Annotated in this window: 62 protein-coding genes, 1 tRNA gene and 1 other annotated feature (3 of these 64 cut by a window edge); of the genes, 51 read left to right on the top strand and 12 right to left on the bottom strand. The window is 55.8% G+C overall.

Features of this window, described 5'->3' with window-relative positions:
- The 19 genes from HYT31_03350 to HYT31_03260 form a co-directional block, all read left to right on the top strand.
- Positions 1–363, top strand: the 3' portion of a protein-coding gene (locus HYT31_03350) for a nucleotidyltransferase domain-containing protein (protein ID MBI2050819.1). It extends 48 nt beyond the left edge of the window; only the last 363 of its 411 coding nucleotides appear in the window; its start codon lies off the left edge, out of view; the stop codon is at positions 361–363.
- Positions 360–788, top strand: a complete 429-nt coding sequence (locus tag HYT31_03345; protein ID MBI2050818.1) for a DUF86 domain-containing protein — start codon at positions 360–362, stop codon at positions 786–788. Before HYT31_03350 ends, HYT31_03345 begins: the two co-directional genes overlap by 4 nt.
- Positions 789–806: 18 nt before the next feature.
- Positions 807–2,408 (top strand): ATP-binding protein, encoded by a 1,602-nt coding sequence (locus tag HYT31_03340; GenBank protein MBI2050817.1) that lies wholly within the window; start codon positions 807–809, stop codon positions 2,406–2,408.
- Positions 2,409–2,506: 98 nt separating this feature from the next.
- Positions 2,507–3,103, top strand: coding sequence for a type IV toxin-antitoxin system AbiEi family antitoxin domain-containing protein (locus HYT31_03335; protein ID MBI2050816.1), 597 nt, complete (start codon positions 2,507–2,509; stop codon positions 3,101–3,103).
- Positions 3,104–3,106: 3 nt separating this feature from the next.
- Complete coding sequence (locus tag HYT31_03330; protein MBI2050815.1) at positions 3,107–3,802, top strand: nucleotidyl transferase AbiEii/AbiGii toxin family protein; 696 nt, start codon at positions 3,107–3,109, stop codon at positions 3,800–3,802.
- Between the two features lie 78 nt (positions 3,803–3,880).
- The gene (locus HYT31_03325; GenBank protein ID MBI2050814.1) at positions 3,881–4,153 is read left to right on the top strand and encodes a hypothetical protein; all 273 of its coding nucleotides are present in this window, start codon (positions 3,881–3,883) and stop codon (positions 4,151–4,153) included.
- On the top strand, positions 4,132–4,818 hold the full coding sequence (locus HYT31_03320) for a nucleotidyl transferase AbiEii/AbiGii toxin family protein (protein MBI2050813.1): 687 nt from the start codon (positions 4,132–4,134) through the stop codon (positions 4,816–4,818). The genes HYT31_03325 and HYT31_03320 overlap by 22 nt, the downstream gene beginning before the upstream one ends.
- 104 nt (positions 4,819–4,922) lie before the next feature.
- Positions 4,923–5,687, top strand: a complete 765-nt coding sequence (locus tag HYT31_03315) for a class I SAM-dependent methyltransferase (protein ID MBI2050812.1) — start codon at positions 4,923–4,925, stop codon at positions 5,685–5,687.
- A gap of 3 nt (positions 5,688–5,690) precedes the next feature.
- On the top strand, positions 5,691–7,871 hold the full coding sequence (locus tag HYT31_03310) for a hypothetical protein (GenBank protein ID MBI2050811.1): 2,181 nt from the start codon (positions 5,691–5,693) through the stop codon (positions 7,869–7,871).
- A gap of 339 nt (positions 7,872–8,210) precedes the next feature.
- Entirely contained in the window at positions 8,211–8,837 is a 627-nt protein-coding gene (locus tag HYT31_03305) for a hypothetical protein (protein MBI2050810.1), read from the top strand.
- Between the two features lie 83 nt (positions 8,838–8,920).
- Entirely contained in the window at positions 8,921–9,079 is a 159-nt protein-coding gene (locus HYT31_03300) for a hypothetical protein (GenBank protein ID MBI2050809.1), read from the top strand.
- 155 nt (positions 9,080–9,234) lie between these two features.
- Positions 9,235–14,061: a hypothetical protein gene (locus HYT31_03295; GenBank protein MBI2050808.1), complete on the top strand. Its 4,827-nt coding sequence runs from the start codon at positions 9,235–9,237 to the stop codon at positions 14,059–14,061.
- A 9-nt stretch (positions 14,062–14,070) separates the two neighbouring features.
- Positions 14,071–14,427, top strand: a complete 357-nt coding sequence (locus HYT31_03290) for a hypothetical protein (protein MBI2050807.1) — start codon at positions 14,071–14,073, stop codon at positions 14,425–14,427.
- A 52-nt stretch (positions 14,428–14,479) separates the two neighbouring features.
- Positions 14,480–15,625 (top strand): cysteine desulfurase, encoded by a 1,146-nt coding sequence (locus HYT31_03285; protein MBI2050806.1) that lies wholly within the window; start codon positions 14,480–14,482, stop codon positions 15,623–15,625.
- 26 nt (positions 15,626–15,651) lie between these two features.
- Positions 15,652–16,809, top strand: coding sequence for a phosphoglycerate kinase (pgk, locus tag HYT31_03280; protein MBI2050805.1), 1,158 nt, complete (start codon positions 15,652–15,654; stop codon positions 16,807–16,809).
- A gap of 29 nt (positions 16,810–16,838) precedes the next feature.
- Positions 16,839–18,098, top strand: a complete 1,260-nt coding sequence (gene eno, locus HYT31_03275; GenBank protein MBI2050804.1) for a phosphopyruvate hydratase — start codon at positions 16,839–16,841, stop codon at positions 18,096–18,098.
- A gap of 16 nt (positions 18,099–18,114) precedes the next feature.
- Positions 18,115–19,686 carry a 2,3-bisphosphoglycerate-independent phosphoglycerate mutase gene (locus tag HYT31_03270; protein ID MBI2050803.1) on the top strand — a complete coding sequence of 524 codons (1,572 nt, stop codon included), beginning with the start codon at positions 18,115–18,117 and terminating at the stop codon, positions 19,684–19,686.
- 9 nt (positions 19,687–19,695) lie between these two features.
- Entirely contained in the window at positions 19,696–21,276 is a 1,581-nt protein-coding gene (locus tag HYT31_03265; GenBank protein MBI2050802.1) for a 2,3-bisphosphoglycerate-independent phosphoglycerate mutase, read from the top strand.
- Positions 21,273–21,797, top strand: coding sequence for a phosphatase PAP2 family protein (locus HYT31_03260; GenBank protein ID MBI2050801.1), 525 nt, complete (start codon positions 21,273–21,275; stop codon positions 21,795–21,797). The genes HYT31_03265 and HYT31_03260 overlap by 4 nt, the downstream gene beginning before the upstream one ends.
- Here the strand turns inward: HYT31_03260 and HYT31_03255 are convergent.
- Positions 21,781–22,827 carry a hypothetical protein gene (locus HYT31_03255; protein ID MBI2050800.1) on the bottom strand — a complete coding sequence of 349 codons (1,047 nt, stop codon included), beginning with the start codon at positions 22,825–22,827 and terminating at the stop codon, positions 21,781–21,783. The genes HYT31_03260 and HYT31_03255 overlap by 17 nt on opposite strands.
- Before the next feature lie 101 nt (positions 22,828–22,928).
- Here HYT31_03255 and HYT31_03250 point away from each other — a divergent pair, with 101 nt between their 5' ends.
- The 4 genes from HYT31_03250 to rplL all read left to right on the top strand — a co-directional run bounded on the left by HYT31_03250 (position 22,929) and on the right by rplL (position 26,230).
- Positions 22,929–24,002: a mannose-1-phosphate guanylyltransferase gene (locus HYT31_03250; GenBank protein MBI2050799.1), complete on the top strand. Its 1,074-nt coding sequence runs from the start codon at positions 22,929–22,931 to the stop codon at positions 24,000–24,002.
- 1 nt (position 24,003) lies between these two features.
- Positions 24,004–25,050 carry an endolytic transglycosylase MltG gene (mltG, locus tag HYT31_03245; protein ID MBI2050798.1) on the top strand — a complete coding sequence of 349 codons (1,047 nt, stop codon included), beginning with the start codon at positions 24,004–24,006 and terminating at the stop codon, positions 25,048–25,050.
- Positions 25,051–25,075: 25 nt separating this feature from the next.
- Positions 25,076–25,222: a sequence feature (ribosomal protein L10 leader region), on the top strand.
- Between the two features lie 10 nt (positions 25,223–25,232).
- Positions 25,233–25,754 (top strand): 50S ribosomal protein L10, encoded by a 522-nt coding sequence (locus tag HYT31_03240; protein MBI2050797.1) that lies wholly within the window; start codon positions 25,233–25,235, stop codon positions 25,752–25,754.
- Between the two features lie 44 nt (positions 25,755–25,798).
- Entirely contained in the window at positions 25,799–26,230 is a 432-nt protein-coding gene (gene rplL / locus HYT31_03235) for a 50S ribosomal protein L7/L12 (protein ID MBI2050796.1), read from the top strand.
- 57 nt (positions 26,231–26,287) lie between these two features.
- On the opposite strand, the gene HYT31_03230 is transcribed toward rplL, so the two are convergent.
- Positions 26,288–28,453 (bottom strand): hypothetical protein, encoded by a 2,166-nt coding sequence (locus tag HYT31_03230; protein ID MBI2050795.1) that lies wholly within the window; start codon positions 28,451–28,453, stop codon positions 26,288–26,290.
- Between the two features lie 80 nt (positions 28,454–28,533).
- On the opposite strand from HYT31_03230, the gene HYT31_03225 reads away from it, so the two are divergent.
- Both HYT31_03225 and HYT31_03220 read left to right on the top strand, forming a co-directional pair.
- On the top strand, positions 28,534–29,100 hold the full coding sequence (locus HYT31_03225) for a winged helix-turn-helix transcriptional regulator (protein MBI2050794.1): 567 nt from the start codon (positions 28,534–28,536) through the stop codon (positions 29,098–29,100).
- A 1-nt stretch (position 29,101) separates the two neighbouring features.
- A complete protein-coding gene (locus HYT31_03220; GenBank protein MBI2050793.1) occupies positions 29,102–29,845 on the top strand; it encodes an rRNA pseudouridine synthase in 744 nt (247 codons plus the stop codon).
- A 75-nt stretch (positions 29,846–29,920) separates the two neighbouring features.
- Here HYT31_03220 and HYT31_03215 read toward each other — a convergent pair whose 3' ends face one another.
- From HYT31_03215 to HYT31_03195, 5 genes are read right to left on the bottom strand one after another with little or no spacing between them, the layout of a single operon-like run.
- Positions 29,921–30,379, bottom strand: coding sequence for an NUDIX hydrolase (locus tag HYT31_03215; protein MBI2050792.1), 459 nt, complete (start codon positions 30,377–30,379; stop codon positions 29,921–29,923).
- 9 nt (positions 30,380–30,388) lie between these two features.
- Entirely contained in the window at positions 30,389–30,961 is a 573-nt protein-coding gene (locus HYT31_03210; protein ID MBI2050791.1) for an HNH endonuclease, read from the bottom strand.
- A complete protein-coding gene (locus tag HYT31_03205) occupies positions 30,958–31,914 on the bottom strand; it encodes a DNA cytosine methyltransferase (protein ID MBI2050790.1) in 957 nt (318 codons plus the stop codon). Before HYT31_03205 ends, HYT31_03210 begins: the two co-directional genes overlap by 4 nt.
- Positions 31,915–31,953: 39 nt before the next feature.
- On the bottom strand, positions 31,954–32,541 hold the full coding sequence (locus tag HYT31_03200; protein ID MBI2050789.1) for a repressor LexA: 588 nt from the start codon (positions 32,539–32,541) through the stop codon (positions 31,954–31,956).
- A 1-nt stretch (position 32,542) separates the two neighbouring features.
- The gene (locus HYT31_03195) at positions 32,543–32,878 is read right to left on the bottom strand and encodes a hypothetical protein (protein MBI2050788.1); all 336 of its coding nucleotides are present in this window, start codon (positions 32,876–32,878) and stop codon (positions 32,543–32,545) included.
- Positions 32,879–32,961: 83 nt separating this feature from the next.
- Here HYT31_03195 and HYT31_03190 point away from each other — a divergent pair, with 83 nt between their 5' ends.
- The 4 genes from HYT31_03190 to tsaB all read left to right on the top strand — a co-directional run bounded on the left by HYT31_03190 (position 32,962) and on the right by tsaB (position 35,714).
- Positions 32,962–33,834, top strand: coding sequence for a C39 family peptidase (locus tag HYT31_03190; GenBank protein MBI2050787.1), 873 nt, complete (start codon positions 32,962–32,964; stop codon positions 33,832–33,834).
- Positions 33,834–34,709, top strand: coding sequence for a hypothetical protein (locus HYT31_03185; GenBank protein ID MBI2050786.1), 876 nt, complete (start codon positions 33,834–33,836; stop codon positions 34,707–34,709). The genes HYT31_03190 and HYT31_03185 overlap by 1 nt, the downstream gene beginning before the upstream one ends.
- Before the next feature lie 168 nt (positions 34,710–34,877).
- Positions 34,878–35,246 carry a hypothetical protein gene (locus tag HYT31_03180; protein MBI2050785.1) on the top strand — a complete coding sequence of 123 codons (369 nt, stop codon included), beginning with the start codon at positions 34,878–34,880 and terminating at the stop codon, positions 35,244–35,246.
- A 60-nt stretch (positions 35,247–35,306) separates the two neighbouring features.
- A complete protein-coding gene (gene tsaB, locus HYT31_03175; GenBank protein MBI2050784.1) occupies positions 35,307–35,714 on the top strand; it encodes a tRNA (adenosine(37)-N6)-threonylcarbamoyltransferase complex dimerization subunit type 1 TsaB in 408 nt (135 codons plus the stop codon).
- A 33-nt stretch (positions 35,715–35,747) separates the two neighbouring features.
- On the opposite strand, the gene HYT31_03170 is transcribed toward tsaB, so the two are convergent.
- Positions 35,748–35,972: a DUF2283 domain-containing protein gene (locus HYT31_03170; GenBank protein ID MBI2050783.1), complete on the bottom strand. Its 225-nt coding sequence runs from the start codon at positions 35,970–35,972 to the stop codon at positions 35,748–35,750.
- Positions 35,973–36,882: 910 nt separating this feature from the next.
- Between HYT31_03170 and mraZ the strand changes: the two genes are divergently transcribed.
- The 5 genes from mraZ (at position 36,883) to HYT31_03145 (ending at position 41,728) form a co-directional block, all read left to right on the top strand.
- On the top strand, positions 36,883–37,305 hold the full coding sequence (mraZ, locus tag HYT31_03165) for a division/cell wall cluster transcriptional repressor MraZ (GenBank protein MBI2050782.1): 423 nt from the start codon (positions 36,883–36,885) through the stop codon (positions 37,303–37,305).
- 149 nt (positions 37,306–37,454) lie between these two features.
- Positions 37,455–38,393, top strand: a complete 939-nt coding sequence (gene rsmH, locus HYT31_03160) for a 16S rRNA (cytosine(1402)-N(4))-methyltransferase RsmH (GenBank protein MBI2050781.1) — start codon at positions 37,455–37,457, stop codon at positions 38,391–38,393.
- Positions 38,394–38,428: 35 nt separating this feature from the next.
- Positions 38,429–38,752, top strand: a complete 324-nt coding sequence (locus tag HYT31_03155; GenBank protein MBI2050780.1) for a hypothetical protein — start codon at positions 38,429–38,431, stop codon at positions 38,750–38,752.
- Entirely contained in the window at positions 38,730–40,475 is a 1,746-nt protein-coding gene (locus HYT31_03150; protein ID MBI2050779.1) for a penicillin-binding protein 2, read from the top strand. The genes HYT31_03155 and HYT31_03150 overlap by 23 nt, the downstream gene beginning before the upstream one ends.
- Positions 40,472–41,728, top strand: coding sequence for a hypothetical protein (locus HYT31_03145; GenBank protein ID MBI2050778.1), 1,257 nt, complete (start codon positions 40,472–40,474; stop codon positions 41,726–41,728). Before HYT31_03150 ends, HYT31_03145 begins: the two co-directional genes overlap by 4 nt.
- On the opposite strand, the gene HYT31_03140 is transcribed toward HYT31_03145, so the two are convergent.
- From HYT31_03140 to HYT31_03125, 4 genes are all read right to left on the bottom strand, one after another.
- Positions 41,725–42,027, bottom strand: coding sequence for a hypothetical protein (locus HYT31_03140; GenBank protein MBI2050777.1), 303 nt, complete (start codon positions 42,025–42,027; stop codon positions 41,725–41,727). The two genes, HYT31_03145 and HYT31_03140, sit on opposite strands and share 4 nt — an antisense overlap.
- On the bottom strand, positions 41,994–42,983 hold the full coding sequence (locus HYT31_03135; protein MBI2050776.1) for a tRNA-dihydrouridine synthase: 990 nt from the start codon (positions 42,981–42,983) through the stop codon (positions 41,994–41,996). Before HYT31_03135 ends, HYT31_03140 begins: the two co-directional genes overlap by 34 nt.
- A 96-nt stretch (positions 42,984–43,079) precedes the next feature.
- On the bottom strand, positions 43,080–44,657 hold the full coding sequence (locus HYT31_03130; GenBank protein MBI2050775.1) for a hypothetical protein: 1,578 nt from the start codon (positions 44,655–44,657) through the stop codon (positions 43,080–43,082).
- Between the two features lie 4 nt (positions 44,658–44,661).
- A tRNA-Glu gene (locus HYT31_03125) sits at positions 44,662–44,736 on the bottom strand.
- Between the two features lie 107 nt (positions 44,737–44,843).
- On the opposite strand from HYT31_03125, the gene HYT31_03120 reads away from it, so the two are divergent.
- Entirely contained in the window at positions 44,844–45,410 is a 567-nt protein-coding gene (locus HYT31_03120; GenBank protein MBI2050774.1) for a LemA family protein, read from the top strand.
- A 4-nt stretch (positions 45,411–45,414) separates the two neighbouring features.
- Positions 45,415–46,299, top strand: a complete 885-nt coding sequence (locus HYT31_03115) for a TPM domain-containing protein (protein MBI2050773.1) — start codon at positions 45,415–45,417, stop codon at positions 46,297–46,299.
- Between the two features lie 7 nt (positions 46,300–46,306).
- Positions 46,307–46,621, top strand: coding sequence for a 4a-hydroxytetrahydrobiopterin dehydratase (locus HYT31_03110; GenBank protein ID MBI2050772.1), 315 nt, complete (start codon positions 46,307–46,309; stop codon positions 46,619–46,621).
- A gap of 125 nt (positions 46,622–46,746) precedes the next feature.
- Complete coding sequence (locus HYT31_03105) at positions 46,747–47,754, top strand: sigma-70 family RNA polymerase sigma factor (protein MBI2050771.1); 1,008 nt, start codon at positions 46,747–46,749, stop codon at positions 47,752–47,754.
- A 200-nt stretch (positions 47,755–47,954) separates the two neighbouring features.
- Positions 47,955–48,185, top strand: a complete 231-nt coding sequence (locus HYT31_03100; protein MBI2050770.1) for a hypothetical protein — start codon at positions 47,955–47,957, stop codon at positions 48,183–48,185.
- Positions 48,186–48,205: 20 nt separating this feature from the next.
- Complete coding sequence (locus tag HYT31_03095) at positions 48,206–48,418, top strand: hypothetical protein (GenBank protein MBI2050769.1); 213 nt, start codon at positions 48,206–48,208, stop codon at positions 48,416–48,418.
- The gene (locus HYT31_03090; protein ID MBI2050768.1) at positions 48,415–48,801 is read left to right on the top strand and encodes a retropepsin-like domain-containing protein; all 387 of its coding nucleotides are present in this window, start codon (positions 48,415–48,417) and stop codon (positions 48,799–48,801) included. Before HYT31_03095 ends, HYT31_03090 begins: the two co-directional genes overlap by 4 nt.
- Positions 48,802–48,947: 146 nt before the next feature.
- Complete coding sequence (locus tag HYT31_03085) at positions 48,948–49,622, top strand: hypothetical protein (protein MBI2050767.1); 675 nt, start codon at positions 48,948–48,950, stop codon at positions 49,620–49,622.
- 3 nt (positions 49,623–49,625) lie between these two features.
- Positions 49,626–50,108, top strand: coding sequence for a nucleotide exchange factor GrpE (locus HYT31_03080; protein ID MBI2050766.1), 483 nt, complete (start codon positions 49,626–49,628; stop codon positions 50,106–50,108).
- Between the two features lie 21 nt (positions 50,109–50,129).
- On the top strand, positions 50,130–50,543 hold the full coding sequence (locus tag HYT31_03075; GenBank protein MBI2050765.1) for an Hsp20/alpha crystallin family protein: 414 nt from the start codon (positions 50,130–50,132) through the stop codon (positions 50,541–50,543).
- Between the two features lie 63 nt (positions 50,544–50,606).
- Positions 50,607–52,526 (top strand): molecular chaperone DnaK, encoded by a 1,920-nt coding sequence (gene dnaK / locus HYT31_03070; protein ID MBI2050764.1) that lies wholly within the window; start codon positions 50,607–50,609, stop codon positions 52,524–52,526.
- A 51-nt stretch (positions 52,527–52,577) separates the two neighbouring features.
- Complete coding sequence (locus HYT31_03065; GenBank protein ID MBI2050763.1) at positions 52,578–53,024, top strand: hypothetical protein; 447 nt, start codon at positions 52,578–52,580, stop codon at positions 53,022–53,024.
- Positions 53,025–53,031: 7 nt separating this feature from the next.
- Complete coding sequence (locus HYT31_03060; GenBank protein ID MBI2050762.1) at positions 53,032–53,709, top strand: hypothetical protein; 678 nt, start codon at positions 53,032–53,034, stop codon at positions 53,707–53,709.
- Positions 53,710–53,715: 6 nt separating this feature from the next.
- Positions 53,716–54,018 carry a DUF3467 domain-containing protein gene (locus HYT31_03055; GenBank protein MBI2050761.1) on the top strand — a complete coding sequence of 101 codons (303 nt, stop codon included), beginning with the start codon at positions 53,716–53,718 and terminating at the stop codon, positions 54,016–54,018.
- Positions 54,019–54,063: 45 nt separating this feature from the next.
- Positions 54,064–55,188, top strand: coding sequence for a molecular chaperone DnaJ (dnaJ, locus tag HYT31_03050; GenBank protein MBI2050760.1), 1,125 nt, complete (start codon positions 54,064–54,066; stop codon positions 55,186–55,188).
- A 53-nt stretch (positions 55,189–55,241) separates the two neighbouring features.
- Positions 55,242–55,471: the 5' portion of a DUF433 domain-containing protein gene (locus HYT31_03045; GenBank protein MBI2050759.1), read on the top strand. Its footprint extends 1 nt past the window's final position; only the first 230 of its 231 coding nucleotides appear in the window; the start codon lies at positions 55,242–55,244; only part of the stop codon is in view: it crosses the right edge, with 2 bases visible at positions 55,470–55,471.
- Positions 55,450–55,471 carry the 5' portion of a DUF5615 family PIN-like protein gene (locus HYT31_03040; protein MBI2050758.1) on the top strand. It continues 335 nt past the right edge of the window, so 22 of the gene's 357 nt are visible here — the first part of the coding sequence; the start codon lies at positions 55,450–55,452; its stop codon lies off the right edge, out of view. The genes HYT31_03045 and HYT31_03040 overlap by 23 nt, the downstream gene beginning before the upstream one ends.

Here is a 55,471-nt window from a genome sequence, read left to right as displayed (position 1 = left end):
CTGGCCGCCCGAAAAGACGTTTTATTCGGCTATGTGTTCGGCTCTGCCGCAACCGGCGGCAGCCGCAAAGGAAGTGATGTTGACCTAGCCGTGTACCTGGACCCTGCGTTCCGCGCGCGTTTTTTTGACATCCGTCTGGAGCTTCTTGAGCAGTTCACCCGCTCCCTGGGGAGCGAGGCCGACGTGGTGGTGCTCAATACGGCTGCGCCGTTTTTGCGGTACGTGGCAATGCGGGAGGGTATTGTGGCGTTTGAGGGGTCCCGGGAAGCGCGGATTGATTTTGAATTAAAGGCGCTCAACGAGTACTTTGATTACCAGCCGGTGCTTGCGCAGTACCGCGCCCGCCTGGCGCAATCCGTATGACCAAGCTCGGCAGGCAGAAAATTTTTGAAAAACTGGAACGTTTAAAGGAGTACATATCATACCTCAAGACGCTCCGGTCAGAAGCAAAAAGCGAGGCGCAGTTTCTTGCTGATTTTCATTTGTTCGGAAACGCGGAGCGCTACCTCCAGCTCTCGGCGCAATCAATCATTGACAGCGCGCATCTGGTGATTATTGACCAAGGCATACAGCGCCCGGATGACAACTACGAGGCTGTCTCGCTTTTGCGCGGCCAGGGCATTATTTCTGAATCTCTGGCGGATGCGCTTACGAAGATGGTGGGTCTGCGCAATATTCTGGTGCACGAGTACGGCACGATTGACCGGAAAAAGGTGTACGAGATTCTCACCACCCGGATAGGGGAACTGGAGGAATTTCAGAAGCAGATTCTTACGCACCTCTCTTGAATTGGGACCGCGCGCCGTATGCCCAACGAAACCCGCGTCAATCTAAAACACCTTCTGGAGGATATCCGGGACGCGTACGCTTCGTCCCTGGAAGAGGTTATTGTAACCGAGCTTATCGCAAACGCGCTGGACAGCAAGGCCAGCTCCATTCATTTTTCGGTTGACGCCGACAGCAAAGTTCTGCGGTGCGCGGACGACGGCCAAGGCATGAAGCGTTCTGTTCTGCGGGAGTACCACAATATCGCGTCCACGGCCAAGCGCCGGGGCGCGGGCATCGGATTCGCCGGCGTGGGAGCAAAGCTCTCCTTGCTTTTGGCCGAGCGGGTGGTTACCGAGAGCAAGGGCGGGTATGGTTCGCGGTGCGCAACCGAGTGGCGCCTGTCAAATGCGTACCGGGCGCCGTGGAAATTCGTGTCTTTTTCGGGCGCTGTTTCCGGACCCCGCGGCACTTCGGTCAGCATGCATTTCAGCGACAGCCAGTCGCATCTTCTCAAGCCGGATTTTGTGCGGCGCACCGTTATCAGGCATTTTTATCCTCTGCTGAACCAGACCATGCACGCCGAGTTCCTGCGTTATTTCTACAAAAAGCCTATTTATTTTTTTATCAACGGAAAAAAGATTGAACTGCCGGAGTCCGGGCAGGACGCGCTTCAGCACTGGTTCAAGGTGAGCGTTGGCAAAACCCGGCGTCCGGCCGGCATCGGGTTTCTGGCCAAAACCGACATGCAGGGAAATTGGCTGGAGAATTTTTTGGGCAAAAAAATCATTGCCACGTCCCTGCCGGCCGGGCTGTACGTTTCCACGTTCGGCAAAATCATCAAGGGCGGCTGGGAGTGGCTGGGGATCATTCCCAGCCACGCGGACAGCCTTTCCGGGGTCGTGGAGATTCCCGGGCTGTCGGAAATTCTTACCACCAACAAGAATGATTTTTTGACTGATTCCGGGTCCTTAAAAAAATACTACAAATTCCGCAAGGCCGTGCAAGAGGCAGTGGTGCTGATTCTGGAGCGCCTGGGGGAGCGCGCGCCGTCCGCATCCGCGTCTCCGGAACAGCTGGTCAGGCCGCTCCGGCGCGTCATCAGCGGCGCGCTAGATGGCTTGCTTGGCGATTTCCCGGAGTTGGAAGGCCTCATCGGCGCCGGGCGCGCAAAAACGCTTGGCAGAAAAGAGAAGCCCCAAGCCGCGTCCAAGAAAGCTGTGCTAGGAGAGGAAGAACAATCGGGCGCTTCAGAGGAAAAAGCAGGCGGCCGCCACGGCGCTTCCGGCCAGGATGCAGGGAAAAGCAGGCCGCCTTTTGGCGTTGCGGATGCAGCCAAAAAGCGCGAAATCCGCGCCAGGACCAGCGGACTTGCCATTGAGCTGGCGGACATGGTGGATGCTCCGGACATGGCGTTGGGCCGCATCATTGATGATGTGCTTACCGTCAACACCCTGCACCCGGCCTGGGCAAAAGCCAAACAGCGCGGCATGGAGGAGTACCACATCGTCATTTCCGTAGCCCTGGTGCTCTCGCAGTTTTTGGAAGACCGGGACGGGTCCCAGGAATTTTTGAACCGCTTCCTCGCGGCCTGGGCGCATGCCGAAGCAGGAGGGTCGGCCAAAGCCGGAACCTTGTTTTGATTTTTCTTGAATTTTAGATGCGGCACACTTGCTTTTGATATTGATTTATGTTACTATATGAACTGTAAATTACTTTTAAGGTAATTTCCAGTACAAAAATGGATAAAAAACCTAAAAAAGGGGAATACTTGGGGATTTTGTTAAGATCACCCAGGACCGTCTTTTCCACCAAAGATGCCGCTTTGTTGTGGGGCGAGGAAAAAGAGAGCGCCATCAGCGCGCGGTTGAATAAATACGTTGCGGCAGGAAAACTGGTTAGGGTGCGCCGCGGCTTGTATGCCAAAGATAAAAAGTATGACGCATTTGAACTGGCGACAAGGATCTACACGCCCTCGTATGTCAGCTTTGAGACTGTTTTGGCTCGCGTCGGCATTACGTTCCAGTATTACGATACTATTTTTGTCGCGTCATACGTTTCAAGAGAGATACGCGTGGGTGATCAAAAAATCGCATTCATACGGATGAAAGATTATGTGCTGTCCAATACCATCGGCATTGACCATGCCGCAGGCTACGCCATTGCCGAAAAAGAGAGGGCATTTTTAGACCGGGTGTATGCAAGCAAAGAGTACCACTTTGATCATTTGGATCCCTTGGACTGGGATAGGGTTTTTGAGATTTTGCCCATCTACAACAACAAGAGCATGGCAAAGAAGGTTGCCGAATATTTCAAACACTGCAAGAGCGCCGCATAACCTATGGCATTTGATTATTCAAAACACAAAAACATACAGCTCCGGATGCTCAAGGACATATACACTGACACAGCCATTGCCCCGCACCTCGGCTTTAAAGGCGGAACCGCGGCGCTCCTGTTTTACCATTTGAACCGTTATTCGGTTGATCTTGATTTTGATCTCTTGGACGAACGCAAAGAAAAAGAAGTATTTGAGAAACTGGAAACGATTGCCCGCGGCTACGGCGACATACGGGAGTCGCGGCTCAAGCGCTACAGCGCAATCATCATTCTTTCCTACGATGCCAGGGCCCAAAACATAAAGATTGAGGTCAACCGCAGGACATTCGGTTCCCGTTATGAACTCAAAACGCTGCTCGGCATCTCCATGCTGGTGCAGGTTGCCGAAGATATGTTTGCCAATAAGCTCATGGCTTTGTACGAGCGCCTCGGCAAAACGAGCCGGGATGTTTTTGACGTGTATTTTTTTGCAAAAAACAACTGGCCGATTAACAGAAAGATCGTGGAAAAGAGAGCAGGCATGCCGTACGCGGAAACGGCGCAGAAGTGCATTGAGCTCTTGGAGCGCATGAACAATCGGAGCATCTTGGACGGCCTCGGCGAATTTTTGACTGAGAGCCAGAAAGACTGGGCCCGGGCAAAACTCCGCTCGGAAACCATTTTTTTGCTAAAGGCGCGTCTTGAGAGCGATAAGTAACAGCCTAAGGATGGAGCACAGCGCCATTCCCTTGAAAACCTTTGCAGAGAGCTCTATTTTGTGTTATACTGAATGTATATGCCGGTTATAAAAAAGAAAACCAGCAAGGCGAAACGCCAAAAGCCGGTCATCGCATTCAGGCAGTCTTTGTTCTGGGACGTTGACCCCAAAAAGATTGATCCCAAGAAGCACTCAACCTACATCATTGAGCGGATTTTGGATTTTGGCAGGACAAACGAAGTCAAATGGATGCGGCGATACTACACGCCAAGGCGAATCAGTAAGGTTGTTAAAAAATCGCGTGTGCTTCACGATAAATCACGATCACTATGGTCGCTCGTCTTTCGGTAGAAAAAGCCAATCCCGATGATTTGCATCTTGATGCGCTCCCCCGCGCAACCGGGCGGGCATTTTTGTACCTCGCCGAGTTGCCGCTGCTCAAAAACACAGACTGGTACCTCGCTGGCGGCACCGCGCTCGCGCTGCAGGTCGGGCACCGGAAATCCGTTGATCTTGATTTCTTCATCCCGTACGCCGAGTTCAATAAAGCCTTGCTGGAGCGGTCGCTTGTCGCAACTGAACAGTGGAAAACTACGTACCAGGAAAACGGAACGCTCTACGGAACGCTGAAAGGCGTGAAAATGAGTTTTATCGCCTATCCCTTTTTCCGCCCGTCGCCTCGGCTCGTCGCATGCGGCAACGTGCGCATGCTGGTTCCGGAAGACATTGCGGTCATGAAAATCATTGCCCTTTCCCAGCGCGGCCGCAAGCGGGATTTTGTTGATTTGTACTGGTACGCGAAGCATCGGGAGCCGCTCATTGGCGTTCTCAAGCGCGTCCCGAACCAGTATCCCGATCAGGAGCACAACGTTCCGCACTTCATCAAGAGCCTTGCGTACTTTGATGATGCGGAGAATGACCCCATGCCAGAGACCTACTTTGATGCAAACTGGAAAACCATCAAGGCATTTTTCAAGAAGGAAGCCAGGCGCCTTGACGCGCAATTGCTCGCTTGACCGATGAGGATGCTTCTATCTATCTATCGAGGCCGCTCGCTTCTCACCTGGGGAGGCGGGCGTTTTATTTTGCCCAAAAGAGGTATTTTTAGTATAATCAACGCATGGCTACACAACAACATCTCACCACAGACGAACAGTTTTGGGGGCCCAAGTATGGGTCAATCTATCCGTACCTTGAGGATGCAACTCCGTACAAAAAACTGCTCAAACAGATAGCAGAATACATAGACCCGAAACCTGGGGAGCGGTGGCTTGATTTGGGAACCGGCTCCGGTGCCTTAGTTGACCTCATTTGGAATAAGTCAGGTGGCCGCGTTAAAGAGATTGTGGCTCTGGACCTCACGGACGTAATGCTTGAGCATCTCCGCAAGCGCCTTCCCGCGCTTGAGCCCGCGCCGAGCGAGCACCACATCACCTTAGTCAAACATAACCTCTCAAAACGCCTGCCGTTTGCAGATAATTCGTTTGATGGAGTAACCGCAAGCCTGGTGTTAACCTACATTGAGGAGCACGAGGGCAATAAGGGCATAGAGTCTTTGCGCGCCATCTTCCGCGAAGTGCGCCGCATCCTCAAGCCTGGCGGACAGTTCGTGTGGAGCACGCCAAAATACCGGGTCAACTTCGCCAGAGTGTTCGCGGCTTCGTGGCGCGAAATTTTTGATCCGCGCAAGTACTACAACCTCTTCTACGGCCCGGCGATCCTGCGGTACGCGCTCAAGATACAAAAAAAAGGGAAAAAGGGCGAGTACCAGTTTTTGCCGGAAGCGCGGTTTGTTGAGCTGCTTTCTGAAGCCGGATTTTCAAGCACCCGGACCGCATACTCGTTTGCGAACCAGGCGCTGGTGCTCTCGTCAAAAAAAACCTAGCCTATGGCGTTTGACCCCAGGGACATAGTTTTGCTGGTGTTTGGAGGGCTCAACCTTGTCCTTGGGTTTTTGATTTTCGCGCGCCTCGCGAGGAGCCGCATCAACGTAGCATTCGGCCTGGTAACCTTGGGCATCTTCGGCTGGTCGCTCGGATTGGCGTTTTTTGAGAGCACGGATACGCTCTCGCACGCCCTCAACTGGGCCCGGCTCTACTACATTTCCGCGGCATTCATCGCATACGTGTTCCTGCTGTTTGCGCGCGCGTTCCCGTACGCCAAGAACCCCATCTCGCGCCTCTCCGAGGCGGCCCTCGGAGTTCCGTTCCTCGCCATCTGCATCATGGTCTTCACCCCGCTCCACATTGAGGCCCTGTTCATCCAGCCCTGGGGCAAGGATGTGATACTTGGGTGGGGGTATGTAGTGTACACTGTGTACTTTATCATGTACATGGGCATTGCGTTCTTTTTGCTCTGGCGCAAAGGCAGAGAGTCCATCGGCATCCGGAAGCTGCAGATTCGGTACGTGCTCTTGGGCACGCTCATCACCACCGCAGGCGGCGCAACCACGAACCTCATCTTGCCCTTGGTCGGCGACTACCGCTACATCTGGCTCGGGCCTTTGTTTACGCTCTTCTTGATTACGTTCATCGCCATTGCCATTGTGCGGTACAAGCTTATGAGCATTCGGCTGGTCGCGAGCCGCCTGCTGCAGTACGCGTTTTCGTTCGCAACGTCGTTCGTGTTCGTGCAGATTGTACTCTTCGCGTTCGGCGCGTTCGGCAGGGACCTATTCAGCACGCAGTCGCTCTTGGTGGGGGGCGTGCTCGCGCTCTTAGTCATCTTTTTACACGACCCGTTTGATCGGCTATTTGCCACAATCACGGCGAACATTTTTTTCCGCGGCCAGCCGGATTACCAGAAGCTCTTGCGCGACATGGGCCTGTCCATTTCCGAGGAGGTGAGCCAGGAGGGTTTGGTGCGCGCGGTGTCCATGATGCTTCAAGAGCGGCTCAAGGTGCGCCACGCGCGCGTCTACATCCTGGATGAGGCGAGCGGCGGGTATGCCCTGCTTGCCGGGGATACGGGCGCCATTGCGGCCGGTTCAACGCTCGTTTCCGCGCTCTCAAGCGAGCCGGTGCTCGTGGCCGAAGAGGTTGAGCTTGAGCAGAACGAGGCTCCGACCAAGGGCGAGTACGCGCGGATTGGGCTCCTTGTTGATGAACTCCACGGCTTGGACATTTCGCTTGCGCGGCGCGTGATGGTTGAGGGGAATCTGGTTGCCATCGTGGCATTGGGGCCAAAACTTTCCAAAGATATTTTTGATAGGCAACTTATTGATGCGTTTGACGTGCTTGCCCCGCAGATGGCGACCGCCTTGGGCCGCACCAAGCTCTACGACGAAGCCCAGCAGTTCGCGGTCAAACTCAAGAAAGAAGTGGATGATGCGACCGCGGAACTGCAGGTTGCAAACGCCCACTTAAAGCAGCTGGACCAGTCAAAATCCGAGTTCCTCTCCATCGCCGCGCACCAATTGCGCACTCCGCTCACCGGCATCAAGGGCTATGTGTCCATGTTTTTGGATGGCGATTACGGAGTACTCACTCCGGAACAGCGCGGAGAATTGGAGCGCATTTTCCGCTCCTCGGACCGGCTCACGCGCCTCATTGACGTGTTTTTGAACGTGTCGCGCATTGAGACGGGCAGGCTGGAACTCACCAAGTCAAGCGTCCGGTTTGAGGAGATCGTGGATGAGGTGGTTGGGGACTTGCAGCATCAGGCAAAGACCAAGGGATTAGAGCTTACGGTGCAGAAGCCGGATGGGCCTTTGCCCGCGATGAGCCTTGATAGGGACAAGATCCACGACGTGATGATGAACCTGGTGGACAATGCCATCAAGTACACTGATACCGGATGGGTCAACGTGCGGCTTGCGCGCTCAAAGTCGCTCATCACGTTTGAGGTGCGGGATTCGGGAATGGGCATTGACCCCATTGAAATGGACAGGCTGTTCCAGAAGTTCACGCGCGCAGAGGCAACCACGCGCATTCACACCGGCGGATCGGGCCTCGGGCTTTTCATCGCCAAAAAAATTATAGAAGCGCACGGCGGCCGCGTCTGGGCCGAATCAGAGGGCGAGGGCAAGGGCTCCATGTTCACATTTACGTTGCCGATTGCGGTGGAATAAGAGTGGCCGCACCAAATCTGCTAAAAAATTTCAATGATTGAATTATATACGCACGACAGCGTTCTATATCGAGCTCATCATCTGCGGTCCGCAGCCGACTTTCGGCATCAATACTTAACTTAGAGGAATGCATGGTCAAAGGATCAAGGAACGTAATAGTACCAGCCGAGAGTCCGTCGGCAATCACCACCGTTTGTTTCCTTGTGGTAAATCCGGTGATACCGATATATGGCTCCATTGTGTGATTTCCTTTCCGCGCCAGAGGTTGTATACTAAAAAGAGTTCCGCTAGCCCCTGGCATGGACGCAGTACTGCCTAACCAACTATGAATTCAGTATAATGCTTACCATAAAAACAGCAACTATCAGCCAGGCATGGCGAAAAGCCATGAAAGACTTGTATAACAATGGCCGCGCCACGGAGAATGACGAAATATTCCGCGATGAAGCGATGATTATTGAGGTAGAAGATGCGATTCAAGATTTGTTTGATATTCGTTTTGGTATGCCGAAAGGCCAGGTAGATACTATTAGCCACTACTTACTGACAGGTGAGCATGCAGATCAAGTAACCCATGACTGGACCAAGATATATCGCAAACGCCTGTTTGACAGTGAGCCAAATCAAATTCAAAATGTTATTGAATATCTCAGAGAAAAACCAAACGGAAAACGAGCGCAAGCCTCTATTTGGAAACAAGAAGTGGATATTCATGGATCCATAGCTCCTTGCTTACAGATCCTATGGTTTCAGATTATTGACGGAAAGCTTGATATTCACGTACATATGCGTGCCAGTGATTGTTATGGAAAGCTGCTCATGAATATGAATGAGTTCGTGGCATTGCAACGGTATGTAGCTGGAGAGCTGTCTGTTGAGCCGGGAAAATATACTCACTTTATTGATACCTGTCATTTTAATACGGCCGATCGAGAGAAAATTGAAGGAGTGATAAAGACGCTGTAAAAAACGACCTTGGACATTGCTGCCCGAGGTCGTTGATTGTTAAATTTCTCTTGCCGAGTTAATGAAAATTCCGTGTTGGTTTTTTGTCAAAATTTTCCGGTGGGTCCGGAAGAGGGCTTTTCATCGCCAAAAAAATTATAGAAGCGCACGGCGGCCGCGTCTGGGCCGAATCAGAGGGCGAGGGCAAGGGGAGTATGTTTACATTTACACTGCCGATTGAGGTCAAAAGTCCCCAGGCGTAGTTATCCACAACTCCATTTGTGCAAACACCGCGCATGTGGTGTAATAGTAGTGTACCTCTTCACTCACAACCTAAAAGAAATCAAAAATAAAACACATGGGGGTTGGCACATATTGTAGTGTACGCTTAAACCGCCAAACAACACGATTTTCGTTGTTGTCTGTTTTCGTAGCCGCGTTGTCAGCGGCTTTTTTGTTTGTTGGGATTGCGGGGGCGCAAGACCAAGCAGTACAGGACCAGGCTGCGGGCGATGCTGAATCTGCAACTCAAGAACCGGTTTCTGACGGCGCTACCCAGACCGCAGCCCAGTCAAATGAGCCTCCGCTTGAGGTGGTGCAGGACTTCAGTGTCAGCCTTCAAGATTTGGGAACCAGCGAGGCGCGCATCCTGCCTGATAACCCTCTGCACGTGTTCAAGCGTTTTGGCTGGGGCATCCAGGAGGCGTTCACTTTTGACTCGGTCGCGGACGCGGAGCTTAAGTTCAAGCACGCGAACCAGGAGCTTTCCGAGGTCAAGCAGATGGTTGATGAGCGAGGTGTTTCGCAAGTGGATCCGGGCGCGCTGAACCGCGCCATTGATCGGTTTGAGAAGAAGTTTGAGGATGTGCGGGCGACCACGGCCCGTCTCAAGAGCGCCAAGGCCGACAACCCGCTTGAGGTGGAGCGCGTGCTGGACGAGGTGGCGGACAAGCAGATCAAGCACCGGCAGGTGCTGGAGGACATTTCGGACGAGGCAGTCAAAGCGCGCCAGCTTGCGCGGGATACGGGCGAGGAGCCGGATGCCGGGCTTGAGCAGGTGGTGGCGCATGTTTCGGACGCCAAGGAAAAAACCATTGGAAATTTTACCGAGCTCTTGGCCGGAGTGGAAGATGAGCCGGATCAGGTCCGCGTCCGCATGACGCGCGCCTTTGACAAGCAGGCCGGGTCCGAGTTTAAGGAGCTTAAGAATTTGGAAATCCTTGAGGCCATGCGGGACAGCGCTCCGGCTACGGTTAAAGACGCGATTGCGCAGGCCAAAAAGAACACCATCCAAAAGTTTGAGATCCGCATCCAGAACATTCCCGAGGCCGTGCGCGGCCAGAAGTTTTCCCAGTACCTGGAGCACGCGGCCATTGATGAAACGCGGCTCCTCGGGATCCTGGAAGAAATCAAGCGGTCAAGCGGCATTTCGGACGACATCCTCGCAAAGATAGAAGAGGCCAAGGAAATTGCGGTCCGCAAGTTTGAGGACAAGCTCTCCCTTATTGACGACCCCGAGGTTTCTGACCGGTTCTTTCGGTCTTTTGATACCGACGATGTTGCGGACTTGGTTGTGCTTGATGAGTTTAAGAACCGCATGAGCGCCGATTCGGAGGAATTCAAGCTCGTTGAGGGGGTGCACAGCCGTTCGGTTGACGCGTTCAAGCAGCGGTTTAAGGATGCCGAGTCCCAGGACCAGGCAGCGAGGTTTCAAAAACTCTCTGACGACTTTTTGAACAATCCCTCTCCAAAGACCTTTAAGCTGATTGCTTCCCTTGAACAGGATGTTCAAGCCGACCCGGCAAAGCGGGAGTTCTTGGACCAGATAGAGCAGGCCATGACCCAGCAGTTTGAGAGCCAGTATCGCCGGCAAGGGGACCGGTTTTTGAACCAGGTGGCAACCCTGGATCCCTCTGACATGGCGATTCTTGCGGATCTGCAGTTTGGAGATGAGTTCCAGGACCAATTCGTGCGCAAGAACACGGAACAATACAAAGTGTTCATGCAGGACGTTTCCGAGCCGGCAGCGTTTGACCGGTTCCACGAGCGGTTCTTTGACGTGCCGGAGTTCGTCATCAACGACATCAGGGCCCGCGACAGCGGATTCCAGGATGCCTTGCAGTTCAAGGTCCGCAAGGTTGAACAGCAGAAGTTTGAGCGCGAGCGGGAGATTGCGCGGGCCGCGCTGGACTATGAAGAGCGGGAGGTGAACTTCCAGGTGGACCGTGTCCAGCGCCAGGAAGAGGAGGCATTTTTTGAGAAGCTCAACGATATTTCCTGGGAAGACTTTGGAACCCGAAAGGCGCTGTGGGAAGAAAAAATCAATAATCAGGTATCGCGGTCTGACGAGGTGTTTGGCGAGCGCAAGCGGATTTTTGAGGCTCGCATGCAAAATGACCCCTGGTGCGACAGCGCGTGCCGCCAGATACAGCTGACGTTTTTGGAGCAGGAGGCGCGGCACGAAAAAGAGCGCCTGGCGGACGACTTGGTGCGGGAGCGCAACCGCATTGAGCGGGAGCGGAAAGATTTCAAAGAGAACAACCCCCTGGCCGGCAAGTGCACTACCCCGGAGCAGTGCGAGCAGTACTGTACGGCGAACCCCGGGGTTCGGGGGTGCGAGTGGGCAACGGTTGAACACACGTTCAAGGATTGCGGCCCGGGCGGCTTTTTTGACCAGGGGCGCAACCAGTGCGTGTACCAAAATGAGATTGACTTGGCGAGTGTTTCATGCGCAGCTGGCCAGTACTGGAATGGAACTTCGTGCGCGGTTGACCCCTACTACCGTCCACCGGTTGGTTTTGCGCAGTGCGGTCCTTTTGAGCGGTGGAACTCAAGCCGAGGGTATTGCGAACAGACGCTCATCTGTCCGGCGGTTTACAATCCGCCGCGGGCGTGCAATCCCGGAGAACAGCCTGTTCCACCCCGGCCCGGGGATCCCTGCGGCCAGCCCTCGTGCATACAGCAGGTAGCCATTTGCCCGGACCTTTCGGCGCAATCGCCGCTCGGGTGTCCCGAGGGGCAGGTGCGCGACATTGTCAAAGATTCGCAGGGGTGCGCCCGATTCGGCGAGTGCATCCAGTCAACGGGAAGAACTGGTTGCCCGGATGTCTACAGTCCGGTGTGCGGCAGCGACAACGCCACCTATGACAATGACTGCAAGGCGCGCGCTCGCGGCGTTGCGGTTAAATACTTTGGGCAGTGCGGAACCTTTATCCAGGAGTGCGCCAAGGGCCAGTTCTGGGCACAGCAGATCAAGAAGTGCCTGAACAGCAGTGATTACGTACCACCAAGCAAGGGCTCGTGCGAGCGCGGCTGGGTGTGGGACGACAGTGGGTACTGCAGGCAGGACAGTTCGGTGGTGGGCAACTGCCCGCTCTCGTGCACGCCCTCGTGTAGCGGCTCAAGCTACTGCTTGTACGATAATTTTGGCTGCGCCAAGGGTTGCTCCCCAACCTGCGCCCCGGGGGATTATTACGACCAGTTCCTGGGCAAGTGCACAGCCCCGGAGAAAGCCCCAGAAGACCCGGGCAGCAAGAATTGGGTGAGCAAGACCTGGAAGTTCAGCGACGGCCAAACTGAAACCTCATACATTTTGAACCGCACGGACAGCGAGTACATAAGCTTCATCGCAGGCGTTGCCGCGCAGTGCACCAAGGTTCCAAAAGCGAATTTTTCCTGGAAATCCAACGCAGGGGATGACGGAGACTGGAGGAACTTCGGCATTCCGGATTGTTCTGGCGCCAGTGAAGTAGAAGTAAAGGAGACATGCGGCAATGGATTCTGCGGAAGCGGAGAAACCACGTCGTCCTGCCCGAGCGACTGCAAGTCCGGCACAACAACTTCGTGCCCGGCAACTGAGTTTAACGACTATACCAGCGGCTACTCGTGCAGTTACAAGAAGTGCCCGTCAGGGTGCAGCTATGATTCAACCGGCTGTACCACGGGCTGCTACACCGCCCCTTCGTGCCCGGCGAACCAGTACAACAACCAGACCACCGGAACCACGTGCAACTACAAGGCATGCCCGAATGGGTGCAACTACGATTCAACCGGGTGCCCGGCGAGCTGCCTCTCTTCCGGCGGGGTGTGCCCCATCAACGCGTACAACAACAACACGGGCTCCTACTCGTGCTCCTATTCAAAGTGCCCGAGTGGCTGTACCTACAGCAGCACGGGCTGCCCTACGGCGTGCAGGACCGACACGTGCGGGGACAGCATCTGCGGTTCCAGCGAATCTTCCACGTCGTGCCCTGCTGATTGCGGGGGAACCACGAGCGGCGGCTACGAAGACACACAGCTCAAATGCGCGGACGGCGTTGACAATGATGCTGATGGCTATATTGATGCGGCGGACCCGGGCTGTTCCGCGTACACGAGCGGGGGAAGCGGCTCATTCTGCGACAGCGACGGCGTGTGCGAGTCCAATGAATCGTACTCAAGCTGCCCAAGCGACTGCGGCGGCTCAAGCGGCCAGTATGGCTCATGCGGTTCGTATGCTGGCCAGGCGTCGTGCACCGCTGCCTCAAATTGTTGCTGGTACGCCAGTACCAGCAGTGGTTCAACGAGCTACTGCTATTACTCATCATCCGGGTGCGGAACGGCGGCGAGCAGCTACGAAGACACGCAGCTCAAATGCGCGGACGGCGTTGATAATGATGCTGATGGCTTCATTGATGCGGCGGACCCTGGCTGTTCCGCATTCACCGGCGGCACGACATCAACAACCTCTAGTTGTGACACCAAATACGGGAGCGGCTGGCACACTATGGGTTCGGACGGCAACTGTTTTGATTCGTCCATGCTCAATTACTACACCGCGAACGGAACCCTGTATTCCTGTGCCGCCACGCCCGCAACCGGCTGTTCCAGCACCGGCGCCACGGGCGGAAGTTCGGGATCATACTGCGGAAATGGCGCGTGCGACAGCGGCGAAACATCCACGTCGTGCTGGAGCGACTGCGGAAGCAGTGGAAGCACTGGAAGCGGCAGCTATGATTACGGCCCGAGTTGCGATGGCGTTTGCGGCAACGGGGAAGATTCTTCCAAGTGCCCGGGCGACTGCGGGAGTAGTTCCTATACCTCGGAAACGTGCGGCAACGCATACTGCGGCACCGGAGAAACCACGTCATCCTGCCCGGCTGACTGCGGGACCGTGCAGGGAGCTTCCACTAAGCGGGGTTCCTCTGGATCCGGCTTTAACCCGTTCCGCGTGTTCGCGCCCATCAAATCACTCTTAGGCCTCTAACGCGCAATTATGAAACGCCACATCACATCATTCTCCATCGCATCGTTGAACGAAAAGTTCCTCTCCGCGGTTATCGCGGCGGCTTTCTTGATTGTCGGCGGAGTCTGGGGATACAGCATTGCGCTCTTTGAGTTCTCCGAGGAGGCGGTGAACCGCGCTTTGGCAACGACCGTACCTGTAACGCGCGTGCTCGGCACTGGAGCGGGCCCATACTACCAAAACCCGTTTGAAGCGGTAGACGCCAAAACAGCGCCGTTCCCCATAGCCCAGCTCGCGGGGTGCAGGAACTGGGAAGAGTGCGCGGGCTACTGCGAGCAGAGCGAAAACTACCAGGCGTGCGTTGCATGGTCAAAGAGCCTTGAGTAGCGCGCGTTACGTTATTTGATTTTTTGCCGCATCTGAACTAGAGTTCAGATGTATGTTTCAGGCACGCCAACGCGTATACTTGGATTATGCAGCCGCTGCGCCGCTTGACAGGGCGGTGTTTTCCGCAATGCGGCCGTATTTCTCCGAAGAGTTCGCAAACCCCTCATCCATCCACTCAAGCGGGCATAACGCGAAAAAAGCAGTTGCTGCGGCGCGCCAAAAAATCGCGGGTGTTCTTGGCTGCAATCCGGATGAAGTGGTGTTCACGTCCGGCGGAACCGAATCAAACAACCTGGCTCTTGCCGGCGTTGCGGAAGCGCATGGCTGCAAAGGCCACATCATCACGAGCCCTATTGAGCACGCGAGCGTCTTGGAAGTTGTTGGGCGCCTCAAAATGCGCGGCGTATCAGCCACCATTGTCGGGGTTGATGCGTACGGCCGCGTGAATCCTCAGGATGTCTTAGCCGCAATCCGCGATGATACATTTTTGGTATCCATCATGTACGCGAACAATGAGATCGGCACCATCCAGGACATTGCAACAATCGGAAACCTGGTGCAGAAAAAGGGGATCCTCATGCACACGGACGCGGTGCAGGCTCCGGGGCTTTTGCCGCTTGCTGCCAATAAGCTGCACATTGATTTGATGAGCCTCTCGGCGCACAAGTTCTACGGCCCCAAGGGCGCGGGCATAGTGTATGTTAAACGCGGCACGCACGTCTCGCCGCAGATGCAGGGCGGCGGGCACGAGCGGGGGTTACGGTCAGGCACGGAAAACGTGCCTGGAATTGTCGGCGCCGCAATCGCGCTTGAGCGCGCGGAGAGCCATCGGGAGAAAGAAGCCGCCCGTTTGTCAAAACTGCGCAACTGGCTCATCAAGGAAGTCATGTCCCGGATTCCAGACACACTATTGACCGGCCATCCGTCCGAGCGCCTCCCAAACAGCGCATCATTCTGCTTTCCCGGGATTTCCGGCGAGCACCTGGTGCTGCGCCTCTCGGAGCGCGGATTCTGGTGCTCAAGCGGCTCCGCGTGCTCTGAAGGGAGCCTGGACCCTTCGCACGTGCTTTTTGCCTGCGGACTGGATAAAAACGCGGCCCAAGGGAGCCTGCGCATAACCCTGGGCGCATCCACCCGGCTCGGGCACCTTAAGCGTTTGGTACCCGTACTTTCCGAGGAGATTAGAAAATTGAGGTAGCACGCGCTTTCTGCTATACTTAGCGCATGGAATTCGCGCGCTATACACAAGAAGACATTCGGGGAAAACGGGTTGTTTTGCGGTGCGATTTGGACGTTGCCGTAGGGAGCGATGGCAGGGTTGACGAGTTCCACGATTTGCGGTTAGAGCGCATTGTCCCGACTCTTTCTGGACTTTTTTCGTTCGGCGCCAAGCAAGTGGTCATGATGGGCCACCGCGGCAATCCCGGGGGCACTGCCGCGCCGGAGCACTCGCTCGCGCCCGTGTGCGACCGCCTTGCGGAGCTTTGCCGCGCCGAAGGGCTGGATGAGCCCATTGCCTTTGTTGAGGACAGCAGTGTTGAGCCTTCGGGCCACCGCGACCAGGACCTCGTGATGCTGGAAAATCTCCGCTTTAACCCCGGGGAGAAAGCCGCTGATTCAGGATTTGCATCAAAGCTCGCCCAATGGGGCGAGGTGTACGTGAATGATGCGTTCGGCTCAAGCCACCGGGCGCACGCGTCCTTGGTGCTCCTGCCCCGCGCCTTGAGCCAGGCGTTCGCGGGCCCGGCGCTTGCCCGCGAGGCAGAAGAGCTTGAGTCGTTTTTAGGCGGCATCAAGGAGCCGTTCGTCGCCGTGGTCGGGGGAGCAAAAATTTCCACCAAGCTTCCACTGCTCTCCCTACTCGCGCGCGTGAGCCAGAGCATCCTCATAGGAGGCGCGCTCGCCAACACAATCCTCGCAAGCCGCGGAGTTTCCATGGGAGCGTCGCTCGTGGAAGAGGCCATGCTCAACAGAGCGTCCGAACTCTCCGGGGAGGCATTCGTGCTTCCGAGTGACGCGGTTGCCGCAGGCGGAAAAGTCGTTGGCATTGGGGCGGTCAGTTCCAACCAGGCGGTGCTTGATATCGGCCCGGAAACGACCAAACTTTTTGTACAGCGCATTGCCGAGGCAAAAACCATCCTATGGAACGGCCCCTTGGGCGCCTTTGAAGAGAGCGCCTATGCCCGCGGGTCAGAGGAGGTTGCCCGGGCCATTGCAAAGAACCGGCGTAGCCGCACCCTTGCCGGAGGCGGGGAAACCGTGGAGCTCATTGAACGGCTCGGATTGATTGATCAGTTTGGTTTTGTGTCAGCCGGCGGAGGCGCTATGCTTACGTTCTTAGTCGGCGGAGATATGCCAGGACTCGCGGCTGTTTCCTTGTAATAATAAGAGGTGTGCAGGAGTTGTAAATTATGAATAAGTTTGCCATAACTCACATTGAAGCCGGGGAAATACTGGATTCGCGGGGCGAGCCCACGGTCATGGCTACGGTCCGCCTCTTAAACGGCGCTAAAGCCGCGGCAGCCGTGCCCTCGGGCGCGTCTAAAGGCACGCACGAGGCCCTTGAGCTGCGCGACAACAATCCGGACCGGTATGCCGGGAAAGGCGTGCTCAAGGCGTGCAGCAACGTGAATGTCAAAATCGCGGGAGCGTTGCTTGGCGAAGATGGAGAGGATCAGGAACGCATTGATCGCATTATGAACCGCTTGGACGGCACCCCGAACAAATCCAAGCTCGGCGCAAATGCCATTCTCGCGGTTTCCCTCGCGGTTTCGCGCGCGGTTTCCGTTGGGCGGGGCCTGCCGCTCTACCGTTCCCTGCAGGAGACGTTTGGATTCAAGCGCCACGCCTCAATGCCCGCTCCCATCATGAACCTGGTCAACGGCGGCAGGCACGCGGACACAAATCTTACGGTCCAGGAGTTCCAGATCATCCCGCGCGCCGGGGAAACAATTGCCGAAAAAATTGAAATCGGAAGCGAGATTTTCCACCTGCTCGGGAGGGAACTGGTCAAGCGCGACCTGGACAGCGACGTGGGCAATGAGGGAGGGTATGCTCCGGACGTCCCGGACGTGGAGGACATGTTCCACCTGCTCGGCTCAAGCATCATAGACGCGGGCTTTACCCCGGGCATAGACGTGGCCTTGGGCATAGACGCGGCAGCGAGCGAGTTCTATACTGATGGAGCGTACACCGTTGCCCCGCCCGCAAAAACGTACACCACGGAAACGCTCGGGGAGCTCTACAGCCGGTGGATTCGCGAGTACCAGCTTGCGAGCATTGAGGACCCGTTTAGCGAAGACGCATGGGATTCGTTCCGCGCTTTCACGGGCAGCGTTGCGAAGGAAGGTATTATGGTGATTGGGGATGACCTTCTCGCCACCAACAAAGAGCGGCTGGAAAAGGGGATAGCAGAGAAGGCCATGACCGCCATTCTCGTCAAACCAAACCAGATCGGCACGCTCTCCGAGACTATGGAGGTCATCAAGCTCGCGCAAAAGCACGGCATCATCGTGGTTGTCTCGCACCGCAGCGGAGAAACAAATGACGCATATATCAGTGATCTTGCCGTGGCTTCTGGGGCAGAGTACCTCAAGGCAGGCGCCCCCTCGCGAGGCGAGCGCGTTGCAAAGTATAATAGGCTTATGGACATAGAGCGCCAGTCCGCATAATATCAGTACGCATACTATGCAGAACACAAAAATTTTAGGGCCGGTCGTGCTGCTCGTCCTGGACGGCTTTGGGCTTGCTCCGGATTCCGAATCAAATCCCATCACAAGAACCGAGCTGCCCTTGTTCAATAAAATAGAGGGCGAGTCGCGGACCGCGCGGCTCTGGGCGCACGGCCAGTACGTTGGCCTGCCCAAGGACCAGGACGGGAACTCCGAGGCAGGGCACCTTAATTTGGGCGCGGGCAGGGTGGTCAAGCAGGACCCGGTGATCATTTCGGAGTCAATCGCGGATGGCACTTTTAACAAAAATCCCGCGTTCCGCGAAGCCATTGGCCATGCCAAGCGGAATAACTCACGCGTGCATTTGATGGGCATGCTCTCGGACGGCCAGAGCGCGCATGCAACGCCCGAGCATCTGTACGCGCTGCTTGCACTCCTGTCCCGGGAACGCGTGGAGCGCGTGTACGTGCATTTGTTCACGGACGGCCGGGACTCTTCGCCGCGCGCGGGACGCGAGCTCTGCGCGTCCCTCGCGCGGCGGCTCGCCCCGGGCCAGGCAATCGCGAGCATCACGGGCCGGTTCTTTGCCATGGACCGCAAAAAAGAGTGGGCAAGGACCGAGCGGATCTATAACGCGATTGTCTTGGGCGAGGGGCCCTGCGCCCAAGAGCCGCTTGCAGTGTTTGACGCAAATTACGAAAATGGCGTTACGGACGAGTTCATAGAGCCCACAGTCATTTGCGAGGGCGGCAGGGCCATCGGCACGATCCAAGATAACGATTCCATCATCTTTTTCAACCACCGGTCGGATCGGGCGCGCCAGCTCACCAAGCCTTTTGTGCAGAAAGATTTCATCGGAAAGAACTCGGAAACGTTCAAGCCAAAAAAGGTCATAAAAAATCTGAAGTTTGTGGCGCTTTCGGACTTCGGGCCGGACCTGGAAGGCATTCTCACGGCTTACCCGAGCATAGACGTCACCCGCACCCTGCCCGCAGTACTCGCGGGCAAGCGCCAGCTCTACATCGCGGAAACCGAAAAGTACGCGCACATGACGTACTTTTTCAACGGGGGGTACGCGGATCCGGTCGCCGGCGAAAAGCGGCTCATGATCCCGTCGCCCGCGGTTGACCGCTACGACCAGGCTCCGGCAATGGCAACCGCCCAAATCGCGGCAGCAATCGTGCGCGCCCTTTCCGAGGGGTATGATTTTGTGGCCGCGAACATTGCGGCCACGGACATGGTGGCGCACACCGGCGACTTTGCGGCGGCACGGATCGCGCTTAAGGCAACGGACGCGGCCGTGGGCGCGGTTGCTGATGCGGTTGCGCGCAGGGGCGGCGTACTCATCGTGACCGCGGACCACGGCAACATTGAGGAGATGAAAGATTTGTCCAGCGGGCGCGTTGACACCGAGCACTCCAAGAACCAGGTTCCGTGCTGGATCTGGCCCGCCGAATCCGCGGGCAGGCCTGCCCTGCCCCGGGTGCGCCAGGAGGGGATCCTCGGGGATGTGGCCCCCACTATCCTGGACCTTTTCGGCATCCGGAAGCCCGAGGAGATGACCGGCAAGAGCCTGTTTAAGGCGTAAGCCCCCTCTATGCCCGCATCCGCCAACAACCTACCGCTCGCGCTCGTGATTCTGGACGGGTTCGGGATTGCCCCTCCTTCGCGCGGCAACGCCATCACCGAGGCGCGCCTGCCGTTTTACGGCTCCTTGCTCAAGCAGTACCAGACATTCAGCCTCGCCGCGAGCGGCGAGGCGGTGGGATTGCCCTGGGGCGAGCCCGGCAACTCCGAAGTGGGGCACCTTAACCTCGGGGCCGGCAGGATCGTGTACCAGGACGTGTTGCGCATCAACCAGGCCATTGAGAACGGAAGCTTTTTTGAGAACGCGGAGCTCGCGGGGGCCATTGCGCACTGCAAGAAGCATAATTCCAGTCTGCACATTGCGGGCATCCTCTCTGACGGGGGGATCCACGGGCAGGCGGACCACATCTACGCCACCTTGGAACTGGCTGCGCGGGCAAAGCTTTCGCGGGTTTTTTTGCACCTCATCCTGGACGGCAGGGATACGCCGTACAATAGCGCCGCAACCTACCTCAAGCAGCTTGATAAAGCCATCAAGCGGCTCGGGGCCGGAACCATTGCCACCCTCTCCGGGCGGTTCTGGGCCATGGACCGCGACAACCACTGGGACCGGATTGAGCAGGTGTACCGCGCCATGGCGCGCGGCGAGTCCGCGGAAACGTTTCCGGACGCGCTTGCCGCGCTTGCGGCAAGCTACGGACGCGGGGTGTACGACGAGGAGTTTGTTCCCGCAGCCATCTCCCATCCGGGAGATCCCGGCACCAGCCGGGTCCAGCCCGGGGATTCAGTGATTTTTACGAACTACCGGCCGGACCGCGCCCGGGAGCTCACTGCCGCGTTCGTGCTGCCGGGGTTCAATAAGTTTCCCCGGACCCTGCTCTCGGACCTCTACTTCGTGGCCATGTCTTCCTACGGCCTGGACCTTCCGGTGCGGGTCGCGTTCAAAAAAGAAATCGTTGCGTACCCGCTTTCGCGCGTGCTTTCCGAAGCCTCGCTCTCACAGCTCCATATCGCGGAAACCGAAAAGTACGCGCACGTGACCTACTTTTTCAACGGGGGCGAGGACAAGAGCTACCAAGGCCAGGAGAACGTGATCGTGCCCTCCGCGGGCGTTGCCTCGTACGCGGACAAGCCCGAGATGTCTGCCCCGGACATCACCAGGAAGATCCTTGAGTCCCTCCAGTCCCGGGCGCACGACGTGATCATCGCCAATTTCGCGAACGCGGACATGGTGGGGCACACCGGCAACCTCGCGGCAACCATCCAGGGTTTGCGCACGGTGGACGAATCCCTTGCCGCGGTCGCCCGCGCCGTTGCCAAGCGGGGCGGTGTGCTCATCATAACCGCTGACCACGGAAACGCGGAAGAGATGGTGAATTGGGAAAACGGGCACATCATCAAAGAGCACAGCGCCAATCCGGTGCCGTGCACCCTGGTGGGGGACGCGTTCAAGCGCGCGGAACCGCTTGAGCGCGATCTCGCCTTGCACCAGATGACGGTTGGGGGCGTGCTTTCGGACGTTGCCCCGACCATCCTCACTATCCTCGGCCTGCCCATTCCCGCGGACATGGCCTCCCGCTCGCTCGTATGATTGGCCCATCCGCAAGCCGTGCCCTGTTTGAGGCGGGAGAGCGCCTGCCCGAATCCCTGGTTGTTTTTTTGGCGTCCTATTTGATATGGGTGATGGCCGTTTTGCTTTTGATCGCGCTCTGGCGCGCCCGGACCACGCGCCGCGCGGCAATACTCCTTGCTGGGAGCGCCCTTCTTGCGTACGGCGCTAATGCGCTGATTGGCTTCCTAATCGTCCGCCCCCGGCCGTTTGTTTCGGGCGAGGTTGCGCATGCTCTCATCAGCACCGCGCACTTAGGGGGCTCGTACCCCTCGGACCATGCCGCAATCGCGTGGGCGCTCGGGTGCGCTTATGCCCTGATGAAACAAAAAAACGCCTGGCTATTTTTGGGCATGGCGTTTTTGGTGTCCGTGGGACGCGTGCTTGCCGGCGTCCACTTCGTTGAGGATGCGGCAGTTGGCGCGCTGGTGGGCCTTGGCGCGGCTCTCGCGGTCCGGTTGTCCCTGCGTATTGCGCGGGTGCGCGCTATCGTTTCGCGTTGAGCCGCAGAAACTCCCGCCTGATTTCCGCTTCAAACGCCGCGAGCAGCAGCAGGGCTGCAATGCCCGCGATGGCCAGGTTGGTTGCGAGCGTTTGCGGAAACGCCGGGAGCGCTCCGGATGCCGTGCCGGCCACGCGCGAGAACACATACGCAAGCGTGGGGTAGGAGATTGGGGTGGAGGCAAGGGCGCCGTAGCGTTCTTCGGTGAGCGCGAACGCAGTCTCGGGGTAGCAGCACTCGGAGCTTGCTTTGAGCAGGGTCTGGTACGTTTCGTTTTGTACAATTTTTGTGAACGGAACTTGCGCGATTGCCTGCGGCGAGAGGTTGGATGCCGCGAGCGTGGCAGTGTTCTTCGGGCGCACCATCACGTCAAAGTAGCGGTTGCCGGCAAGGCTCGGCAGGAGCACCAAATCCGCGGCGAGCGTTGCGAGCGACTCCCGGCGCAGCCCCAATCCCGCGCTCGCGTTTTCAAAGGCCTGTCCGAGCACCGTGGGCGCATCCGTAAGCAGGGAACCGAAGAGCTGCACCACCACGGTCGTCTCCCTGTTGTCCCACGCGCCCCGCAACGCCACAATGCCTATGTCCGTATAGTGATCATTTACGATGTTGGCGCGGTGCGTTGGGCTCTTCATCCAGGCGGCCATAAGGGCGCGGGAGTCCGCAAAATCAATGGCTAAGTTTTCGCCGGCATACAGGTAGCGGTAGCCGGCTTCTTCTATCCATTCGTAGAACGGTTTTCCTTGGGGGGTGGTGTGGCTGAAGTAGGATTGTTCCAAGAGGTCAGCGGCTTTTGCCCGGGCCGCCTGGGTGAGGTCGTGGTTCGGGACAAGCTCCGGCAGCTTGAGCGCTTTGCGCTCCTGGTTGGTGAAGAGGATGAGGTCAGAGGCCTCAATGCTCGCCCCAAGGGCTATGGCCGGCGCAAACAGAATGCCCCCTGCAATGGAGAGGGCCGCACAATTCGCAAGGCCGCGTTTCCAGAGTTTCCAGAGGGGAAACGAGAGTAGTAGGTTGGAGAATAGTGATATAAACATAAACCCGTGTTTTTTTGGGTTAAACACGGGTCTCGCGAGGAAACAATAAGGTAAGTATAGCACACCTTGAACACAAAGTCAAGAGATGCTACAATCTTTTCATGAAAGTCGTCATTCTCGCCGGGGGCGTTGGAAGGAGGCTGTGGCCGCTCTCACGCGAACAGCGCCCCAAGCAGCTTCAAACAATTTTAGGAAAGGGTACGCTTCTGCAGCAGACGTTCCAGAGAGTACGCCGCGTGGTTTCGCATCGGGATATTTTGGTTTCAACCGGAGCAGCGCACGCGCGGTCAGTCGCGCGGCAGCTCCCGGGCCTGCCGCGCGAGAATATGCTCGTTGAGCCGGTGCGCCGGGATTCAGCCGGAGCCATCGGGCTTGCCGCGGCGCTCCTTGCGCAGTGCTGTCCCGAAGAGGTGCTCATCTCGGTGCACGCTGATGCATGGATTCCGGATGAGCAGCCGTTCGTTTCCGCCATCCACGCTGCACACAGCGCGCTTCTGCGCTACCCGGAGCACACGCTCCTCTTCGGCATTCCGCCCACGTACCCCGAAACCGGATACGGCTACATCCAGCTGAACAAAAAAGTTGTACGGCTTGCCGGCCACTCGGTGTACTCGGTCAAACGCTTTATAGAAAAACCGAAACAAGCGCTTGCGGAGCGGTTTGTACGCGACAAAAATTATTTCTGGAATCCGGGATGGTTTGGGTGGAAGGTTGGCGCGCTTTTGGAACTGTACCGCATGCATCTTCCCAAACACTACGGCCCGCTCTCGGCAATCGCGAGGGTCACCGGCCGCGGCCGCACTGCCGCCATCAAGCGCGAGTTCCCCAAACTGCCCTCCGTTTCCATTGACCGCGGGATCTTGGAGAAGACGGGCAAGCGCTTGGTGATCCCCACGCGCATTGAGTGGTCTGACATCGGCCACTGGCGCGCTGTTTCTGAAATGTCCGAGAAAGATCGCGACGGTAACGCGGTGGTTGGGGAATCCGTCCTGCTGGACTCAAGCAACAACTATTTTTCCGCGCAACCCGGCACGCTGGTCGCCTCGCTCGGCGTGCGCAACCTGGTGATGGTGCAGACGCGCGATGTGATACTGTTGGCGGATAAAGGCCGCGCACAGGAGGTAAAGGCCCTGGTCGCGGAACTTGTCCTGCGAGGCAAGAAGGAGTATTTGTAGTATGGCCCCAAAGGCACGCGCCATCATAGCCCTTGCCGCACTCGCGGTTGTATCCGCGGCGTACGTCTCATTCCGTCTCGTCGGGAGCGTTCCGGTCCCAGGCGAGTTCCGCGCATTTACTGTGTCCCCGGGCACCCCGGTCAAAGAGATAAGCGCGCAACTTGCCGAGCGCGGCATCATCAGGAGCGATTTTTGGTTCAGGACCCTGGTGTGGCTCAAACAGAAGCAGAGCCGATTTTTAGCCGGGACCTTTGACCTGCCGGAACGCGTTTCTCCGTCCGGCCTCATTACGCTCTTCACGAGCGGCGCTCGCCAGGACGTCCGCACCATTATCATTCTTGAGGGGTGGGGGATCGGCGACATTGCGGCGTATTTGGAACGCGAGGGGCTTTTTCCCCAAGGCGAGTTTTTGCGGCTTACGGGCGTACCCGGCGCGTTCGGCTCCGCGGACAACAATTTTTACAATGAGCTTGTAGGCCGCCACCAGCCCCTGGTGTACCGGGCCGCGGCAGCCCCATTAGAGGGGTACCTGTTCCCGGACACCTATGAGGTGTACGCAGACGCCGCGCCCCGGGACGTGATAGAAAAAATGGTCGCGCACTTTGATGCAGAGTTCACCGCGGATCTGCGGGAGGAGATCGTGCGGCAGGGCAAAAATTTCTACAGCGTGCTCATCATGGCGTCCATCATTGAGGCCGAGGTGCCGCACGAATCTGACCGCGCAATCGTCTCGGACATTTTCTGGTCGCGCCTTGAGAGCGGTGTGGCCCTGCAGTCAGACGCGACGCTCAACTACATCATTGGCGGCGATTCGCCGGCTTTGACCTTGGAACAGCTTGAGATTGATTCCGCCTACAATACCTACAAGTACCGCGGCCTGCCGCCCACGCCCATCGGAAACCCGGGGGCCTCTGCAATCCAGGCAGCCATATACCCGGCAAAAACCGACTATTTCTACTTTCTCTCAACCCCGGAAGGGGAGACCATATTCAGCCGCACCCTTCGGGAGCACAACGCCGCAAAAGCGCGGCACTTGCGGCAGCCTTGACACCATTCCCGGGTTGTAGTAGTATGCCCTTAAACCTATGTTTCCGCAGACAGCAGGCGCTCTCCGGAGCTCAATGACCTGCCGAGGAACAAGCAGCAGGTAGAGCCCATTGCGGTTGATCAGCTGTTATGCCCCGTCTGCGGAATTTCCGCAGATTTTTTAGTTTGTCTCATCCACGCCATATGCCAAAAACAAGAAAGCAAAAAGAAGAGGCGCTCAAAGAGGCGAGCCAATACGTCAAAGACGCCAAATCAATGGTGTTCGTGGGCTACCACGGCCTGTCCGTGGCCGCGCTCTCCGAGCTCCGCAGGAAGCTCAGGGCCGAGCAGGTTGCGTTTCAGGTCATCAAAAAAACCCTTATTAAGCGGGTCTTGGACGAAGCCAAGCTTGAGGTAGACGTCAAAAATCTGGGCGAAGGCCTGGCAGTCGCGTTTGCCCTCTCGGATGAGGTGTCAGCGGCCAAGGTGCTCGCGCAGTTCCAAAAGGAGAACGAAGCGTTACGACTCTACGGCGGCATCATGGAGCGTGCGTTCATTGGCGAGGCGCAGGTTGTGGCGCTCTCAAAGCTCCTCTCAAAGCAGGAGCTGTACAGTAAGCTCGCGGGCTCAATCAATGCCCCGGTTTCCGGGTTTGTGCATGTGCTCGCCGGAACGATCCGCGCCCTGGTAAGAGTGCTGGGAGGCATCCGGGACGCAAAAGCATAACGTCAATTTATTCATCTATCACCCATAACTTAAGGAGACATACTATGGCAGACGAAGCAAAGCAGCCTATTGCCGCGGCAGAGGGCGAAAAGAAAGCAGAGGTTCCGGCAAAGTTCAAGGACCTCGTTGAAAAAATAGAGCAGATGAGCGTCTTGGACCTCTCGGAGCTCGTAAAGATTTTGGAGGAGAAGTTCGGCGTGTCAGCCGCAGCTCCTATGATGATGGCGGGAGCCGCAGCCGCATCTGCTCCGGCCGAGGAAGAGAAGTCAACGTTTGACGTTGAGCTCGTGAGCGCCGGTGCCACCAAGATCGCGGTTATCAAGGCGGTCCGCGAGGTCACGGAGCTCGGCTTGAAAGAAGCCAAGGATTTGGTTGACGGCGCTCCGAAGATCGTAAAAGAAGGCGTCAAGAAAGAAGACGCCGAGGCTCTGAAGAAGAAATTGGAAGAAGCGGGCGCCACGGTTGCACTCAAATAATTGTTCCGCGCATTACAAAAACACCAGGGAGCCGCACGGCTCCCCGGTGTTTTTTGGTTAGTAGTCCGGAATGTTGATGCGGTAGATTTTGTCTCCGGCGAGCGCGTACAGGCTCTTTTCGTCCGCGCCAATCGCAAGGTCCGTCACATCATTCAGAATGGGGTTGGTGAGCTGGGTCAGAAGTTCACCCTCTTTGCTCGTGATCACCACGCGGCTGTACGCGGGATCCAGGACATACAGCCGGGTTCCTTGTTCCGTGGTGTAGAGCCGCACGTAGTCTCCGGGCAGTTCAATCGCGCCCCAGGGGATGGTCTTGTTCAGGCTCCCGCGCAGGAACGCGTGTATGGTGCCCTGGGAGTCCAGCAGGTAAACGAATCCGTCAACCGCAATGTCTTGCATGGTGGCGAACTCGTACTCTCCGGTGAGCCACTTTTGGGGCGCGGTAAAGCCTGCTCCGGCCCGCCTGAACCTGATAATCTGGTTTTCTTCAGCGCTCCACGTGTACAAACTGGTGCCGTACGCGGCGAACGGCTTGGCGCTCTCCGGGGCATAGGGGAATTCCTGGCGCGCTACGGTTTCGCCATCCGCGTCCACAATGAGCGCGGCTTGCGGAGCCAGGGCCGCGATAGCGCTTCCCTCAAGGGGAAGCGCGGTATTGAACGGGGCCATGCCCGAGGGTGTAAGGGCGAGCGAAAGCAGGAGCCCGTTTTCGGCATCCAGTCTCGCGATTTTTTCCTGCACCCCGTCGTAGAAGAATATGGTTTCTCCGAGCGCGGCAAGCCCGGATTCGTTCGCGGAAATGGGCGCGGGAATGATGGTTGCAACAGTCGCAATGTCGCTTATAGGCTGCTTTTTCTCACTCTTATTCTGAAGTGTTGCGATGGCGCCCGCGAGCGCCTGGTACCGCGCTTCCTCGTCCGGAAATTCGCGCTCAAGCTCGGCAATCAGGGCCTGCACTTCGGCAAGCAGTGTTTGGGATTTGATTTTGTTTCCGTAGATGAGGGACGCTTCCGCCTCGCTCACCTTTTGTTCAACCCTCGCGATGCGCCCCTGAAATTCCGCAATCCGGCTTTCTTGGTTCTGCCGGCGCGCGCGCACTGCGATGCTCCCCGCGAACACGAGTACCAGCGCCACCGCGGCGAGCCCGGCGAGCTTCCGTTTTTTAGATTGCCCGTACACAAGGTTGCGGGTCCACGCGGCCGCCGTATTTTTGATCCGCTGCCGCATATAGGATCGGGTATTGCCGTTTTTCAGGCTTGCTGCGACGGTTTTTTCAAAAGCCACCATGGCCGGGATGGCGCGTTTGAGCGCTCTCTGGAACGCTTCCAGGAGCTTTGCGAGTGTCGCGAGCATAAACGTCAAGGCTGCCCGGGAATATTGCCCCATTCGCGCAAGAACGGCTTGGGCTGTTTGTCCGCCTTCTTCAAAACGCGTGATCGCCTCGGGGTAGGGCGCGCTTTCGGGCAGCGCGGGCTGGTATTCGGCGGCCAGCGTTGCCTCTTCCGCGTACCGCGCTTTGGGTACGCTTGGGCGCGCCGTTTCGCGCGGCTCCACGCTCGCGCGCGCGGGGGAGACGACCGCCAGGGCGAACTGCTTGTGGCTCGGCGCGCGCGCCAGGAGTTCGGTGAGCGCGGCGCACGCCTCCGGGGCCTCAAACTCCCGGGCGCACTTCCGGATACGCTCCACCGAGAGGTAGTCAAGCACGGATTCATTGGTAAGCACCAGTGCGGTTTCGTTTGTGAGTTTGCCGCTTATGATGTTGGTGAAGAGCTTAATGGGGTTGGGCGCGGATGCATCGTTCGGAGATTTGAGCACGTCCACGATTTTTTCGTTGTGCACCAAAAATGCGTGCACCATGCCTACTGCTGCGAGGTGCACCTCGCTCTCCGCGAGCCCGAGCACCGCGATGTGGATGCGGTTCAGCCAGTTTTTCGGTTTCCCGAGCAGCGTATCTTTGATTTTGATGTTCGCCTTGGCGAGCGCGTTTTCAAACGCGTACTCCGTTTCCTGGGTGGGCGCGTTAAAAAATTGGTACTCCAATTCCCGGACGATATCCTCAACGATGATTTCGTTGTCGCGGTCTGAGATCTCTATTTCCACAAGCACCACGAGTTTTTTGTCCCGGGCGCGCTCGTGGGAGAGATCAAACACCTCAAGCGTGCCCGGGGCTCCGGACTGCCTTAAAACCTCCGTGGAAACAATGGTGGATTGGCGGCTTTTCATATTGTTTTTTTGGGGCCGTGGTTGACGTGGGGGTATCAAGGTATTATACTACATCTGCTATCAGTGAACAAATTTTGTGTATGCTTGAGCACATTTTCGGGTCAAAGGTTCGGGTAAAGCTCCTAAAGCTCTTTTTGGCGGGCCCCACGGACGAACGGGACTACTACATCCGCGAGCTTGCCCGCATCCTCGGGGAGCATTTGAATTCAGTGCGCCGGGAGCTGGAAAATCTGGAAGACGTGGGGCTTGTGGTGTCCCAGGAAAAGGACAAGCGCAAGTACTACGGCGTGAACAAAGATTTTTTGCTGGTGCCGGAGCTCAAGTCCCTGCTCTTAAAGTCGCGCGAGCTCGGGGAGCAGAAGCTGGTCGGCCAGCTGGAGAAGGTGGGCACCATGGACCTCTTAGTGCTCGCCGGCTCGTTCGTGGGCCAGGCAGAATCGCCGGTTGACATTTTCATCGTGGGCCGCGTGCAAAAGCCCAAGCTGGAGCAGTTCGTAAAAAATTACCTCAAAGAGAGCGGCCGCGACTTAAAGTACACGGTCATGAACAAAAAAGAGTTTCAGCACCGCGTGGAGCTTGGGGACAGGTTCATCTTCACCATTCTGAACGGCCGTAAGATTACCGTCATTAACAAGCTCGGAGTGTAGCATGGAGGGAGTGGTGCTGCAGAAAGCAATTGCGGACGCCGGGGCTGCCTCGCGCCGCGCCGCTGAAAAACTGATCCGTGCGGGCAGAGTCAAGGTCAACGGCCAAAAGATCACGAAACTCGGAACGCGGGTTGAGGTACAGCGCGACCGCATCACCATAAACGGCAAACCGCTTGGACACGAAGGCTCTAAAGTCTATTTTTTGCTGCACAAGTCCAAAGGCGTGCTCTCAACCGCGCATGATGACCGCGGCCGCACAACAGTTTTAGATATCGTCAAAACGCGGGAACGGATCGTTCCGGTGGGCAGGCTTGATGTTGATACCACGGGCCTCCTCATTCTCACGAACGACGGGGAGCTCGTGTACGAGCTCACGCACCCAAAGTTTGAGCACGAGAAAGAATATGAGGCAGTGGTGGAGATTCCGGGCAACTGGGGAGCCGGGCTTCTCAAGAAAGGGCTGGAGCGGCTCCGGCAGGGTGTGAAGATCACCACCGGCAGAACAAGCCCCGCCAAAACGCGCTTCATCAAAAAGATTGGAGCGCGCCAGTACCTCATTTGCATCGCCATCCACGAGGGCCGCAAGCACCAGGTGCGGCAGATGATCAACGCCATCGGCGCATCCGTGGTATCCCTCACGCGCGTACGCATGGGCCCGATCAAACTCGGCGGCCTCAAGGAGGGCGCGTACCGGCAACTTACTCCGCAGGAGATTGCATCACTCAAAAAGAAAAACAGCCGATAGCATCGGCTGTTTTTCTGAACTGGTATCTGTAGTTGCGCTAGTACGTTTGCATTATATCAGATACTTGTTTGTGAATCAAGATTTTTGATTTGCCGCGTATCGCTTCACAGACTCAAGCATTCCCTTTATAAAGTATTTTTCAAATGGAATATTTTCTAGGCGCAACCATTTATAGCCGCTGTGCTCATGAGATACTATGGGGACACCTGCAATATATTCTGCCTCAAAGAGCAGGTAGAATACGCGGATTTCTTTTTTTTGACGTACAGAAAAATATTCATGTCGCCCAAACGAAACTGGATCAAGCGATAATTTATATTTTACATCTCCTCCAATCTCCTCTTTTAATTCTCGGTCAATAAGTGTTTCATATGGAGTGGTAAATTCATCCGTGTTAATTCTACCCCCGGGCATATCATAATAATCACCTTCCCCGGTCTCTTCGGCGTTTTTGAGTACTAAAATTTTCCCTTTTTTATTTTTTAAGATAATTTTGAGCGCAACGTTATAGTAATCGGGATTGTGAACTTGCATGTACTAGTGTTAATGCTTTTTGTATTTTTTTATAAGCCAATCAAGAACGGCTTGTTGACTCTCAATGGTGCCTCTTCTGACCTGCGCCAGAAGCTGGACTGTATTGGGTTTTGGTAGGGCGGCATTCTGTAATCCTTCGTTACAGTTTGTACACATAGCTTTTAAATTTTCGGGAGAATCTGGACCGCCTTTTGATTTATCAATAATATGGCCCATAGTAAGGCGGATAGTCCTGCCAGTGTGAAAAGGGTCGGGATCGCCTGCTGCTAAGCCGCAGCTTTGACAGGTAAAACCGTTTCTTTCCAACACTATAGCTTTTGTTTCCTTGGAAATGCCGCGAGCAAAAGCCGGTTTTCTTTTTTTGGTGGCCATTATGTACTGTCCTGGCTTCAAATCAGCGCGGTCTTTGTGCGACAGAATTTGATACCCCTGTTCATCGCGCAGCTCACGGACGCGCCGTGCCCATTCAGCGGCCCAGCCAGAAGCCTCTTGAATTTCCTTTGAGTTTACGACTTTCCCGATATTATCGGTAAGGAAATCAAGAATTTTTTGTTTTGATCCTTTCTCCCTGTCTCTTTTCATGTTGTTTGGATGGCTTTGATGATTCTAAACCCAACTGCTTTGGCGACTGCGGGTGGAAAAGCGTTGCCAATTTGCCTGTATGATGAAGTTTTTCGCCCCGGAAAATGCCAGGAATCCGGGAAGCCCTGGATACGGGCAGTCATGCGCACGGTCAACCTTGGTAGTTTGTTATGTGGAAATTTTATTTCCGGAGCAGAATCGGCAATGCCTAATCCGTCAACTCCCAAATTTTTCCATTGCTCTCGCGCTCGTGTTGGCCCCAAATCAGGCCCGCCGTGTTTTTTTGAACCTCCCACTAAGGTTGGGCCGACATTGTTTGCTTTTTTCAACCACTTATGCGCGCCTGTCCAGCCATTGGCTGACATTAAATCAAAGAGGGCTTCTCCAACCGTAACTTTAGTTGAGAGAGTCCTCGGCCATTCAAAAAAATTTTTTAATCCGTTTTTTACCGCCACCAATATAAATCTAGGCCTCAATTGCGGCACCCCAAAATCGGAAGCATTTAATATTTTCCAATCAGACCAATAACCCAAATCAGTTAATTTTTTTTGAATATTTCTTCTGTAGGTTGCAAATTTTGCCGAAGCCAGGCCGGGAACATTTTCAAGCAATACCGCTTTTGGGTCGGCTTGCCCTATTATTTTGAGCGCATAGGGAAATAAATCTCTATCGTCCTTTTGTCCTAGCTGTTTGCCCGCAATGGAAAATGGAGGACAGGGAACCCCGCCTGCGACTAAATCAACCCCTAAAAAATTTTTCGCATTAAATTGCTTTAAATCGTAATTTATAACGTTTAGGCCGGGTCGGTTGTGCGTAAGAGTTCGGCAATACTCTTCCTCTATTTCAACAGCGCCGACACAATCAAATCCCGCCCCTTCTAATCCTAAAAATTGTCCACCACCGCCCGCGCAAAGTTCCAGTACCGTTTTTCTTTTTTTATGTATTTTCGGCATATCTAAATTATAGCAGAAAAAACTGCTTGCACCCAAAATTTAGTACTTCCTGATAATCCCCACCACCCTGCCGCGAATGATCACATTCTCAACCATCAGGGGTTGGTACTTGGCGTTCGCGGGCTGAAGGCGCACGTAGTTCTTTTCCTTGTAGAACTTCTTCAGAGTCGCGGTTCCATCATCCAGCACCGCAACCACCATGTCCCCGTTCTTGGCGTATTCGGTTTTTTCCACAATCACCAAATCCCCGTCCATATAGCACTGCCTGCCGCGCGTAATCTCCGCGGGCACCGCGATCTCCGCTTCGCGGTTCTCCACTGCCTCAATGGGCGCTCCTGCGGTAATCAATCCAACCAGGGGCAGGGAGTGCATGCTGCCTTCCAGGAAGGTTGGTTCCACATTGCTTCCGCTCCTCACAATTTCAAGTTCCCGGGACTGGATGTTGCCCGTGCGCTTGATGAACCCGTGCTTCTCCAAAAACGCCATGTGCTCGTGCACCGTAGCTAGGGACGAGACCTTGAATTTTTTCGCGATCTCCGAGAGCGTGGGCGCGTATCCCCGGTCCTTGACGTATGATTTCAAAAAATCAAGCAGCTGCTGTTTTTTGTTTGGTAAGATGATGGTCATATTAATAGGCGCGCTCCCATTCGCGGAACTGGCTGATCATGTGCCGGAAAATGGGTTCGCTTGAATACTTGTGGAAGCGCGTGTCTTTTTTGAGGCGGTTCCAGTTGGAGAGGGGGAGCCTGCGTACGGTGCACGCGCGGCCCTGGTTGACTGCCGCAATGTTTGCGGCCATAATGGTTTTGACGCGGCTTACGTCCTTGGCGAGCATGCGGAGTAGAATAGCGCGCTCATTGGGGCGCTTCTCTTTTTCCCAGGGCATGGTTACGCGCTTTAAAAAAGCGCCCACCAGGAGAGCCGGGGTAATCGCGAGCGTGAGTTGGAAGAGGGAGGTTGCCATATATTTTTCTTTTCGTTTGTTATGGTTTTATAATAGCCGAAGAAAAACCGAAAGTCAAATAGGTTATTGTGGATAACTTTTTTATGAAAAAAATTTTTGTAATTATCGTCATTATAGGGGCTGTAATTATTTGGTATGCAAACCAAGAGCCTGGTTTGCCGGAGGCTGTTCCATACTCTGATGTCATTGCGAGCGAACCCGCCGATTCGGCGGGGGAGCGAAGCAATCTTAATGATGCGCCGGACGGGGCTCCTCGCAATGACAGCGAGGGCGCGTCACCACCCCCCGTCCCCCTCAGTTCCACCCCAGAAATGCCTTCGGCAGTTTCTGGGGACCCCGGAGTTACAGGAGGGGGAATTCCGGTTGAGTACAACCTTGCGGTCCCGTTCCAATCCCAAGCTCCGCATGCTGATTGGTCATTGCCCTATCAGGAAGCGTGCGAAGAAGCGTCCCTTATCATGGCTGATAGATTTTTTTTCGGCGAGAGTTTGTCCGCGGAACAAATGGATGAGGCAATCAGAGAACTGGTTGCCTGGGAGCAGAATACGTTCGGGTACTACGAAGACACCACAGCCGCAGAAGTGGCGTTCATCTGGCAGGAATATTTTAAGGGTTCCGCAGTGCTGGATGATGATGTGAGCGTTGATAACATCAAGCGCCGCATCTCATCAAACAAGCTCGTCATTATCCCTGCTGCGGGCCGGATGCTCGGGAACCCAAATTTTACCGGAGACGGGCCCCTGTACCACATGCTCATCATCCGCGGGTACACGCCAACGCAGTTTATCACCAATGATCCTGGCACACGGCGCGGTGAAGAGTTTATCTATCCCTATGACACGCTTGTGAATGCCATCCACGATTGGCCGCGCGAGCACGGGGGGTTTAAGGATGATGTGACTGACGTTGTTCAACCTCAACGCAGGATAACCCCAACCCGAAAGGGAGGTGAGTAGTGAAAATCCCGGTCATAGTGGTAGGTCCGTACGGGAAGGCGCTGGGCAGACCCGTGTGCCGTGCTATCCTTGAGTCCGAAGCGTGCGCGTTCGTCGGCGGGGTAACGAGCCCCAATGGCGGCGTCGTACAACGTAGCCAGGAACTCGGAGGAGTAGCAGTGGCCGGATCATTCGCGTCGCTCGCTCGCGAGTCCAGTGCCTTTGTCTCCAACCGGGACGGAACCGTAGTGCTCTATGCCACAAAGGGCGACCAAGTTTTGAAACGCATGCAGGAGGCGGTTCAGAACGGGTTCAAAAGGCATGTGGTGGGTTCCACAGATCTTCCGCCCGCGACCGTGCAGTACCTAAAGGAGATGGCCGTGCGCGGAGAGCTGGTGCTGGACGCGCCGAACTTCAGCCCCGCAGCTACGCTTGTTGACTGGACCGCCGAGGTCTGGGCCAAGGTTTTTCCGGGCTATGACGCTGGGGTTACGGACAAGCACCACAACCGGAAAGCGGGCCCCTTAAGCGGGACCGCCCTGATGTATGCGCGGAGCATTGCCCGAGGACGCGGACTTGATCCCGAAGCCGTCATCCAGCGCCACGGGGCGCGGCCGGGAGCGGAACGCAAGGAGAGTGACATCTCGGTTACCGGGCATAGGCTCGGCGGACTTCCTGGAGAGCATGAGGTGTATTTCGCAGGCCAGCACGATTTGCTCGTGCTGGAGCAGCGCGCATACTCAACAGTGAGTTTCGCGCTCGGCGCGCTTTTGGCCATCATGTTCTGCTCGCCCCTCTCGTCCGGGCCGGTCGCGGGCGGCTTTGAGGGGAAGGTGTACCGCATGCGGGACGTGATGCGCCTGCCCAATCCCGCGAACATGCACATCTGGACGTAGGCCTCTGCGCGAGCCGCGCATCCTCACCGGTCGCGGCTCTGGGAGCCTGGCAGCCCGCGGTGGCCGCGGACCTCTCTCAAGGCGGGTTCCCCGCAGAGACATCGGCGCCGTGGCCTGCTGCCCACGGCGCCTTTTTACCCGTTCACTTACACGGGAAGGAGGTAAAGCGTGCTCCAATTTCTCGGAGCGCTTACAGGGCTGCAATTGTTCCTTGTTGTCGTGTCCCGGCTCGCGCGGTACGCGTACCCGCGTTCCGAAGAGGAGTACCTGCTCCACTGGGCAACGCACCGGTGGGTGCGCGCCGCGGCGCTCTCGTGGGTGTACATCGCGCGCTACCTCCCGCACATCAGGACGCTCATTGAGCATGCGGAAGGGAGGACTGTTGCGAGGGGCGTATGGAAGCTCGCATGCGCGTTCGCGCGGGCAATGGCGCGCGCCCCAGCCGGCGTTGAGCGCAGGGCGTTCCGCGAGTATGCCCGGCACCCGAACTTTCCGCAAAAACTGCGTGAGCGGTTTCCGAACCACGCAAACCACTAGGCCCCGCCTTCGGATAAGGCGGGGTTTACTTTTTGCTCCTGAAATACTACTATCACCGTGATGTATCTTTATATCAATACAACCGAGCGCGACTCATTTGCCGTCGCACTGGTGAATGACGGGGGAGTCGTCCGCACAAAAACCGTCGCATCAAACCGCCAGCATTCGGAAAAATTATTAGCGTCAATTCAGCGCATGCTTTCGCAGGCAAAAGCGTCACTGTCAGATATACGCGGCATCGCCTGCGTCCGCGGCCTGGGTTCGTTCGTGTCCCTGCGCATCGGCATTGCAACGGCCAATGCCTTGGCATACGCATTGCAGATTCCTGTTGTCGGCGTTTCAAAAGAACAGGGGATTGATAAAATAGCTGTGTTGTTCAAACGCCGCCGCAAAACGTCAAAAACCCCAGCCATCATCATACCCGAGTACGGGCGTGAGCCGGACATCATCCCAAAAAAGCGCGGTTAACGCCGCGTCCGTTCGCAAAGCACACGCCAGCCGCTAGAGCCGCTGCACTTTCGCAAGCGCGTCTTCCTGGTATTCCACATGCCGGTTGGGCCATTCCTCTGAAACGAGATGTTTCGCGCCCAGCACCTCAATGCCGGCCAGTTTTCCGGCGGCATCATAATCAACGGCAATGTCGTCCGATAGCCGCTTGGTGGTGACCGTGGTATCCAAAAATTCAACGTAAAGCGTGTCAGTTGTTTTGTCGTACTTGATTTTCATACAGTTAGTAGTAAAAGCAGTATATGGTAATGACAATTATAGGACTTACGCGTTTGACAAAAATAGTCGTCATTCTGGAGGCTTTGTACTCAAAGCCGATAGAATCTCCGTGAAAAACGCATAGATTCTATCGCTCGGGAGTACCCTCGCTCCAGAATGACGGCAAACGCGTAAGTCCTAGATAGGTTAAAATTGTATTTTGTCAACAAGTTAGGCTACGTTTTTTCACCCTCACCGGACCGAGCACATGGGTCAAGGAGAGTCAGCTATGAACCCATGGTTGATAGTGATATCGCTCATCATCTCTCTATTCATCTTCCGCTCATTCATGAATGATACTTCTAAGATCGGCCTTCGGCATGGCCCCTTAGGTAGAGCGGGAGAGGCAGCAGCAACTGCACTGCTTCTGGGATTTCTTGTGTTTTTGGCGTTGTCTGTTCTTGCAATACCCGTTCGGCTTGCGGGTGAGATTTGGGGGAGATAAGGAGTCATCTACTCCGCTACAAACCGAAGCTGGCGCGGGACTGACAAGCCAGTTGTTCTTCGTCCGTAGCTAAGCCCCGCAAGGGGACGGGGCCCATGGCGCAGCAGGCGCGTTACCGCCTCCTTACCAACGTGGACCTTGACAAAGTCAAGCGCCGCCGTTGCAGATATACCACGGCCAATCCAGACCTACATGGATTGGCTTTTTTTTTACCACCCCCTAACCCCCTCCTTATCAAGGAGGGGGAATGTTTAGTCAAGCCTTCCTTAAATCAAGGAGGGGGAATGCTGTTGTGAATAAGTTGTGCGTAAAACCCCTCTTGCAGGGGGTTGTGATGAAATGCAAAGTGGTGTATAATACCTGCACAGTGGTGAAAGGTGGATGGAAGTGGGGATAAGTCACCAAAACTGTTGATAAAGAGTGGCCATGTTCATCGGAGAGTACCAACATTCCATTGATGGGAAAGGCAGAATGGCAATTCCCGCCAAATTCCGCCAGACTTTGAAAAAAGGGGCAATCGTCACAAGGGGACTTGATAACTGCTTGTTCGTGTACACCCCGGATGAGTGGAAAAAATTTGTAGAGAGGCTTTCCGGCCTCCCGCTCTCGCAAGGCACATCGCGCGCATTCAGCCGCCTTATGCTCGCCGGCGCCATGGACGTGTCACTGGACAGCCAGGGCCGCATCTTAATCCCGGAGTATTTGAGAAAATTTGCCGGCATCAAAAAAGACACCACCATTGCGGGTTTGCACAACCGCTTGGAAGTGTGGGATGCCAAGACTTGGGAAAAGTACAAGCTTGCTACCGAGAAAGATTCCGCCAAAATCGCGGAAGAGCTCGGAGTGTAATGTCTTTCAATCATACCGCGAGGCAGCTCGCGCTATGACCCAAAGGCTTTACGCCAAAAAACAAAAACAAAACACATCCAGTTTTTTTTCGCATGACTGTTTTGCATTGTTTTTTAGTGGAGCTTTTGTAAGAGCTCCTTTTTAATGCCATGAGTGAATCCCTACAAATTCCCGTCATGCTTGAGGAGGCAGTTAATGGGCTTAATTTGAAACCCGGAGCGCTTGTCATAGATGCAACCGTGGGCGGAGGGGGACACGCGGAAGCGATCCTTAACGCAACGGCCCCAAACGGGAGGCTCCTCGCCATTGACTGGGACCAGGACGCGATCGGGCGTTCACAAAAACGCCTTGCAAAGTACAACCACCCCCTCGCCCCCTCCTTGAGGACAAAGGAGGGGGAAGCAAAGAGAGTCATCTTCAAACAAGCAAATTATACCGAAACAAAACGAATTGCGTATGAACAACGATTTTATCCGGTTAGCGCTGTACTACTGGATCTGGGTGTATCTCGCGATCAACTCAAAGACGAGTCTAGAGGATTTAGTTTCAACACTGAAGGACCGCTAGACATGAGGTTTTCTGACCAGGGGACGCTAACCGCGCGCGAGATAGTGAACACCTGGCCAGAGAAATCTCTGGAACGAATATTCACCGAATATGGTGAAGAGCGGCACGCCGCTCGCGCAGCACAGGCAATAGCCGCTGCGCGCAAGCGCGCGCCCATCAACACCACCCGAGAACTGGCAGACGTAGTTGTGCGCGGAGCCGGAGGGCGCGGTAGGTACCGCATCCACCCCGCTACCCGCATTTTCCAGGCTCTGCGCATAGCTACCAACGGTGAATTGGAAAACCTCAAGAGGGCCCTGCCCGAGCTGGTTTCGCTGCTCGCTCCGGGCGGGCGCATGGCGGTATTATCGTTCCATTCCCTGGAGGACCGCATCGTGAAATTCTTTTTTAGGGATGCGGCGCGCGCCCAAGCGCCAACCATCACCCTGGTAAACAAGAAAGTCAAGAAACCAACCCGCGCCGAGGCGCTCGCGAACAAGCCTTCGCGGAGCGCCAAGCTGCGCATTATACAAAAAACGTAGCCGCGCTGCGCTTGGAGCGGGCTTACGCGTTGCCCATGCACTATTCCCGATCGCACAACACAGGCTTGGTAAAATGGCACGCCATCCTCATCCTGTTGTTGGTCGGATTTGCCGCGGTATACGTGTGGCAGCTCAACTCCGAGGCAGGGCACACATTTTCCATCCGCGACCTGGAGGCGCGGCGCACGGAGCTTGCGGGCGAGATCCGTGATTTAAATTTGCAGCTCTCCCAGGCGCGTTCGCTCGCCGCGGTGGCGCGCCGCGCCGAGCGCCTGGCGCTGCAGGCGCCCCAGGAGGTTACGTACGTGCACCTGGGATTCAGCACCGTTGCCGCGTATGGTTCCCCGCTCTCGCCTTAACGCGTCCGCGTCCCTCTCGCCGGTCCGCCTCAGTTTGATGATTGGGGTTATTTTTATATTCGGGGCAACGCTTGCATACCGGCTCGCGGATCTGCAGATTCTGCGCGCGGCCGAGATTCTGGAGCGCGCCCAAAGCCAGCACGGAACCGTGCGCGTGTTGATGGCGGAACGGGGCAAGATATTCATCGGCGAGCGCGCATCCGGCACCGAATATCCGGTTGCCACAAACCGCGCGTTCAGCCAGCTGTACATTGTGCCTAAAGATATCGGGAATGCGGAAGCCGCGTTTACCGCGCTTGTGCCGCTCCTTGAGCCGTACGGCCTGGATGGAGAAACGCTGCGCTATCGCCTGGGCAAAGAGAACGATATCTACGAGCCGCTTCTGCATAAACTCACCAAAGAGGAGTTGGCGCCGTTTGAACAGCTGGGCATGCCGGGATTAGCATGGGAACCCGAAGAGTGGCGCTACTATCCGGAGGGCGGGCTCGTGGCCCACGTCACCGGGTTTGTGGGGTCCGCAAGCGAAGAGAAAACAGGGCAGTACGGGCTTGAGAGGCTCTTTGATGCAGAGCTCGCCGGGAAAGACGGATCCATTTCCGGGGCCACGGATTCGTCCGGGAGGCTCATACAGAACGCGGCCTTGGAACGCATTGAGCCCGAGCCCGGCATTGACCTTGTCCTCACCATAGACCGGACCTTGCAGACATACGCGTGCCAAAAGCTTTCGGAGCGCGTTGCCCAGGTGGCCGCTTCCGGCGGAACCGCCATTATCGTGGACCCCGCAAGCGGGGCCGTGCTCGTGATGTGCTCGGTTCCCGGCTTTGACCCGAATAACTACAACGAGGTTGCGGACATCAGCGTGTATTTGAACCCGGCCATTGCCGGAACTTATGAGCCGGGCTCAATCTTTAAGCCGTTTACCATGGCAGCTGCCTTGAACGAGGAGGCGCTCACCCCGCAGACCACGTACACAGACGAGGGGTTTATGGTTGTCGGAGAGCATCGTTTGAATAATTTTGACGGACAGGGGCGCGGGCTCGTGGACATGGTTGCCGTGTTGGAGCAGTCGCTCAACACGGGCGCGGTGTTTGCCCAGCAGAGCATCGGATCAGGCACGTTCCGCGAGTACGTGGAGACGTTCGGGTTCGGCAGGAGTACAGACATTGAGCTGCCGAACGAGGTTTCCGGGAACATTTCATCCCTCAAAAAGCGGGGCGACATCTGGGCTGCCACGGCCTCGTTCGGGCAGGGAATCACCGTAACTCCGCTCCAGATTGTGATGGGATATGCAGCCCTGGCAAATGGTGGTACACTGATGAAACCCTATATTATTGCCGAAAAGCGGCGGTCTGATGCTGTGGTAAGCCGCACTGAGCCCTTAGCCGTGGATACGGTTGTAAGCCCCCGCACGTCTGCCATCATCTCGGGCATGCTCGTGTCCGTGGTCAGGGAGGGGTATGATAACCACGGGGGCGTGCCAGGGTACTACATTGCGGGCAAGACCGGAACCGCGCAGATTGCGGAGGGCGGGGCGTACGGCAGAAAGACCATGCACTCGTTTGCGGGCTACGGCCCGGTGGATGCTCCGCGGTTCGCCATGCTCATCAAATTGGATGCCCCCGAGAACGGCAGGTTTGCGTCGGGAACTGCCGCTCCTCTGTTCGGGGACATTGCCAAATTCATTATGCAGTACTACGAAGTTCCGCCGGATGAAGCACTATGAAGCGCATAGTCATAATAGTACTCGCGGTACTCGCGCGCCGCGTCATACAGAAGTACCGGCCCACGGTTATCGCCATTACGGGCAGCGTGGGCAAGACCGCGGCCAAAGAGGCGGTGTACGCGGCCATTAAGAAGAAGTTCAAAACCCGCCGGAGCCGCGGGAATTTCAACACGGAAATCGGCGTGCCGCTCGCCATTTTTGACATAGGCTGGATGCCGGGCAGATCGCCGGTGCGGTGGTGCGCTGTGTTGCTGCGCGCGGCGAGTTTGCTTGTGCGGCCGTGCAATTACGCCAAGGTGCTCATCCTTGAGATGGGAGCGGACAAGCCCGGGGACATTGCGGCCTTAACAGCTTTTGTACCGCCGGACATTGCCGTTATCACCGCGATCTCTACGGCGCACACGCAAGCGTTCGGCGATGCCGCGGGCGTGGCAAAGGAAAAGGGCGCCCTGTTCCGCGCAGTGCGGCCGGGCGGGTGGATTGTGGTGAACCGGGACGATGCGGAAGTGGCGAAGCTCGCCGAATCGTCACGTGCGCAAAGGGTCAGCTATGCGCTGTCAGAGGCAGAGGGGGTTGATGTCTTTGCCTCCGATATCCTGGTAAGCGAAACCAATGATACTGAAACAGGAATCGCGGGAATGTCGTTCAAAGTGCACGCGGCCGGGTCAGTCACGCCCGTTTTGATCCGCGATGCGCTGGGCAGCCACTGGGCCTACCCCGCGCTGGTTGCGGCGAGCGTCGCCGGCATACTGGGGGTGAATATGGTTGAGGTTGCGGAGGGCTTACGCGAGCTCAAACTTGAGCCGGGCAGGATGCGCGTGCTTCCCGGCATTAAGCGCACCACCATTATTGATGATACCTACAACGCGTCCCCGGCTTCCATGAAAGCCGCGCTGCAGGCAGTTGCGGATTTGCATCGCCACGGAACCGTGTTTGCCGTGCTCGGGGACATGCTTGAGCTCGGGAGTTTGAGCGAAGGCGAGCACCGCGCCATAGGCCAGCTCATTGCGTCACTTTCCGGGATTAACGTGCTCATTACGGTCGGGGAGCGCGCCAGGGACATTGCGGCCGGCGCGCGGGAAGCTGGCATGGAAGAGGAGCGCGTGTTTGAATTTGGCGCCACGCAGGAAGCGGGCTTGTTTGTCCAGCAGAGAATGGAAAAAGGGGACCTGGTGCTGGTCAAGGGTTCGCGCGGCATGAAGATGGAGGCAATCGTCAAAGAAATCATGGCCGAGCCCCGCCGCTTGAACTAGCCCGCCAGCGGCTCAAGGCCGACATGCGTTTCAACGCGCGTCACGCGGCGCTTGATGCCTATGATTTCATCATCCTGCCGGTCGTCCCGCGCGACTTTCATGGTTTGCTCCTCGCGCATGGTTTTGACTTCCTTAAAAACTTTGTCCACGCCCGTCAGAATATCACTCTTAAACTGCGTTAAGTCTTCTTTGGTGGCCGCGTTTTGAATAATAAAATCAATGGATTCCTTGACATCCGAGATATCCTTCTTGAATTCTCGTTGGGTTACCGGTTGGTCTTGTTCGTTTTGGTTATCCATGGAGCCATTATAGCATGTTGGGTTTCTTGACTCAAGGCCCCGCTCCGTGTCGTTGCCATTCCATTGGCCACCATTGCCACACTAATCACACGCTCCACCTCATCCGCGGTTTCGCACTCCATCAGTTTCATGCGTAGCTCTTTAGCCCCGTCCCATCCCTGGACGTACGCCTTGAAGTGCTTTTTCATGACGTGGAACCGTTTGTGGGACACGAGTTTCTCAAACAAACGGCAATGCTCAACCAAAACAGCTAGCTTTTCATCAACAGTCGGCACATGGCCGGAGAAGAGCCAGGGGTTGCCGAAGATGCCTTTGCCGACCATGACTCCGTCCACTCCAGTCTCATCAGCTTTTCGTTGCGCGTCTTCCAGGGACAAAACATCCCCATTGCCCACTATCAGCGTCTTTGCATGCATGTCGTCCCGAATACGCACCGCGTCATGCGCCAATTCCCAGTGGCTGGGCACATCCGAGAGTTCAGACCGCGTGCGCCAGTGAAAGGTTACGGCAGCAGGTTCAGCCTCAAGCAGAGCAGGCAGCCATGCATCAAGTTCATTGGTACGATACCCAATCCGAGTCTTAACCGAGATTGGCAGCTTGGGCGCGCCCTGTTTTGCCGCGGCAATCAATTCTTGCGCGAGCTTATGGTCTTTCATGAGTGCGGCTCCGCATCCCTGCTTTTCCACGGCCCGGTCCGGGCAGCCCATGTTAATGTCAAACCCGTCAAAGCCCATACTTTGAATCATGGCCGCGGCTTTCTCCATCACGTGGGGCTTGGACGTAAAGAGCTGGGCCACAATCGGGCGCTCGCTCTCATCATATGCCAAATCTTTTACCACGGCATCATGCCCCGCGGAAAACAAACCATCCGCAGACACAAATTCAGTCCACATGGCGTGCGGCCCGCCGTATTTTGCAATCAAACGCCGGAATGCCGCGTCCGTGACATCGGCCATGGGGGCCAATACAAAAAAGGGGCGTGGAAGGTCATTCCAGAAATTCATCGTACAACCTCCCCTAACCCCTCCTTAGTAAGGCGGGGAACGTGGAATCTAAATCTCCTCCTTTTTCTCGTACACATAATTCATCCATTCCTCAATCACTTTGATGAAGGCTTTGAACGGCGCTTCAATCACAAAGTCCAGCACAAAAATAAATACGTTGATATGGGCAAAGCGTGTGGACATCCACTTGCCCGCGTGCAGCACCGGCAGCGTAAAAAAGCTCCACAGCGCGCGGAACATGCCGCGCTTGGGCGGGGTCACAATCAACTCCTGGTTTGCGAGCCGAATGCGGTACGCAAACAAAGAAACCAAGGATAGGAAAAAGAGGAAGACCAAAATAGAGACCGCGGTAAACTCCAAAAGCTGCAAAATATAGATGAGGAGTCCGAACGAGACCGCGAAGAGCATGGCATAGAGCACGATAAACACGGCCCCGCGCACCAGGCTCCGCCGGGCGCTCTTCGCGACCTGCACCAGATCCCCGCGGCCCTCCACAATGTCCTGGATGCCCGTTACGATGAGGTCCGTGTTTTTTTCGTCCGGCAGCTTAGTGGAGAGCGCAATGATGGCGAGCAGGCTCGGCGGGAACAGGAGGTTGATGGCAATGGGTGCAAGGGCGAAGTGCTTCATGATGAAGTAGTCAACCGGAATTTCCAGCACCAGGAACAGCAGGAACTTGGTGATGACGAGGTAGATGATGGAGCGCGTGATGGATCGGTGGAGGCTCGTGCGGGACGCTTTGTAGTTTTCTCCGCACCGCTCGCGGATGCGCGCTTCAAACGCAAGGCCTGGAGTTTGCAGGTCGTGCCAGGCGTTGCTCGGATCGCCTACAATGATGTCGCGCACTATGGCGAAGTACGCCACGCGCTTGCGCAGGGCGGCCGCGAGTTTTTCTTTGAGCGGGTGGTTCAGGTCCGCGCTGATTTTTTGCCGCAGTTCCTCCAGGCGCGCGCCCACGTCCCGGATGAGGCTTGGGTCCGCGTTTCTCCAGCGCGGGCAGTAGACGAGCATCAAGTGGTAGGCGAGCGTGTCGTTGTCGTTCTTGTAGAGGGCGCGCGATGCGGCCAGGTAAATCTGTTTCGCGCGGTCCTCGGGCGGAATGCCCGCGCGCTCAATGTGCATGTGCCGGTCCATAGACTCGTACATGGCGTTGATGGACGCGTGCATCACGTGCGGAGGCACCAAAAATTCATCAACCTCCGTGGCAAATATCCCGAGCATGAATCCGGGCAGGCTCGCGCGATCAGCCGCGTCTTTGAGATGCGCAAACCCGAGAATGGCAACGTACTTGTCAAAGATTTTTTTCAGGTCCCCGAGTTTGCGTTGGGGGATGGCGTTGTTCGGCAAATAGCGCGCGTGGATGAGTTCGTATACCAGGTTCTCCGCGATATTCTCGCGCTCTCCTTGGGAGAGCATCCTGCGCAAAATGCGCTCAATGGCGTTGCGGCGGATGAGGTGCTCTTCTTTGTAGTCAACCGCGTTCCGCATGCGCTCATACACAAAACTCGCGGCCGCCGCGCGCGTGGGAATGGCTATTTTGGGCTCCTGCGGGTCAATGTCCTGCTCGCGCTTGGAAGCGAGCGCGGCCTGGACCAGCGCCTGGATTGGCTGGGTGATGGAAGGCATGCGTTGGTACCGCTACGGGGAATCGAACCCCGATTGCCAGGATGAGAACCTGGCGTCCTGACCATTAGACGATAGCGGCGTGCTGTCGCAGGGACGCTGTGATTTATACGGCATACTATAGCGGATTTTTGCGGAAAATGCAACCGTTTGCTATACTGGTTTCATACCATTAATCATCAATAGTATATGCCAAAGATCAAGACATCCTGGATCATCATAGGTGCCATTGCGCTGGCCGTGCTCTGGCTCTGGAGCGGATATAACGGGCTCGTGTCCCGCGACGAGGCAGTCTTGGCCCAGTGGGCCAACATTGAGTCCGTGTACCAGCGCCGGTTGGACCTCATCCCGAATATCGTGAACACGGTCAAAGGCTCTGCGGCGCAGGACGAAAAAGTGTTCGGCGATTTAGCGGACGCGCGCGCGCGGTACGCGGGCGCCGGGTCAACGGATGAGCAGGCGGCAGCCGCGACCCAGGTTGAATCAGCGCTCGCGCGGCTTTTGGTCATCGTGGAAAATTACCCAACGCTCAAATCCCAGGAATCGTTCCAGGCCCTGATCGCGGAACTGGAGGGGAGCGAGAACCGCATCAGCGTTGAGCGCATGCGCTACAACGAAAAAGTTCGCGACTACAACGTGGCAATCCGGAAAGTTCCCCGCAACATCATAGCCAGTGTGTTTGGGTTCGGGCCGCACGAGCTGTTTGAGGCATCAGCAGGCGCGGAAGCAGCTCCGGCCGTAGATTTTGAGAGCTAATTCCATGCGGCTCTGGCTCGCGACAATTTTGCTCGCGCTGCCGCTTTCAGCAGCCGCGTACGTTTCCCCGGGCGCGCCAACCGGGTTTGTGAACGATTTTGCGGGCGTGCTCTCATCGGAGGAACGAGCGAGCCTGGAGCAGCTGCTCTCGGAGTACCAGAAGCAGACCGGAAACGAGATTGCGGCGGCCATAGTCAATTCAGTCGGGGATGAAACCATTGAAACGTACGCAGCAGCCCTGTTCCAAGAGTGGGGAATCGGCGCCGAGGGCCGGGATAACGGCGCGCTCTTTGTGGTTGCGGTGGCTGACAGGGAAATGCGCATTGAGGTGGGCTATGGCCTGGAAGGGGATCTCACGGACGTGGAAGCCAAGCATCTGGTAAGCACGGTCATTCCGCCATATTTTGCATCAAGCGACTTTGGCGGCGGCGTGCGCGCCGGCGTCATCGGCATGCTCCAGGCGGTTGGGGCGGATGCGTCTGTTGGCGCGGCAGTTGCGCAAAGCCAGGGGGGCACCGGCTCGTTTATCGGCGAGTTTTTCTGGGTCTTTATTTTTATCTTCATCTGGCTCGCTTCCGTGTTCGCGCGTTCGCGCTCGTGGTGGCTCGGCGGCGTGGTTGGCGCAGCAGGCGGCATGATCGCGGGATTTGCAACCGGCGGGTGGTGGTGGCTGCCGATTCTTATTGCCGCGGGCTTGGGGCTTGACTACCTGGTATCAACAAAGTACCGCAGCTTGTTTCTCCACAAGGACGGCTCCACAAAGCATCATTCCCTATTCCCGTGGATATTTTTTATGGGAGGCGGCCCGCACCGGTGGGATAAAGGAGGCGGCTTCGGAGGATTTGGCGGCGGGCTTTCCGGCGGGGGCGGAGCAAGCGGCAGGTGGTAACTATCCTATGATAAAACTTTCACAACGCACGCCAGAAGACCACGGCCCAAAACTTACGGATGACGAGGTCAGCGCGCTTAAGGCAGAGCTCGGTCCGTCCTGGGGCATCAGAGACGGAAAACTATTTAAGCATTTTGATTTTAATAATTTCAAAGAATCCAAGGTGTTCGTGGACAAGGTGTCCGCGCTTGCGGAACAGGCGAACCACCACCCGGACATCACGTTCAGTTTCAAATATGCTGATATTGTGCTGTACACGCATTTCCGGCAAGGACTCACGGAAGCGGATTTTGCGCTGGCCGCAAAGATTGGCGAACTATAGGCGCCTTGCGTTGATACGCATTATTTGGTAGGTTTGCAAACAGGTACAGAGGGCAGCGTTGTTTTTGTACTTTGACAAGCGGCTAACCATACCCTTTTCACTTTCACGGACAAGAGAGGCGGGGAATGAATACCAGGAGCGATGTGGACGGGTTGGGGCATTACCTCAACATCATCATGCACTCAATTCCGCTCTCGCGCGAGAAGGAGGCAGAGCTTGCGCTGCGCATCCACGAAGGCGATGCAAAAGCCCGCAACGAGCTGGTGGAGGCAAACCTGCGGTTCGTGGTGAGCGTGGCCAGAGAGTACCAGGGCCGCGGGCTGACCATGGACGAGCTCGTCAGCGCCGGCAACACAGGGCTCGTCACGGCCGCGGAGCGCTTTGATGAGACGCGCGGCTTCAAGTTCATCTCCTACGCGGTGTGGTGGATCAGGCAGGCAATGCTTCAGGCGATTGCGAAAGACAGGGTTGTCCCGCTTTCCGCGGGCACCAGCCAATTGCTTTTGAAGATATCCAAAGCCGCCCGCGAGCTGCAGCACAGCGGCTGTGCCAGCCCCACAACAGAGGATATTGCCGGGAATCTCGGCATCGCGGAGGATGAGGTGGAACGCTCAATCGTTGCAAGCAAGCCCGCCATTTCCCTTGATGCGGAGGCAGGGGGCGCAAGCGGAAGCGCGTCTATACAGGGTGATCCGGGCAATAGCTTGTTTGAAAGGCGTGCGGACGAATCCGCCGAGCCGCCGGATGAAGTTCTGGACCAGGAGGATATGCGCGCGCAGATTGATGCCGCGGTTTACAGGCTTCCCCGAAGGGAAGCTGAAGTCTTGAGGCTCTACTTCGGCTTGGACGGGGAATTGCCCATGACCTTGGAACAGATCGGCCATCGGTTAGACGTCACGCGCGAGCGCGCGCGTCAGATCAAGGAGCGGGCACTCCATCTGCTCCGCGCCGGTGCGAATGCGAAGCGCTTAGCCGTGTTTGACGGCGCAGGCGGAGAATCGGCCCGGCTGGACGCGGCAGAGGCGCTTCGGGCAAAGTATACCCAAGCGCACCGGAAGTGCCCTGCTTCCAATAAACCCGGCGCCAGGCGCGCCGGAAGGCCGAGAAAGAGCCTAGCCTTGGCCCAACAGTAAGCGCTTCAATGTTGAGGCGCTCCGACGCCTGTTTCCCATCCCACGGAATCGCGAGGTTCCGTGGGCCTTTTTTATCCTTGACAGCCTTGTTTTTGGCCGGTATATTTTCCACGGGAGCTTCACATCAGGACATCTTTTTGCTAGGATGAGGGCAGGTCTTTTCCAAGCTCATTTCACGTCCACCAGACAGGAGGAACGCCATGGCCGGCACCAAGCGGCGTTTTGGTCCTCCTTCTGTGGAGGATTCGTACTTTGATGATCTTCGGAAGTACTCGGGCCGCAGATTGTCGCGCGAAGAGGAGTGCGAGCTTGCGCAACGCATCCAAGCAGGCGACGAAGCGGCCCACAACGCGCTCGTAGAGGCGCACCTGTGGTTTGTAGTATGGGTTGCGCGGGACTGCCAGAATCGTGGCTTGACGGTTAGAGACTAAAACGCGTACAATGTTACTATATGGCGACACGGACCAAAACAAGGCCACGGACCAGGAGAAATCTTTCCCGATACACCGGTGAGTGGGTTGCGTTTGTGCAGAACAGTGTGGTAGCGCACGACAAAACCCTCCCAAAAACCATGGCGCAGGTGGAGAAAAAGGGCCTGCAGGACAAGGCCTCCGTGTTTTTGGTTCCCCGAAAAAACGAGGGTCCCTACGTGCTCTGGGTATGAAAAAGGCATTTCCCTACTTCAAAAAGGGAAGCCAGCATTTCCCCATTGTTCCGGTCACACTGACACGAGGAAACAACAGAATTACCATAGAAGCGCTCATTGATTCCGGGGCGTCTTTTTCGGTGTTTCGTCCGGAAGTGGCAGAATACCTGGGAATCCCCATCACGAACGGCGCGCGCATCCAGCTTTCGGGCATCGGCGGTAAAATAACCGGCTACTTGCATACCCTCACTGTGCAGTTCGGCTCCAAAAAATTCCCCTGCAAAATTATTTTCTCTCCCGAGTTCAATGTATCTTTCAATCTGCTCGGCAGGGATAACTTTTTTGTCCCGTTTATTATCAGTTTTAAGGAAAAGACACGGCAGATTGTTATAGAAAGCTAAATTTCCGTAGAGAAGTATGGCAGTTAAGCCAACGGAAACAAACCCGCTGGCTTTTTTTGCGCCTTGACACGAAAAACAAGTTTTGTATAGTGGAATTATCACTCACCCTTGACGAGTGATAATCTGTCAGCTATAGTAACTATACTATGGATGAGCGCCAAAAAGAGCTTTTACGCCATATCATTGAATCGCACGTAAAAACCGCTCTGCCGGTTGGTTCGGCGTTTATCGCGGAGCACTGTTTCAAGGATGTTTCCGGGCCAACGGTGCGCAACTGGATGCAGGAGCTGGAGCGGGAAGGGTTTATCACGCACCCCCACACCTCGGCGGGCAGGATCCCGACTGAAGCCGGGTACCGCTTATACATCCAGCAGATGCTGCCGGAGAGGGCGCTTTCTCCGAAGCACCAGAAAGCTCTTTCCGAGGCGTGGGGCAGCACGTCCGTGGACGGCATCAAAGCAGTCGCCAAAAAGGGAGCCGAGCTTTCGGGCGAAGCCGTGGTCGTGGGGTTCAACCCGAACAACGTGTTCTACACGGGCCTCTCCAACATCTTTGCCAAGCCGGAATTCACGGATCACGACAGCGTGGTGGGCATCTCGCGGATTATTGACCACTTGGATGAGGTGATGTCCGGTATTGGGGCCATGCTGGATGACGACATCTCGGTTCTGCTCGGCAGCGACAACCCGTTCGGCGATGAGTGCGCAAGCGTGCTGACGCTCGCCCGAGGCGGCATGGTGATCGGCATGCTCGGGCCCATGCGCATGGATTACGGCCGGAACATTGCGTTTTTGAAGCACATCAAAACATTACTTTCGTAAATTATGCACCATAAAAAAGACGAGGACCCAAAGCTTGTGGAACTGCAAACCAAGGCGGACGAATACCTGGCGGGCTGGAAGCGGGCCCAGGCAGACTACCAAAACCTGGAAAAAGAATACGCCAGGCGCATGGCGAGCATCGCGGAGTACGCGGCCGCGGACATCATCGCCAAGTTCATGCCGGTGATTGATAACTTTGAGCTCGCGCTTCTGCACCTGCCCGAGGATGCCAAAAGCTCGGAGTGGGCAAAGGGCTTGTTCCAGGTCCAAAAAGAGCGGGATGAGATGCTTGAGACCTTGGGCATTGAGCGCGTCCAATCAAAAGGCAAACGCTTTGATCCGCACCAGCACGAGGCCGTGGGCCACGAGCCGTCCGAAACCGTGCCCGAGGGGCACGTCATCAAGGAAGTACAGGTCGGATACGCCATGAAAGACAGGCTCATTCGGCCCAGCCGCGTAATCGTTTCTAAAGGCACACATCATTAATTAAGGAAAGGAGACAATCATATGTCTATCGTACGATGGCGGCCCATGCTTGACCCCTTCTCGGACTTTGACAAGTTCTTTGAGGAGTGGGGAGGCGGCGCCCAAGGGTTTGTCCCTGCCCTGGACGTGTACCAGGACAAGGACCACGTAATCGTGGAAACGCCTTTGCCGGGCATTGATCCGGACCAGGTGAACATCTCCGTTGAAAACGACGTGCTCACCATTGAGGGCGCAACCAAGAAGGAATCAGAGGTGGATGACAAAGACTACTACCGCAAGGAAGTGCGGCATGGCGCATTCCACCGCGCGGTTGCCTTGCCTGCGTCCGTTAACGGCGAAGGCGCGAAAGCGGATTACACGAATGGTGTTTTGAAAATCACCATTCCCAAGGAAGAGCGCGCAAAGCCCAAGCAGATCAAGATTGCCGCAAAGTAATTGGTTTCACCACGGGGCGCCGAATCGGCGCCTCGCAACGACATCAATTAATCATATATGCATATGGGAAAAATTCTCGGAATAGACCTCGGCACCACCAACTCGGCAATGGCCATTGTGGAGGGCGGCAAGCCGAAGATTATAGAAAACGCGGAAGGCGCGAGAACCACGCCGTCCATGGTTGCCATCGCCAAAAACGGCGAGCGTTTGGTTGGGCAGTCCGCAAAGCGCCAGGCAGTCACCAACCCGCGCAATACGCTGTATTCCATCAAGCGCCTCATCGGCCGCAGGTTTGGGGATGCGGAAGTCGCCAAGACTCGGGGCATGGTGCCGTACGAAATCACGCAGTCCGGGGACGGGGTTAAAATCAAAATGTCGGACAAGGAGTACACGCCCCAGGAAATCTCGGCAATGATTTTGAGCAAACTGAAAGCGGACGCAGAAGCGCGTTTGGGAGAAAAAATTACCGAAGCAGTCATCACCGTGCCTGCGTACTTTGACGACTCCGAGCGCCAGGCAACCAAGGACGCGGGCAAGATCGCGGGCTTGGATGTCAAGCGCATCATCAACGAGCCGACCGCAGCAGCCTTGGCGTATGGGTTTGATAAGAAAAAGGACGAAAAGATCGCGGTCTATGACCTCGGCGGCGGCACGTTTGATATTTCGCTTTTGGAAGTTTCCGCAGACACCGTGGAAGTGAAAGCCACGAACGGGGACACGCACCTCGGAGGGGATGACTTTGACCAGATCATCATCAAATGGATTGTTGATGAGTTCGGACGGGCCGAAGGTGTTGACCTTTCCAAGGATCCATTGGCACTCCAGCGCATCAAGGAAGCAGCTGAAAAGGCAAAGCACGAACTCTCCTCTTCCGCCACCACGGAAATCAACCAGCCGTACATCACGTCTGACGCGAACGGCCCCAAGCACTTGGTGATGCAACTCTCGCGCGCCAAACTGGAGGAGCTGGTGGGGGGCTTGGTGGAAAAGACGTTTGGCCCGGTAAAGCAGGCAATGGCTGATGCGAACTGGACTCCGAACAGCATCAATGAAGTGGTCTTGGTCGGGGGCATGACGCGCATGCCTCTGGTGCAGGCAAAGGTCAAGGCCTACTTCGGCAAGGAGCCGCATCTCGGAGTCAACCCGGATGAAGTGGTTGCTCTTGGCGCGGCAGTGCAGGCAGGCGTTCTGCAGGGGGATGTCAAAGACGTTCTGCTCTTGGATGTAACGCCTCTGACGCTCGGGCTTGAAACGTTGGGCGGGGTGCGCACGCCCTTGATTGATCGCAACACCACCATTCCTACGTCAAAGTCCCAGATTTTCTCAACTGCCGCAGACAACCAGACATCAGTGGAAATCCACGTCTTGCAAGGGGAGCGGCAGATGGCAAGCGACAACAAGACCTTGGGCCGCTTTATTCTGGACGGCATTCCGCCGGCTCAACGCGGCATGCCCCAGGTTGAGGTGACGTTTGACATTGACGCGAACGGCATCCTGAATGTTAAGGCGAAAGACAAAACCAGCGGCAAAGAACAAAAAATCACCATCACTGCAACCACGTCCTTGTCCGAGGAGGAAGTGGAAAAGATGAAGGCGGATGCTGCCACTCACGCGGAAGAGGACAAGAAAAAGAAAGAGCTGATTGAATCGCGCAACCTTGCGGAGCAGTTGGCGTACACAGCAGATAAGGCTCTGAAAGATGCAGGCGACAAAGTTGGCGATGACGTCAAAAAAGGCATCCAGGCCAAGATTGATGCTCTGAAGAAAGTGCAGGACGGGAATGACAGGGAAGCCATTAACAAGGCGTCCGAGGAGCTCTCCAAAGAGATGCAGAAGATCGGAGAAGTCCTGAACAAGATGGCGCAGGAGGAGGCTGCCAAATCATCATCCGGCGCGAAAGCCGATGCTTCATCGTCAAATGACAAGCAGTCAGAAGCCGTGGAAGGCCAGTACGAGGAAGTTAAGAAAGATGATAAAAAGTAATCTCTTGGTTCCCCCTCCTCTAATGAGGAGGGGGTTAGGGGGTGGTAGGATATGAATCAAAAACTGAAATTGATTAGTCAGATAAAATCGTTAGCCAAGAGATATTATAATTTGACTGGTCGTCCGCTTGGCGTCACTGGCGAGATAGGTGAATACGAAGCGTGTCGTTTGCTTAATCTTCGTTTAGCTCCTGCCCGTCAGGATGGGTATGACGCAACACAAGGAAAGAAAAAAATTCAGATTAAGACTCGCAGAATCATTAGCGGAAGAATAAATGGTGGTCGGTTAGGAAGCATTGACTTGTCAAAAGAATGGGACAGTACTTTACTCGTTCTTCTAGACGAAAGGTATCAGGTTTCAGATATTTACAAAGCTTCTAGGTCAAAAATTGAAGAAGAATTGAAAAAGCCAGGGTCAAAAGCTCGAAATGTACGAGGTCAACTAGGTGTTAGTCAATTTATAAGGGCCGCTGGTGGTAAGCCAATATGGTCTAAATGAAAATATTATGGCAAACGAACAAGCACAACCAAATAAGCCACGAATGAATGCATATTTTCTGTATTTGTTTATCGGGGTTTTTGTTGTGCTTGTTGTGTCAGGTTGTTCTGTTTTAAATAAATCAGCTAATCCAAGACAGTCAAGCCAATCAGAAGCAGCCCCTGGTCTATTAAACCCAAAAGAAACATCAATAAATGAGAAATCTACAGATGCTTTTGCGTATTCGGATGCGGGAAGAAACTTTGATATGTCGGAGGGAAACTTTGCCGTGCTTGAGGCCATGAAACCGAGCGAACTTGCGGCGAACAGCGCTGAATGTACGATTGGAAAAGACGTCAATGAGAGCGGAATAGAAAAAGACAAGCAGTATTTTCAGCAATTATTGTCCGCGTATACCGAGAACGACATGGGTACGGCATACTCTTTTGCTTATGACGGCCAATCACAAGAGGGAGATTGGAAGGTCACTGCAATTCCAAATAAACTTGGATATATTAACATGGACCAGTTTAAAAATGATTTTGATTTGTGTTTCGCCGGAGGCATTCGGTATCCATTGTTAGTTTCTAGAAATTATTTGCTTTTTGCGTCAGCCTGCGGGACAGGCTTTGATGATGGGTCTGGATTACCGCATGGTTGTTATGAGATGCAGCAAATCATTGAACCGACTATCATATTAAAATAAGATTATATGGCAAACGAACAGCAGCCCCAAAGGCAGGAAATTAAAATCGCGGACAACATCCCGGGCGGTGAGTACGCGAACATGATGCAGGTGAGCCACACCCAGGAAGAGTTCATGATGGTATTCATGAACGTTGCCGGGCTTTCCGGCAAGGTCGTAAGCAAAGTACAAACCAGCCCCGGGCACTTAAAGCGCATTGTGGCGGCGCTTGCGGATAACATCAAAAAGTACGAAGAGCGTTTTGGTGAGATCAAGGCGGCAGATGCTCCGCAAACGCAGACCGGCTTGGGGTTTGAGGACAGGAAATAAGGACCACCCCCTGACCCCCTCCTTGGTAAAGGAGGGGGAAACCATATGGCAAAAGACTATTATCAAATACTAGGCGTTTCCAAGAGCGCCAACCAGGATGAGATTAAGAAAGCCTTCCGCAAGAAGGCCCATGAATTGCATCCGGACAAAGCGGGCGGGGACGAGGCTAAGTTCAAAGAGCTGAACGAGGCATACCAGATCCTCGGCAACGCCGAGAAGCGCACGCAGTACGACCGGTTCGGCGATTCCGCGTTTTCCGGGCAAGGGTTTGGCGGAACCGGAATGAACTGGAATGATTTTGTGCGCCAGGCCCAGGGCCAGGGATTTGGCGCTGGCGGATTCAATGTTGACCTCGGCGACCTTGGCGACATCTTTAGCGAAGTGTTTGGTTTTGGCGGAGGCCGCAGGTCCCGCCAGCGCAGCGGTCCGCAACAGGGCGAGAGCATGGAAATTGAAATGAGCATTGATTTTTTGGATGCCGTGTTTGGCGCGGAGCGCACCATCCGTTTGAATAGGGTAACTAAATGCAGCCACTGCAAAGGCAATGGCGCAGAACCAGGCACCAAGATTTCTTCCTGCAACCGCTGTGGCGGATCCGGCCAGATTGTGCACACGCGTTCAACGCTCTTGGGCACGTTTCAGTCCGCAACCGTGTGCCCGGAGTGCCGCGGAGAAGGGAAGTCCGCGGAAAATCCGTGCAAGGAATGTAGCGGGCAAGGCGTGTACGAGCGGCCCGAAGAAGTCAAAATAAAAATCCCGGCAGGCATAGATAATGGCCAGACTGTTATCATGTCCGGACTTGGGCACGCCGGAGAACACGGCGGCCAGCCGGGCGACCTCTATATCCACATCCGCGTGAAAAGCCATAAGCGATTTGAACGGGACGGGTATGACATCATCACCCGCGAACCCCTCTCGGTCAGCCAGGCAGTGCTTGGGGACACTGTTCAGGTTGAGACGGTCCACGGGCCAGTCAACCTAAAGATTCCCGCAGGCACTCAAGCAGGTACCCGCTTTAAGCTGCGCGATAAGGGCGTGCCGCACGTGCACGCATCATCCAAAGGCGACCACATCGTGGTTGCTGATGTCATCATTCCGTCAAAATTATCCCGCAAGGAAAAGAAGCTCTACGAAGAGCTTCGTGACGCCAAGGGCAAGGGTTGGCTGTAACTGGCTGTAAACTGGTTGCCCGGGGGCTTCTTTTTTGTTATACTGGGGGTACTATGGATACCATCACCATTGACCAAAAAATCAGATTTGGAAAACCGACCATTGTCGGCACCCGTGTTACCGTTGAAGAGGTTTTGGGCGCGCTTGAGGGTGGCATGGATTTTGACGAAATTCAACAGGAATACGGCCTGACCAGAGAGCAGATTACTGCAGCGCTCCAGTACGTTGGCGGCTGGCTTAGGGGTGAAAAAACCCAGGCCTATGAAGTTCTTGCTGGACGCTA

The organism is Parcubacteria group bacterium (assembly GCA_016181765.1).
Lineage (GTDB): Bacteria > Patescibacteriota > Patescibacteriia > UBA2169 > UBA2169 > CG10-46-32.
The sequence above is the reverse complement of the archived record's forward strand: the minus strand, read 5'-3'. Positions and strand labels throughout refer to the sequence as shown.

Bases quoted from the DNA above. Each gene is read 5' to 3' on its own strand.
- HYT31_03345 (MBI2050818.1), top strand. From the start codon at position 360: ATGACCAAGCTCGGCAGGCAGAAAATTTTTGAAAAACTGGAACGTTTA.
- HYT31_03340 (MBI2050817.1), top strand. From the start codon at position 807: ATGCCCAACGAAACCCGCGTCAATCTAAAACACCTTCTGGAGGATATC.
- HYT31_03335 (MBI2050816.1), top strand. From the start codon at position 2,507: ATGGATAAAAAACCTAAAAAAGGGGAATACTTGGGGATTTTGTTAAGA.
- HYT31_03330 (MBI2050815.1), top strand. From the start codon at position 3,107: ATGGCATTTGATTATTCAAAACACAAAAACATACAGCTCCGGATGCTC.
- HYT31_03325 (MBI2050814.1), top strand. From the start codon at position 3,881: ATGCCGGTTATAAAAAAGAAAACCAGCAAGGCGAAACGCCAAAAGCCG.
- HYT31_03320 (MBI2050813.1), top strand. From the start codon at position 4,132: ATGGTCGCTCGTCTTTCGGTAGAAAAAGCCAATCCCGATGATTTGCAT.
- HYT31_03315 (MBI2050812.1), top strand. From the start codon at position 4,923: ATGGCTACACAACAACATCTCACCACAGACGAACAGTTTTGGGGGCCC.
- HYT31_03310 (MBI2050811.1), top strand. From the start codon at position 5,691: ATGGCGTTTGACCCCAGGGACATAGTTTTGCTGGTGTTTGGAGGGCTC.
- HYT31_03305 (MBI2050810.1), top strand. From the start codon at position 8,211: ATGCTTACCATAAAAACAGCAACTATCAGCCAGGCATGGCGAAAAGCC.
- HYT31_03290 (MBI2050807.1), top strand. From the start codon at position 14,071: ATGAAACGCCACATCACATCATTCTCCATCGCATCGTTGAACGAAAAG.
- HYT31_03285 (MBI2050806.1), top strand. From the start codon at position 14,480: ATGTTTCAGGCACGCCAACGCGTATACTTGGATTATGCAGCCGCTGCG.
- pgk (MBI2050805.1), top strand. From the start codon at position 15,652: ATGGAATTCGCGCGCTATACACAAGAAGACATTCGGGGAAAACGGGTT.
- eno (MBI2050804.1), top strand. From the start codon at position 16,839: ATGAATAAGTTTGCCATAACTCACATTGAAGCCGGGGAAATACTGGAT.
- HYT31_03270 (MBI2050803.1), top strand. From the start codon at position 18,115: ATGCAGAACACAAAAATTTTAGGGCCGGTCGTGCTGCTCGTCCTGGAC.
- HYT31_03265 (MBI2050802.1), top strand. From the start codon at position 19,696: ATGCCCGCATCCGCCAACAACCTACCGCTCGCGCTCGTGATTCTGGAC.
- HYT31_03260 (MBI2050801.1), top strand. From the start codon at position 21,273: ATGATTGGCCCATCCGCAAGCCGTGCCCTGTTTGAGGCGGGAGAGCGC.
- HYT31_03255 (MBI2050800.1), bottom strand. From the start codon at position 22,827: ATGTTTATATCACTATTCTCCAACCTACTACTCTCGTTTCCCCTCTGG.
- HYT31_03250 (MBI2050799.1), top strand. From the start codon at position 22,929: ATGAAAGTCGTCATTCTCGCCGGGGGCGTTGGAAGGAGGCTGTGGCCG.
- mltG (MBI2050798.1), top strand. From the start codon at position 24,004: ATGGCCCCAAAGGCACGCGCCATCATAGCCCTTGCCGCACTCGCGGTT.
- HYT31_03240 (MBI2050797.1), top strand. From the start codon at position 25,233: ATGCCAAAAACAAGAAAGCAAAAAGAAGAGGCGCTCAAAGAGGCGAGC.
- rplL (MBI2050796.1), top strand. From the start codon at position 25,799: ATGGCAGACGAAGCAAAGCAGCCTATTGCCGCGGCAGAGGGCGAAAAG.
- HYT31_03230 (MBI2050795.1), bottom strand. From the start codon at position 28,453: ATGAAAAGCCGCCAATCCACCATTGTTTCCACGGAGGTTTTAAGGCAG.
- HYT31_03225 (MBI2050794.1), top strand. From the start codon at position 28,534: ATGCTTGAGCACATTTTCGGGTCAAAGGTTCGGGTAAAGCTCCTAAAG.
- HYT31_03220 (MBI2050793.1), top strand. From the start codon at position 29,102: ATGGAGGGAGTGGTGCTGCAGAAAGCAATTGCGGACGCCGGGGCTGCC.
- HYT31_03215 (MBI2050792.1), bottom strand. From the start codon at position 30,379: ATGCAAGTTCACAATCCCGATTACTATAACGTTGCGCTCAAAATTATC.
- HYT31_03210 (MBI2050791.1), bottom strand. From the start codon at position 30,961: ATGAAAAGAGACAGGGAGAAAGGATCAAAACAAAAAATTCTTGATTTC.
- HYT31_03205 (MBI2050790.1), bottom strand. From the start codon at position 31,914: ATGCCGAAAATACATAAAAAAAGAAAAACGGTACTGGAACTTTGCGCG.
- HYT31_03200 (MBI2050789.1), bottom strand. From the start codon at position 32,541: ATGACCATCATCTTACCAAACAAAAAACAGCAGCTGCTTGATTTTTTG.
- HYT31_03195 (MBI2050788.1), bottom strand. From the start codon at position 32,878: ATGGCAACCTCCCTCTTCCAACTCACGCTCGCGATTACCCCGGCTCTC.
- HYT31_03190 (MBI2050787.1), top strand. From the start codon at position 32,962: ATGAAAAAAATTTTTGTAATTATCGTCATTATAGGGGCTGTAATTATT.
- tsaB (MBI2050784.1), top strand. From the start codon at position 35,307: ATGTATCTTTATATCAATACAACCGAGCGCGACTCATTTGCCGTCGCA.
- HYT31_03170 (MBI2050783.1), bottom strand. From the start codon at position 35,972: ATGAAAATCAAGTACGACAAAACAACTGACACGCTTTACGTTGAATTT.
- mraZ (MBI2050782.1), top strand. From the start codon at position 36,883: ATGTTCATCGGAGAGTACCAACATTCCATTGATGGGAAAGGCAGAATG.
- rsmH (MBI2050781.1), top strand. From the start codon at position 37,455: ATGAGTGAATCCCTACAAATTCCCGTCATGCTTGAGGAGGCAGTTAAT.
- HYT31_03155 (MBI2050780.1), top strand. From the start codon at position 38,429: ATGCACTATTCCCGATCGCACAACACAGGCTTGGTAAAATGGCACGCC.
- HYT31_03150 (MBI2050779.1), top strand. From the start codon at position 38,730: ATGGTTCCCCGCTCTCGCCTTAACGCGTCCGCGTCCCTCTCGCCGGTC.
- HYT31_03145 (MBI2050778.1), top strand. From the start codon at position 40,472: ATGAAGCGCATAGTCATAATAGTACTCGCGGTACTCGCGCGCCGCGTC.
- HYT31_03140 (MBI2050777.1), bottom strand. From the start codon at position 42,027: ATGGATAACCAAAACGAACAAGACCAACCGGTAACCCAACGAGAATTC.
- HYT31_03135 (MBI2050776.1), bottom strand. From the start codon at position 42,983: ATGGCCGATGTCACGGACGCGGCATTCCGGCGTTTGATTGCAAAATAC.
- HYT31_03130 (MBI2050775.1), bottom strand. From the start codon at position 44,657: ATGCCTTCCATCACCCAGCCAATCCAGGCGCTGGTCCAGGCCGCGCTC.
- HYT31_03120 (MBI2050774.1), top strand. From the start codon at position 44,844: ATGCCAAAGATCAAGACATCCTGGATCATCATAGGTGCCATTGCGCTG.
- HYT31_03115 (MBI2050773.1), top strand. From the start codon at position 45,415: ATGCGGCTCTGGCTCGCGACAATTTTGCTCGCGCTGCCGCTTTCAGCA.
- HYT31_03110 (MBI2050772.1), top strand. From the start codon at position 46,307: ATGATAAAACTTTCACAACGCACGCCAGAAGACCACGGCCCAAAACTT.
- HYT31_03105 (MBI2050771.1), top strand. From the start codon at position 46,747: ATGAATACCAGGAGCGATGTGGACGGGTTGGGGCATTACCTCAACATC.
- HYT31_03100 (MBI2050770.1), top strand. From the start codon at position 47,955: ATGGCCGGCACCAAGCGGCGTTTTGGTCCTCCTTCTGTGGAGGATTCG.
- HYT31_03095 (MBI2050769.1), top strand. From the start codon at position 48,206: ATGGCGACACGGACCAAAACAAGGCCACGGACCAGGAGAAATCTTTCC.
- HYT31_03090 (MBI2050768.1), top strand. From the start codon at position 48,415: ATGAAAAAGGCATTTCCCTACTTCAAAAAGGGAAGCCAGCATTTCCCC.
- HYT31_03085 (MBI2050767.1), top strand. From the start codon at position 48,948: ATGGATGAGCGCCAAAAAGAGCTTTTACGCCATATCATTGAATCGCAC.
- HYT31_03080 (MBI2050766.1), top strand. From the start codon at position 49,626: ATGCACCATAAAAAAGACGAGGACCCAAAGCTTGTGGAACTGCAAACC.
- HYT31_03075 (MBI2050765.1), top strand. From the start codon at position 50,130: ATGTCTATCGTACGATGGCGGCCCATGCTTGACCCCTTCTCGGACTTT.
- dnaK (MBI2050764.1), top strand. From the start codon at position 50,607: ATGGGAAAAATTCTCGGAATAGACCTCGGCACCACCAACTCGGCAATG.
- HYT31_03065 (MBI2050763.1), top strand. From the start codon at position 52,578: ATGAATCAAAAACTGAAATTGATTAGTCAGATAAAATCGTTAGCCAAG.
- HYT31_03060 (MBI2050762.1), top strand. From the start codon at position 53,032: ATGGCAAACGAACAAGCACAACCAAATAAGCCACGAATGAATGCATAT.
- HYT31_03055 (MBI2050761.1), top strand. From the start codon at position 53,716: ATGGCAAACGAACAGCAGCCCCAAAGGCAGGAAATTAAAATCGCGGAC.
- dnaJ (MBI2050760.1), top strand. From the start codon at position 54,064: ATGGCAAAAGACTATTATCAAATACTAGGCGTTTCCAAGAGCGCCAAC.